52 protein-coding genes and 1 other RNA gene are annotated in these 47,992 nt (G+C 67.3%); 32 read left to right on the top strand and 21 right to left on the bottom strand.

What is annotated here, in order from left to right; translation table 11 throughout:
- The first annotated feature begins 191 nt into the window (after positions 1-191).
- An RNA gene (gene ffs, locus HUK65_RS13220) (signal recognition particle sRNA small type) lies at positions 192-290 on the top strand.
- A gap of 22 nt (positions 291-312) precedes the next feature.
- Here the strand turns inward: ffs and HUK65_RS13225 are convergent.
- Together HUK65_RS13225 and HUK65_RS13230 are read right to left on the bottom strand one after the other, a co-directional pair.
- Positions 313-729 (bottom strand): c-type cytochrome, encoded by a 417-nt coding sequence (locus HUK65_RS13225; protein WP_179906746.1) that lies wholly within the window; start codon positions 727-729, stop codon positions 313-315.
- 90 nt (positions 730-819) lie between these two features.
- Entirely contained in the window at positions 820-1,638 is an 819-nt protein-coding gene (locus HUK65_RS13230; protein ID WP_235442145.1) for an ABC transporter permease, read from the bottom strand.
- A 132-nt stretch (positions 1,639-1,770) separates the two neighbouring features.
- Here HUK65_RS13230 and HUK65_RS13235 point away from each other — a divergent pair, with 132 nt between their 5' ends.
- The gene (locus HUK65_RS13235) at positions 1,771-2,448 is read left to right on the top strand and encodes a GcrA family cell cycle regulator (protein WP_179906747.1); all 678 of its coding nucleotides are present in this window, start codon (positions 1,771-1,773) and stop codon (positions 2,446-2,448) included.
- A gap of 126 nt (positions 2,449-2,574) precedes the next feature.
- Here the strand turns inward: HUK65_RS13235 and HUK65_RS13240 are convergent, their stop codons facing one another.
- Positions 2,575-3,003, bottom strand: coding sequence for a hypothetical protein (locus tag HUK65_RS13240; RefSeq protein ID WP_235442146.1), 429 nt, complete (start codon positions 3,001-3,003; stop codon positions 2,575-2,577).
- Positions 3,004-3,019: 16 nt separating this feature from the next.
- Positions 3,020-4,120, bottom strand: coding sequence for an alkane 1-monooxygenase (locus HUK65_RS13245; RefSeq protein ID WP_179906748.1), 1,101 nt, complete (start codon positions 4,118-4,120; stop codon positions 3,020-3,022).
- 144 nt (positions 4,121-4,264) lie between these two features.
- Here HUK65_RS13245 and HUK65_RS13250 point away from each other — a divergent pair, with 144 nt between their 5' ends.
- On the top strand, positions 4,265-4,831 hold the full coding sequence (locus HUK65_RS13250) for a peroxidase-related enzyme (protein ID WP_179906749.1): 567 nt from the start codon (positions 4,265-4,267) through the stop codon (positions 4,829-4,831).
- Here the strand turns inward: HUK65_RS13250 and HUK65_RS13255 are convergent.
- Together HUK65_RS13255 and HUK65_RS13260 are read right to left on the bottom strand one after the other, a co-directional pair.
- Positions 4,828-5,235 carry a c-type cytochrome gene (locus tag HUK65_RS13255; RefSeq protein ID WP_179906750.1) on the bottom strand — a complete coding sequence of 136 codons (408 nt, stop codon included), beginning with the start codon at positions 5,233-5,235 and terminating at the stop codon, positions 4,828-4,830. The two genes, HUK65_RS13250 and HUK65_RS13255, sit on opposite strands and share 4 nt — an antisense overlap.
- 58 nt (positions 5,236-5,293) lie before the next feature.
- Positions 5,294-6,667, bottom strand: a complete 1,374-nt coding sequence (locus HUK65_RS13260; protein ID WP_179906751.1) for an L-serine ammonia-lyase — start codon at positions 6,665-6,667, stop codon at positions 5,294-5,296.
- 370 nt (positions 6,668-7,037) lie between these two features.
- On the opposite strand from HUK65_RS13260, the gene HUK65_RS13265 reads away from it, so the two are divergent.
- From HUK65_RS13265 to HUK65_RS13295, 7 genes are read left to right on the top strand one after another with little or no spacing between them, the layout of a single operon-like run.
- Positions 7,038-8,009: an SPOR domain-containing protein gene (locus HUK65_RS13265; RefSeq protein WP_179906752.1), complete on the top strand. Its 972-nt coding sequence runs from the start codon at positions 7,038-7,040 to the stop codon at positions 8,007-8,009.
- Positions 8,010-8,052: 43 nt separating this feature from the next.
- Positions 8,053-9,231 carry a D-alanyl-D-alanine carboxypeptidase family protein gene (locus HUK65_RS13270; protein ID WP_179906753.1) on the top strand — a complete coding sequence of 393 codons (1,179 nt, stop codon included), beginning with the start codon at positions 8,053-8,055 and terminating at the stop codon, positions 9,229-9,231.
- Positions 9,228-9,899 (top strand): dTMP kinase, encoded by a 672-nt coding sequence (gene tmk, locus HUK65_RS13275; protein WP_179906754.1) that lies wholly within the window; start codon positions 9,228-9,230, stop codon positions 9,897-9,899. Before HUK65_RS13270 ends, tmk begins: the two co-directional genes overlap by 4 nt.
- Complete coding sequence (locus tag HUK65_RS13280) at positions 9,896-11,002, top strand: DNA polymerase III subunit delta' (RefSeq protein ID WP_179906755.1); 1,107 nt, start codon at positions 9,896-9,898, stop codon at positions 11,000-11,002. Before tmk ends, HUK65_RS13280 begins: the two co-directional genes overlap by 4 nt.
- A 33-nt stretch (positions 11,003-11,035) precedes the next feature.
- Positions 11,036-11,827 (top strand): TatD family hydrolase, encoded by a 792-nt coding sequence (locus tag HUK65_RS13285; protein WP_179906756.1) that lies wholly within the window; start codon positions 11,036-11,038, stop codon positions 11,825-11,827.
- Positions 11,824-12,624 carry an MBL fold metallo-hydrolase gene (locus HUK65_RS13290; protein ID WP_179906757.1) on the top strand — a complete coding sequence of 267 codons (801 nt, stop codon included), beginning with the start codon at positions 11,824-11,826 and terminating at the stop codon, positions 12,622-12,624. The genes HUK65_RS13285 and HUK65_RS13290 overlap by 4 nt, the downstream gene beginning before the upstream one ends.
- Positions 12,625-12,630: 6 nt before the next feature.
- On the top strand, positions 12,631-13,560 hold the full coding sequence (locus HUK65_RS13295) for an AEC family transporter (protein WP_179906758.1): 930 nt from the start codon (positions 12,631-12,633) through the stop codon (positions 13,558-13,560).
- A 79-nt stretch (positions 13,561-13,639) separates the two neighbouring features.
- On the opposite strand, the gene map is transcribed toward HUK65_RS13295, so the two are convergent.
- On the bottom strand, positions 13,640-14,494 hold the full coding sequence (gene map / locus HUK65_RS13300; RefSeq protein ID WP_235442147.1) for a type I methionyl aminopeptidase: 855 nt from the start codon (positions 14,492-14,494) through the stop codon (positions 13,640-13,642).
- Between the two features lie 68 nt (positions 14,495-14,562).
- Complete coding sequence (sfsA, locus tag HUK65_RS13305) at positions 14,563-15,273, bottom strand: DNA/RNA nuclease SfsA (protein WP_179906760.1); 711 nt, start codon at positions 15,271-15,273, stop codon at positions 14,563-14,565.
- A 49-nt stretch (positions 15,274-15,322) separates the two neighbouring features.
- Here sfsA and HUK65_RS13310 point away from each other — a divergent pair, with 49 nt between their 5' ends.
- The 4 genes from HUK65_RS13310 (at position 15,323) to HUK65_RS13325 (ending at position 19,208) form a co-directional block, all read left to right on the top strand.
- Complete coding sequence (locus tag HUK65_RS13310; RefSeq protein WP_179906795.1) at positions 15,323-16,054, top strand: competence/damage-inducible protein A; 732 nt, start codon at positions 15,323-15,325, stop codon at positions 16,052-16,054.
- Positions 16,051-16,788 carry a GNAT family N-acetyltransferase gene (locus HUK65_RS13315; RefSeq protein WP_327787127.1) on the top strand — a complete coding sequence of 246 codons (738 nt, stop codon included), beginning with the start codon at positions 16,051-16,053 and terminating at the stop codon, positions 16,786-16,788. Before HUK65_RS13310 ends, HUK65_RS13315 begins: the two co-directional genes overlap by 4 nt.
- A gap of 215 nt (positions 16,789-17,003) precedes the next feature.
- Positions 17,004-18,425, top strand: coding sequence for an NfeD family protein (locus tag HUK65_RS13320; RefSeq protein ID WP_179906761.1), 1,422 nt, complete (start codon positions 17,004-17,006; stop codon positions 18,423-18,425).
- 3 nt (positions 18,426-18,428) lie between these two features.
- Positions 18,429-19,208 (top strand): slipin family protein, encoded by a 780-nt coding sequence (locus tag HUK65_RS13325; protein ID WP_179906762.1) that lies wholly within the window; start codon positions 18,429-18,431, stop codon positions 19,206-19,208.
- Positions 19,209-19,214: 6 nt separating this feature from the next.
- Here the strand turns inward: HUK65_RS13325 and HUK65_RS13330 are convergent, their stop codons facing one another.
- From HUK65_RS13330 to uvrC, 5 genes are all read right to left on the bottom strand, one after another.
- A complete protein-coding gene (locus HUK65_RS13330) occupies positions 19,215-19,928 on the bottom strand; it encodes an ATP12 family chaperone protein (RefSeq protein WP_179906763.1) in 714 nt (237 codons plus the stop codon).
- Complete coding sequence (locus HUK65_RS13335; RefSeq protein ID WP_179906764.1) at positions 19,928-20,599, bottom strand: HAD-IA family hydrolase; 672 nt, start codon at positions 20,597-20,599, stop codon at positions 19,928-19,930. Before HUK65_RS13335 ends, HUK65_RS13330 begins: the two co-directional genes overlap by 1 nt.
- The gene (locus HUK65_RS13340) at positions 20,596-21,630 is read right to left on the bottom strand and encodes an RluA family pseudouridine synthase (protein ID WP_179906765.1); all 1,035 of its coding nucleotides are present in this window, start codon (positions 21,628-21,630) and stop codon (positions 20,596-20,598) included. The genes HUK65_RS13335 and HUK65_RS13340 overlap by 4 nt, the downstream gene beginning before the upstream one ends.
- A 66-nt stretch (positions 21,631-21,696) precedes the next feature.
- Entirely contained in the window at positions 21,697-22,080 is a 384-nt protein-coding gene (locus HUK65_RS13345) for a thiol-disulfide oxidoreductase DCC family protein (RefSeq protein ID WP_179906766.1), read from the bottom strand.
- A gap of 131 nt (positions 22,081-22,211) precedes the next feature.
- On the bottom strand, positions 22,212-24,086 hold the full coding sequence (uvrC, locus tag HUK65_RS13350) for an excinuclease ABC subunit UvrC (RefSeq protein WP_179906767.1): 1,875 nt from the start codon (positions 24,084-24,086) through the stop codon (positions 22,212-22,214).
- A 373-nt stretch (positions 24,087-24,459) separates the two neighbouring features.
- Here uvrC and HUK65_RS13355 point away from each other — a divergent pair, with 373 nt between their 5' ends.
- The 3 genes from HUK65_RS13355 to HUK65_RS13365 are packed head-to-tail and all read left to right on the top strand — an operon-like array spanning position 24,460 to position 26,249.
- On the top strand, positions 24,460-25,149 hold the full coding sequence (locus tag HUK65_RS13355; protein ID WP_179906768.1) for a COG3904 family protein: 690 nt from the start codon (positions 24,460-24,462) through the stop codon (positions 25,147-25,149).
- A gap of 48 nt (positions 25,150-25,197) precedes the next feature.
- Positions 25,198-25,404, top strand: coding sequence for a hypothetical protein (locus HUK65_RS13360; protein ID WP_179906769.1), 207 nt, complete (start codon positions 25,198-25,200; stop codon positions 25,402-25,404).
- Positions 25,401-26,249: an urea carboxylase-associated family protein gene (locus HUK65_RS13365; protein ID WP_179906770.1), complete on the top strand. Its 849-nt coding sequence runs from the start codon at positions 25,401-25,403 to the stop codon at positions 26,247-26,249. Before HUK65_RS13360 ends, HUK65_RS13365 begins: the two co-directional genes overlap by 4 nt.
- 91 nt (positions 26,250-26,340) lie before the next feature.
- On the opposite strand, the gene HUK65_RS13370 is transcribed toward HUK65_RS13365, so the two are convergent.
- On the bottom strand, positions 26,341-27,558 hold the full coding sequence (locus tag HUK65_RS13370) for a bifunctional alpha/beta hydrolase/OsmC family protein (RefSeq protein ID WP_179906771.1): 1,218 nt from the start codon (positions 27,556-27,558) through the stop codon (positions 26,341-26,343).
- Between the two features lie 143 nt (positions 27,559-27,701).
- Between HUK65_RS13370 and HUK65_RS13375 the strand changes: the two genes are divergently transcribed.
- From HUK65_RS13375 to HUK65_RS13390, 4 genes are all read left to right on the top strand, one after another.
- Positions 27,702-28,565: an MBL fold metallo-hydrolase gene (locus tag HUK65_RS13375; RefSeq protein ID WP_179906772.1), complete on the top strand. Its 864-nt coding sequence runs from the start codon at positions 27,702-27,704 to the stop codon at positions 28,563-28,565.
- A 78-nt stretch (positions 28,566-28,643) separates the two neighbouring features.
- Entirely contained in the window at positions 28,644-29,072 is a 429-nt protein-coding gene (locus tag HUK65_RS13380; RefSeq protein ID WP_179906797.1) for a YeeE/YedE family protein, read from the top strand.
- A complete protein-coding gene (locus tag HUK65_RS13385) occupies positions 29,072-29,506 on the top strand; it encodes a DUF6691 family protein (RefSeq protein ID WP_179906773.1) in 435 nt (144 codons plus the stop codon). Before HUK65_RS13380 ends, HUK65_RS13385 begins: the two co-directional genes overlap by 1 nt.
- Before the next feature lie 25 nt (positions 29,507-29,531).
- Complete coding sequence (locus tag HUK65_RS13390; protein ID WP_179906774.1) at positions 29,532-29,957, top strand: TIGR01244 family sulfur transferase; 426 nt, start codon at positions 29,532-29,534, stop codon at positions 29,955-29,957.
- A gap of 69 nt (positions 29,958-30,026) precedes the next feature.
- Here the strand turns inward: HUK65_RS13390 and HUK65_RS13395 are convergent, their stop codons facing one another.
- Positions 30,027-30,533: a DUF1643 domain-containing protein gene (locus tag HUK65_RS13395; RefSeq protein WP_179906775.1), complete on the bottom strand. Its 507-nt coding sequence runs from the start codon at positions 30,531-30,533 to the stop codon at positions 30,027-30,029.
- Positions 30,534-30,580: 47 nt separating this feature from the next.
- Entirely contained in the window at positions 30,581-31,474 is an 894-nt protein-coding gene (locus tag HUK65_RS13400; RefSeq protein ID WP_179906776.1) for a LysR family transcriptional regulator, read from the bottom strand.
- A 121-nt stretch (positions 31,475-31,595) separates the two neighbouring features.
- Between HUK65_RS13400 and HUK65_RS13405 the strand changes: the two genes are divergently transcribed.
- From HUK65_RS13405 to HUK65_RS13420, 4 genes are read left to right on the top strand one after another with little or no spacing between them, the layout of a single operon-like run.
- The gene (locus HUK65_RS13405; protein WP_179906777.1) at positions 31,596-32,393 is read left to right on the top strand and encodes a S49 family peptidase; all 798 of its coding nucleotides are present in this window, start codon (positions 31,596-31,598) and stop codon (positions 32,391-32,393) included.
- Between the two features lie 5 nt (positions 32,394-32,398).
- Complete coding sequence (locus tag HUK65_RS13410) at positions 32,399-32,581, top strand: hypothetical protein (protein WP_179906778.1); 183 nt, start codon at positions 32,399-32,401, stop codon at positions 32,579-32,581.
- A 28-nt stretch (positions 32,582-32,609) separates the two neighbouring features.
- Positions 32,610-33,572, top strand: a complete 963-nt coding sequence (locus HUK65_RS13415) for a calcium/sodium antiporter (RefSeq protein ID WP_179906779.1) — start codon at positions 32,610-32,612, stop codon at positions 33,570-33,572.
- A gap of 8 nt (positions 33,573-33,580) precedes the next feature.
- On the top strand, positions 33,581-34,363 hold the full coding sequence (locus HUK65_RS13420; protein WP_179906780.1) for an SDR family oxidoreductase: 783 nt from the start codon (positions 33,581-33,583) through the stop codon (positions 34,361-34,363).
- A gap of 114 nt (positions 34,364-34,477) precedes the next feature.
- Here HUK65_RS13420 and HUK65_RS13425 read toward each other — a convergent pair whose 3' ends face one another.
- Entirely contained in the window at positions 34,478-35,443 is a 966-nt protein-coding gene (locus HUK65_RS13425) for a glycosyltransferase family 2 protein (protein ID WP_179906781.1), read from the bottom strand.
- Positions 35,444-35,567: 124 nt separating this feature from the next.
- Here HUK65_RS13425 and HUK65_RS13430 point away from each other — a divergent pair, with 124 nt between their 5' ends.
- The 4 genes from HUK65_RS13430 (at position 35,568) to HUK65_RS13445 (ending at position 40,718) form a co-directional block, all read left to right on the top strand.
- Positions 35,568-36,737, top strand: coding sequence for an acetyl-CoA acetyltransferase (locus HUK65_RS13430; protein ID WP_179906782.1), 1,170 nt, complete (start codon positions 35,568-35,570; stop codon positions 36,735-36,737).
- Positions 36,734-38,305 carry an acyl-CoA synthetase gene (locus HUK65_RS13435; RefSeq protein WP_179906783.1) on the top strand — a complete coding sequence of 524 codons (1,572 nt, stop codon included), beginning with the start codon at positions 36,734-36,736 and terminating at the stop codon, positions 38,303-38,305. Before HUK65_RS13430 ends, HUK65_RS13435 begins: the two co-directional genes overlap by 4 nt.
- Positions 38,290-39,126 carry a DUF296 domain-containing protein gene (locus HUK65_RS13440; protein WP_179906784.1) on the top strand — a complete coding sequence of 279 codons (837 nt, stop codon included), beginning with the start codon at positions 38,290-38,292 and terminating at the stop codon, positions 39,124-39,126. The genes HUK65_RS13435 and HUK65_RS13440 overlap by 16 nt, the downstream gene beginning before the upstream one ends.
- Positions 39,127-39,263: 137 nt before the next feature.
- Positions 39,264-40,718, top strand: coding sequence for a Do family serine endopeptidase (locus HUK65_RS13445; protein WP_407692434.1), 1,455 nt, complete (start codon positions 39,264-39,266; stop codon positions 40,716-40,718).
- A 149-nt stretch (positions 40,719-40,867) separates the two neighbouring features.
- Here HUK65_RS13445 and HUK65_RS13450 read toward each other — a convergent pair whose 3' ends face one another.
- Complete coding sequence (locus tag HUK65_RS13450) at positions 40,868-41,248, bottom strand: peptidoglycan-binding domain-containing protein (RefSeq protein ID WP_179906786.1); 381 nt, start codon at positions 41,246-41,248, stop codon at positions 40,868-40,870.
- A gap of 253 nt (positions 41,249-41,501) precedes the next feature.
- On the opposite strand from HUK65_RS13450, the gene HUK65_RS13455 reads away from it, so the two are divergent.
- The gene (locus HUK65_RS13455; protein ID WP_179906787.1) at positions 41,502-41,825 is read left to right on the top strand and encodes a 2Fe-2S iron-sulfur cluster-binding protein; all 324 of its coding nucleotides are present in this window, start codon (positions 41,502-41,504) and stop codon (positions 41,823-41,825) included.
- A gap of 142 nt (positions 41,826-41,967) precedes the next feature.
- Here the strand turns inward: HUK65_RS13455 and HUK65_RS13460 are convergent, their stop codons facing one another.
- A complete protein-coding gene (locus tag HUK65_RS13460; RefSeq protein ID WP_179906788.1) occupies positions 41,968-42,258 on the bottom strand; it encodes a hypothetical protein in 291 nt (96 codons plus the stop codon).
- Positions 42,259-42,515: 257 nt separating this feature from the next.
- On the opposite strand from HUK65_RS13460, the gene HUK65_RS13465 reads away from it, so the two are divergent.
- Positions 42,516-45,014 carry a GcvT family protein gene (locus HUK65_RS13465; protein WP_179906789.1) on the top strand — a complete coding sequence of 833 codons (2,499 nt, stop codon included), beginning with the start codon at positions 42,516-42,518 and terminating at the stop codon, positions 45,012-45,014.
- 63 nt (positions 45,015-45,077) lie between these two features.
- Here HUK65_RS13465 and HUK65_RS13470 read toward each other — a convergent pair whose 3' ends face one another.
- Positions 45,078-45,851 carry an SDR family NAD(P)-dependent oxidoreductase gene (locus HUK65_RS13470; protein WP_179906790.1) on the bottom strand — a complete coding sequence of 258 codons (774 nt, stop codon included), beginning with the start codon at positions 45,849-45,851 and terminating at the stop codon, positions 45,078-45,080.
- An 80-nt stretch (positions 45,852-45,931) separates the two neighbouring features.
- On the opposite strand from HUK65_RS13470, the gene speB reads away from it, so the two are divergent.
- A complete protein-coding gene (gene speB / locus HUK65_RS13475) occupies positions 45,932-46,903 on the top strand; it encodes an agmatinase (protein ID WP_179906791.1) in 972 nt (323 codons plus the stop codon).
- 63 nt (positions 46,904-46,966) lie between these two features.
- Here speB and HUK65_RS13480 read toward each other — a convergent pair whose 3' ends face one another.
- Complete coding sequence (locus HUK65_RS13480) at positions 46,967-47,446, bottom strand: fasciclin domain-containing protein (RefSeq protein ID WP_179906792.1); 480 nt, start codon at positions 47,444-47,446, stop codon at positions 46,967-46,969.
- Positions 47,447-47,992 lie beyond the last annotated feature (546 nt).

Genomic DNA, 47,992 nt, shown 5'->3' on the forward strand with positions numbered 1-47,992 from the left:
GTTGGGCAGACAGTAAAACACTCGATTCTCGCTGGGAATACCTGCCAACGCGAGTCAATCAGCCGGAAACCGTATGACGCATGGCGCGCGCTGCTCGCCATGGGCTGATCGGTGTTCGAAATCGGACAGGCAGCGGGGGCGTGGTGGCAACGACGCTTGCATCGCCTGACGCCAGCGACTATTGCAGGGCGCGAGGGGCTGGCCCGGGCGGGGGCCTTGCGAACCCGGTCAGGTCCGGAAGGAAGCAGCCGTAGCAATCCGTCTCCGGGTCGGTGTCCAGCCTCTCGCTTCGCCTTGTCTCAGCGCGACGTCTCAGCGCGACAGGCTTTCCAGATAGCGGAACAGCTCGGCCGCGCCATCGGCCAGACTGGCGTTCATGTGGCCGCGGCTGTCGGGGGTGCCGGCAAAACGGCTCAGGAAGCCCTGAGTATCACGCAGATAGGCGACGAAATTATCCTCGGTCCAGGTCAGCCCTTCGCGCCCGGCCTGCAGCATCGGTTCCGAATAGCGGCGGAAATCCGGGTCTGAACCGGCCTGGCGCCCGGCGACCCCGTAAAGATTGGGCGCCGACCGGCCACCGCGTTCGAGCACGGTCCCGTCAGGGGCTGCTACCATATGGCAGACCCGGCATTCGCGCCACAATTCCTGACCCGCTGCGGCTGCAGGGCCGACGCCGAGGCTGCCTGAAACAGCGATCAGTGCAAGGGCAAGGGGCCGCCATGGGCGCATGTCATTCTCCTTCGCTTCATTGCCTCAGCCTATCGCAAGCGCGGGTCCTTTACCATCGGCGTAATTCGGAGCGCCTGTCAGCCGTCATCATCATGGTTTCAGCCGGTACCCCCGCGCCAGCCACAGCCAGCAGAGGGCGGCAAGCGCCGCGGTGCTGGCCAGCACAATGCCCAGCCCCAGCAGCGGCGGCGCATCCGAGGCGCCGATCATGCCGAATCGTGCCCCGTCGATCAGATAGAAGACCGGATTCGCGCGGGTGATCGCTTCCAGCATCGGCGGCAGGGTCTGGATGGAATAGAAGGTCCCCGAAAGGAAGGACAGCGGCACCACGATGAAATTGGTGATGGCGGCGATCTGGTCGAACTTGTTGGCCAGGATCCCCGCCGCGATCCCCAGCGCCGAGAGCATGGCCGCCCCCAGCAGGACGAAGCCCAGCAGCCACAGCGGATGCGCGACCTGAAGCCCCAGCAACAGCACCATCGAAAGCGTGATCACCACGCCAACGCACAGCCCGCGCGCGACCCCGCCCGCCATGTAGCCCGCCACCAGCTCCATCGGCGACAGCGGCGGCATCAGCGTATCGACGATATTTCCCTGCACCTTGGCGATGACGATCGACGACGATGTATTGGCAAAGGCATTCTGGATCACCGTCATCATCAGGATCCCGGGCGCCAGAAAGGCCAGGAAGGACACCCCCATGACCATGCCCCGGGACGGACCGATGGCCAGCGCGAACACCGCCAGAAACAGCCCCGCTGTCACCAGCGGTGCGGCCAGGGTCTGGGTCCAGACCACCAGAAAGCGCCGGGTCTCGCGCTGGGCCAGCGTCATCATGCCCAGCCAGTTGACCCGTCCGAAGCGCCGCACGCCCATGGCGCCGGGCCGTGTGTGATCCTGTGCTGACATGTGACTCCCGGTTTGCAATTTTCCGCCGTGCCTTGTATCCCGGCGCACCCTGCCTAGAATAGGAAGGGAAATGTAATTCTCCAACCCCACCGATCAAGACAGGTGCCGGGGTGGCCAGCCGGAGGCGCGAGCATGTCCTGGACGGACGAGCGTGTGGAAAGACTGAAGCAGATGTGGGGCGAGGGGCTCTCGGCCTCGCAGATCGCCAAGGAACTGGGCGGGGTGACCCGCAATGCGGTGATCGGCAAGGTCCATCGTCTGGGGCTTTCGAACCGGGCAGGGGCCACGGGCGCGGGGGCAACCGTGGCGGCTGCAGCACCGGAGCCCGAGCCCCAGCCCGTGCCCGCCGCCGCCGAGGCGGCACCGGCGCCGCCCGCGCCCGAGCCGGAGCCTGCCCGGACCGAGGCTCAGGCCGCTGCGCCGGAACCCGAAACCGCCAGCGACCCGGCACCCGAGGAAACCCCGAAGCCGGAAGCCGCCGAGGAAACAGCGCCCGCCGACCCACCGTCCGCACCGATCCCGTTTTCGCGCCGCCCGATCGTGCCTGCCGGCCAGCCGCTGCCGCCCCAGCCCTCGGCCAATGAGGTCAGCGCCGAGGCCCTCGCCACCGTGCGCGAGGTGGAGAAGAAGGCCCGGAGGCTGTCGCTGCTGGAACTGACCGAGCGCACCTGCAAATGGCCCGTGGGCGATCCGGCGACCGAGGATTTCTGGTTCTGTGGGCTGCCGACCCAGGCGGGCAAGCCCTATTGCGAAGCGCATGTGGGCGTGGCGTTCCAGCCCATGTCCTCGCGCCGCGACCGGCGGCGCTGAAGGGGCAAGACAATCAGGCATGTTCACGGCGCTGACCGGCGCCGCGGTTTCTGGCCAGGATGTCGCCGCGCGCGCCCCGGGCGTAGGCGGTTGAACGTGCCGGATGGCGCCCGGGTCACGCGCCTGTCAGGCGCCGATCTGCGGGCCGGGGCAGAACATCGGGCGCGCGCTCTGTTCGATTTCATACAGTTCGTCGCCGGGGCCGTCTTCGGCGAAGCGCGCGCGCAGGCCCTCGTCGGTCATCCAGAAATACCAGCAATGGGTGCGCGGCTCATCCTCGTAGACGAAGCAGATCTGTTCGCCCTGCGGATGCCAGACACCTTCGCGGCATTCCTCGCCGATGAAGGCCCAGAGCACGCGCCGCCCTTGCTTGAATTGCTCGACGCCATAGGGCACGCCGCCGGTGCCGAAGGTAAGGGTGCGGCCCGTGACGTAGGCGTCGAACTCCTCGGCAGTCATCGGGGTTTCGGCCTCGGCGGCCCCGGGGGAAAGGGCCAGGAGGATGGTGCCAAAGGCCAGAGCCGGCAGCATGATGGCGAGGGTCAGACGAGGCATGGCGACTCCGCAAGGGTTAAGGCGTTGACCCTGCCACAGACGCAGCGCCGGGGCCAGTGGCGGGCTGGTCACTTCCGGCGGCGCGCGCCTGGGCCAGCACCTGGTCAACGCGCTTGTCCATCAGGCGGAACCACAGTCTTGGCCAGAGCGCGACAACGCCCATGGCGGGCAGGGATCGGGGCAGGACCGGCATCTCCTGCGGCAGGCGCAGCGCAGGATAGGGGCGGCCCGGATTGGCGTGATGGTCCGAATGGCGCGGGGCATTGACCATCATGTGCGACGAAAACCAGTGCGGCGTGTTCCAGGAGTGGTAGATGGTCTGCGGCTCATAGCTGCCATCGGGCAGGCGGCGGCGTTCCAGCCCGTAGTGCTGGAGGTAGTCCACCATGGCCAGTTGTGTCTGCGCATAAAAGGACAGGCCCAGCCAGGCCAGCACCGCCGTCGGGCCAAGAGTGATCCAGGCGAGGGCAAGAAGCCCCAGCGCGCCGCCGACATAGGTGACATAGGGGTTGGTCCAGGCGGGTTTGCCGCGCCGGGCGATGCGGTCGCGTTCCACGCGGAACCCCTGGAGGAAGCTGCCGGTCCAGCCGCGGGCGAAATTGCGGTAGAAGCTTTCGCCCTTGCGCGGGAAATTCGGGTCCAGCGGCGTGCCCACATGGACATGGTGCAAGAGCCGGTGCGCCGTAGTGTGGTGGCCATAGAGCATGGATGTGTAGACCCATTTCCCCAGGGAGAACAGCACTCGGCTACCGCGGTGAATCAATTCATGCGCATTCGAGTTGCTGACCTGCCCGAAGAACAGGCCGAAGCCGAAGAAGGCTGCCGCACGCTCGGCCCCGCTCAGCCCGGTGAGCCCCGCCACCGCCGCCGCGCCCAGGGGCATGAGCGCCAGATGCGCCAGTGCAAGCGTGGCGGACAGCGCGTCGGCGGCGGGGAATTCCACGCCCGGCGCGCCATCGCGGTTGGCGACCTTCAGGATCTGGTCCATGCCCAGGGCGAAGACGGACATGTAGAGGACTGCGGCCCAGATCCAGGCCCCGCCCATGACCCCACCGAGGGCCAGCAGGGCCACCGGGACAAGGGTGGCCAGAGCGAAGGGCTGGATATAGTGGCGCATGGGATGGGTCTGTCATTGCATGTGGTCTGCTCAATCTAGCAGGATTTGCGCCGCCGTCACGCGCCGCGGCGTCGCAGCCGGGCTTGGCGGGGCGGGCGGCGGCGGATAGGCTGCGCCTGGCCGCCCAAAGGAAAGGACGTACCCATGCCCGAGAAGATCACCGCGCTGGACCTGCCCCCGGCCGATCCGATGCCTGAGCGCACCCGGAAATACCTGGACCTCTGCGCCGAAAAGCTGGGCTTCGTGCCAAATGTGCTGCGCGCCTACAGTTTCGATATCGCGAAATTCGATGCCTTTGTGGCCATGTATAACGACCTGATGCTGGCCGACAGCGGGTTGAGCAAGCTGGAGCGCGAGATGATTGCCGTGGTGGTGTCTTCGATCAACCGTTGCTGGTACTGCCAGGTGGCCCATGGCGCGGCGGTGCGCGAATTGTCCGGCGATCCGGCACTGGGCGAGGCGATGGTGATGAATTACCGCGCCGCACCGTTGGACCCGCGCACGCGCGCCATGCTGGATTTTGCTGCGCTGGTGGCCGAATCCAGCGCGAAAGTGGAAGAAGCCGACCGCGAGGCGCTGCGTGGGCACGGGTTTTCCGATCGCGATATCTTCGACATTTCGGCGGTGGTGGGATTCTTTTCCATGTCGAACCGGGTGGCCTCGGCCATCGGGATGGAGCCGAATGCCGAATATCACGGCGCGGCGCGTTAGCGCTGGATGCTTTCCAGATAGGCGGCCAGCGCGACCACGCGTTCCGGCATCATCCGGCTGGCACCGCGGCCCATGTCCACATGCATCAGCCGCCCGGTCATCAGGTAGCTGAGGTCGGGCATGGCGGCCTCATGCAAGGTCAGGCCGCGCCCGTAGCCATCCAGGCGGTTGAGCACCTCGGCGCGTGGGAAACCGCCCGCGCGCGTGGCCAGGCCGGTCAGATCCGGCCCGCCCGGCCCACCGGTCGCGCCCGGGCCGTGGCATCCGGCGCAGCTTTGGTCATAGAGACGCGCCCCTGCAGCAGGACCCGCAAAGGGATTGCAGGCGGCGAGAGACACGAGCGCCAGGGCCGCGATGGCAAGGCGCAGGCTGTGGTGCGGGCGGGGGGCAGGTTCGCAGTGCATGACGGCAGAGTGCCATGGCGGCGCGCGCGCGCCAAGTCTTTCCTGTGCCCGGGGTGTTTCAGCAGTTCGGAACGTTCACGGCCAGCCCGCCAAGCGCGGTTTCCTTGTATTTCTCCGACATGTCGGCGCCGGTCTGGCGCATGGCCTCGATGCAGTTGTCCAGCGGCATGAAATGGCTGCCATCGCCGCGCAGCGCCAGCGAGGCGGCGGAAACGGCCTTGATCGCGCCCAGCCCGTTGCGTTCGATGCAGGGCACCTGCACCAGCCCCTTTACCGGATCGCAGGTCATGCCGAGGTGGTGTTCGAGCGCGATTTCGGCTGCGTTTTCCACCTGTTCGGGGGTGGCGCCGAGCACGGCGGCCAATCCGGCGGCAGCCATGGCCGCGGCTGAGCCGACCTCGGCCTGGCAGCCACATTCGGCGCCGGAAATGCTGGCATTGTGCTTGATCAGCCCGCCGATGGCTGCGGCGGTCAGCAGGAACTCGGCCACGCGGGTCGCGCTGGCGCCGGGGACATGGTCCAGCCAATAGCGGATCACCGCAGGGACCACGCCCGCGGCGCCATTGGTCGGCGCGGTCACCACCTGGCCGCCAGCGGCGTTTTCCTCGTTCACGGCCATGGCATAGACGCTGATCCAGTCATTGATCACATGCGGCGGCGCCAGGTTCAGCCCGTGTTCGGCCCGCAGCGATGTCAGGATGGCACCGGCCCGGCGCCGCACCCGCAAACCGCCGGGCAATTCGCCGCTGCCTTCAAGCCCGCGGTCGATGCAGGCGTTCATGACCGACCAAAGGCGCCTGACCCCCTGGTCCAGTTTCAGAGGGTCATGCCGGGTCAGTTCGTTGGCGCGCTTCATCTCGGCGATGGAGAGGCCGGAGTCGCGGGCCATGGCCAGCATTTCGGCAGCCGAGTGGAATGGATAGGGGCAAGGGGTCTGAGGCGAGGCGTCGGCGCTGCTGTTCAGTTCGGCTGCAGTCACCACGAAGCCGCCGCCGATGGAGAAATAGGTTTCCTGCGCGATCACATCGCCCTGGGCATCGGTGGCGCGCAGGACCATGGCATTGGCATGGCCGGGCAGGGGAGGGCCGAAATCGAAGACAAGATCGGCCTTGGGGTCAAAGCTGACCTGGCCCAGGCCGGGGATGTCGATCCGGCAGGTTTCACGGATCGCCGCCAGGGTGGTTTCGGCGCGGGCGGCGTCATAGCTGTCTGGCAGGAAACCGGCCAGGCCCAGGATGACCGCGCGGTCGGTGGCATGCCCCACGCCGGTGAACGCGAGCGAGCCATGCAGGGTCGCGCGCAGCCCGGCCACGCTAAACGGTTGCGCGCGCAGGTGGTCGAGGAAGCGGGCGGCGGCGACCATCGGCCCCATGGTATGGGACGAGGACGGGCCGATTCCGATCTTGAAGATATCGAACACCGACAGGAACATGGGGCCTCCGGGACAGGGACATTCTGCACAGGCCTACAGGATTTCCGCGCGGGCGCCATGGCCGCAAGCGACCATGGGGCGCAGAAATCGGACATGGGCGCGCCGCGCCCCGTGCGCGCCCCGCGGACGCCGCGCCCCACCCGCCCACCCATGCGCGCCGTCCACAGGGCGCGCACGGGGCGGTTCGGGTGCAGGGGGCATATTCACGGGCTTGTTGCGTGGTTTCGGTGTTCTGCGGCTTTTCTTGATCCGGGGTTGGGGTTAGTATCTGCGCATTCTGGTCGGCCATTCGGGCGGCCAATGTGTTGCACCGGGGCGATAGGCAAGATCCGACGCAGAACGGACGGTCGCACCGCAGGGCGAGGGCAGTATGACATTACGGCGTATTCGAGTGGGGCTGGTCGGCACGGCATTGGCGGTGCTGCTTGCGGGCTGCATGGACGGGCAGGGCAGTCCGGCGGAGAGTGAGCGGCCAACATCGCAGCAAGCCAGCCGGGCGGGTGTGGAGCGCGATGTCGAGGCGCCCGACGTATTCCAGGAATCGGACCGGGGGTTGTGGGATGGACGGCCCTCGCTTGGTGGGGTCTGGGTGGCCCATCCCGATGTGCGCGATCCCGAGCGCGTGATCATTCGCAACCCCGACAACGGGCAGGAAGTGGTCGGTGCGCTGTTCCGGCGTGAGCGTGAGAATCCGGGGCCGGCGTTTCAGGTGTCCTCGGATGCGGCTTCGGCGCTGGGCATGCTGGCGGGTAATCCTGCGGGCCTGCAGGTCACCGCCCTGCGCACCGAGGTCAGCGCCCCGTCTGACGCGCCGCGCGCAGCCGCGGACGCGCCCGAAGAGGCAGCCCCGCAAGAAGAGGCCGCCCCGCAAGTGGCTGAGGCTGCCGAGGCGCCTGCGGATGAAGCCGAGGCGGTGGAGGTTGCCGCCGCGGAGCCTCCGCGCGAGCGGCGCCGGTTCTGGCCCTTTGGCCGCCGCGACCGGGCCGAGGCCGAGACGGATGAGATCGGCATGCGCCCGCTGGAGGATGACGTGGCCCAGACGCCTGCGGCCGAGCCTGAGGCGCCTGTTGCCGCGGCGCAACCTGCCGCGCAGGCGCCGACCTCCGCGCTGGCGCGGGGCTATATCCAGCTGGGTATCTTCAGCGTCGAGGCCAATGCCGACCGGGCGCTGGGCATGGCAAGGGGCGCCGGCATGTCGGGGCGGGTTGTTGAAGGCGAAAGCAGCGGCAACCGGTTCTGGCGGGTGATCGTCGGCCCGTCCTCCACCACGGCCGAGCGTGACCGGATCTTGTCCCGGGTGCGCGATCTGGGCTTTACTGATGCCTATGCGGTTGCACGATAGGGGCGCGGTGTTGATGCGCGGCATTGCTGGGGGAACGAACATGATGCACCGATTGCTTACGGCGGTTGTTGCGGTGGTGGCGCTGATGGCCGGTCCCTTGGCGGTGCCTTCGGCTGCGCAGACCGGCTTCGAAACGCGGGCCTCGGCGGCCTATGTGATCGATGTCACATCCGGCACCGTGTTGCTGGATGTGAGTTCGGACATTCCGCTGCCACCGGCTTCGATGTCCAAGCTGATGACCCTGACCATGTTGTTCGAGGCGATCGAGGACGGGCGGCTGTCGCTGGACACCACCTTTACCGTGTCCGAGCGTGCCCATGCGATGGGCGGCTCGCGCATGTTTCTGGAAACGCGCCATCGACCCACCGCCGAGGATCTGATCCGCGGGATCGCGGTGCTATCGGGCAATGACGCCACGGTGGTGGTGGCCGAGGGGTTGGCCGGGACCGAGGAAGCCTTTGCCACCATGGCCACACGCCGCGCCCGCGATCTGGGGATGGAGAACACGACCATCGCCAATGCCTCGGGGTGGCCGCACCCGGAACACCGCATGTCCATGCGCGACCTGGCCATCCTGGCCGAGCACATGATTACCGAGTTTCCGCAATTCTACCCTTATCTGGCCGAGCCTGAGTTCACCTGGAACAACATCACCCAGTCGAACCGCGTGCCGCTGCTGGGGGCAGGCGTGGGGCTGGACGGGTTGAAGACCGGCTTTACCTCGGAGGCCGGATACAGCCTGACCGGGTCGGCGCTGCAGGGGGACCGGCGGATCATCTTTGCGTTCTCGGGGCTGGGCAGCGAACGGGAGCGTCTGGAAGAGGCTGAGCGGATCATCAACTGGGCGTTTCGGCAGTTTGCCTCGGTGACGGTGGCGCGGGCAGGCACGGTTCTGGCCGAGGCCGATGTCTGGATGGGCGAGGCGCCCCGCGTGCCCCTGACCCTGGCCGAGGATCTGCGCATCCTGATCCCGTCGATCGCGCAGCGCAACATCGAGGCCCGCGCGGTGTTCGACGCGCCCTTGCCCGCACCGGTCCAGGCCGGGCAGCGCGTGGGGGATCTGGTGATCTCGGTCCCGGACATGGAGGACCGGCGCGTGCCGCTGATTGCGGCGGCCGCGGTGCCCGAGGGCGGGTTCATGGTCCGCATGCAGGCGGCGGCGCAGGTGCTGTTGCGAGAGATTCAGGGCGCGCGGGACGGCGACGCCACGGCCCTGCAGTGAGCGAATGGGGGCATGGGCACCCCAGCGGGGCCGGGCGCGGGCTGTTCCTGAGCTTAGAGGGGATCGACGGGTCCGGCAAGACCACCCAGGCGCGGATGCTGGCCGAATCCCTGCGCGGGCGCGGCCATGAGGTGGTGCTGACGCGCGAACCCGGCGGCGCCCCCGGGGCCGAGGAAATCCGCCGCCTGCTGGTCGAAGGCGATGGCGCGCGCTGGTCGCCGGAAACCGAAATCCTGCTGTTCAACGCCGCGCGGCGCGACCATCTGGAACGCACCATCTGGCCGGCGCTGGCCGCAGGCAAGGTGGTGATCTGTGACCGGTTTGCGGATTCCACACGGGTCTATCAGGGGGCCGTGCGCGCCCAGTTGCGCGCCGTTGTGGACAGTCTGCACAGGCTGATGATCGGCACCGAGCCGCAGCTGACCCTGATCATCGACACCGACCCCGAGGCCGCGCTTCTCCGCGGTCTGGCCCGCCCCGGCGCCGAGGATCGGTTCGAGCGCTTCGGCGCTGCGTTTCAGGCGGCCCTGCGCGGCGGCTTTCTGGCGCTTGCGCGGGAATATCCCCGGCGCTGTCGGCTGATCGATGGCAACCGCCCGCCCGAGGTCGTCGGCGCCGAGGTGCTGGCCGTGGTCGAACGCGCATTGTCAGGTGTGGCGCGGCCATGAGCGACCCCGAGGACCTTCCCGAGCCGGACCGGATTGACGGCGTTCCCCACCCGCGCGAGGCGCGCGCGCTCTTCGGCCACGACGATGCTGAAGCAGCCTTCCTCGAGGCTTTCAACGCCGGGCGGTTGCAGCATGGCTGGATGATCACCGGCCCGCGCGGGGTGGGCAAGGCGACCCTGGCCTGGCGCATCGCGCGGTTCCTGCTGGCGCAGACCGGGCCTTCGGGCAGCCCTGCCACATCGCTGGATGTGCCCCCGGAACATCCGGCGGCAACCCAACTGGCGGCGGGGGCGCATCCGGGGCTTCTGGTGCTGCGGCGCGGCTATGACACCAAGGCCAAGCGGCTGCGCGCCGTGATCACTGTCGATGAAATGCGCCGCTTGCACGGGTTCTTTGGTATGCGCGCCACCGATGGCGGCTGGCGGGTGGTGATTGTCGATGCCGCCGATGAAATGAACCCCAATGCCGCCAATGCGCTGCTGAAATCGCTGGAGGAGCCGCCCGCGCGGGCGATCCTGTTGCTGGTGGCGCATTGCCCCTCGGCGCTGTTGCCGACGATCCGGTCGCGCTGCCGGATGTTGCCGCTGGCGCCGCTGGACGGGGCAGACATGGCCGCGGCGCTGACCCAGGCCGGGTTCGACCCGGGCGCGCAGGCCGCGGCGCTGGCGGCGCTGTCGGGCGGGTCGGTGGGCACGGCGGTGCGGCTGCTGGCGGCGGACGGGTTGGCGCTCTATGGCGAGCTGACGCAGGTGCTGGGGGCGGCGCCCCGGATCGACCGCGCGCGGCTTCTGGCCCTGGCCAACAGCGCCGCGGGCCGCGGCGCCGAGGAACGCTTTGACCTGCTGCTGTCGCTGACCGAACTCTGGCTGGCCCGGCTGGCCCGCGCCGGGGTCACCGGCCCGCCGCAGCCCGAAGCCGCCCCGGGCGAGGCCGAGGTTCTGGCCCGGCTGGCGCCCGGGGTGGGGGCGGCGCAGCTTTGGGCGGGGGCGGCCTCGGGGCTGGTGGCGCGGGCGCGACAGGGGCGGGCGGTGAACCTTGACCCTGTCGGGCTGGTGCTTGATATGGGGTTGCGGGTCGAAGCGATTGCCCGCCAGATAGCGTGACCCTTCAGGCGACAAAGCGCAGCGAAAGCCCTCATGACCCTTCCTCCGCCCATCGTTGACAGCCATTGCCATCTGGACTTCCCGGAACTGGCCGATGAACTGGATCAGGTGATCGCCCGCGCCCGCGCTGCCGGTGTGACCCGGATGCTGACCATCTGTACGAAGCTGCGCAACGAACCGCAGGTTCGCGCCATCGCCGAAGGTCATGACGGCGTGTTCTATGCCGCCGGAACCCATCCGATGAGCGTGGCGGACGAACCCATGGCCAGCGTCGATGACCTGCTGGCTGTTGCCGCGCATCCCAAATGCATCGGCATCGGCGAATCCGGGCTGGATTATCATTACACCGCCGCCAGTGCCGCGCTGCAGCAGGACAGCCTGCGCATCCACATAGAGGCCGCCCGCCGCAGCGGCCTGCCGCTGATCATCCATGCCCGGGCCGCCGATGAGGACATGGCCGCCATCCTGTCGCAGGAGCACGCCCGCGGCGGCTTTGGCTGCGTGATGCATTGCTACAGTTCCGGTGCCGAACTGGCGCGGGTGGCGGTAGGTCTGGGTTTCTATCTGTCCATGTCCGGCATCGCCGCCTTCCCCAAAAGCGCCGAGCTGCGCGCGATCTTTGCCAGCGCGCCGCTGGAGCGTATCCTGGTGGAAACCGATGCCCCCTATCTGGCGCCGCCCCCCTATCGCGGCAGGCGCAATGAGCCGGCCTATACGGTGCACACCGCGCAGGTGGGGGCGGAACTGTTCGGTCTGGACTATGCCGAATTCGCCGCCGCCACTTCGGGCAATTTCGACCGGCTGTTCACCAAGGCGGTGGCATGACGGCGGTGTTGCGCTTTACCATCCTGGGCTGCGGGTCCTCAGGCGGGGTGCCGCGGCTGGGCGGGCTGTGGGGCGATTGCGACCCGTCCGAGCCGCGCAACATCCGCACCCGCTGTTCGCTTCTGATCGAACGCCAGACCGATTTTGGCACCACGCGGGTGCTGATCGATACCTCGCCCGACATGCGCGCGCAGTTGCTGGCCGCCGGGGTGGGACGGCTGGATGCGGTGGTCTATACCCATGCCCATGCCGATCATGTCCATGGCATCGATGATCTGCGCATGATCGTCTTCAACACGGGCAGCCGCCTGCCGGTCTGGGCCGATGGGCCCACCCAGGAAGCGCTGTTTTCCCGCTTCGGCTACGCCTTTGTCCAGCCAAAGGGCTCCCCTTATCCGCCGATCCTGGAGATGAATACCATCGCCGGTGATGTGACTGTCCCGGGCAAGGGGGGCGAGATACGGCTGCAGCCCCTGCCCGTAAACCACGGCACCATCGATGCGCTGGGCTTTCGCATCGGGCGGCTGGCCTATGTCCCCGATGCGGTGGTGATCCCTGACACCACCTGGGCGCAGCTTGAAGGGCTGGACTGCTGGATCGTCGATGCCCTGCGCCGCCGCCCGCATCCCACCCATGCGCATCTGGAGATGACGCTGGAGTGGATCGCCCGCGCCCGGCCGGCCCGCGCCGTGCTGACCAACATGCATGTGGATCTGGATTACGTCACCGTTGCCACCGAAACCCCGGACCATGTCGTGCCCGCCCATGACGGCATGGTCCTGGACTTCCCGGACTGAGCGGCCATGCAGGCGCTGGTCTCGGTCATCCTGCCGGTGTTCCTGCTGATCGGCTTCGGCTATGCCATGCGCTGGCGCGAACTGATCACGGATGCGCATATCGATGGCGTGATGGTCTTTGCCCAGAATTTCGCCATTCCCTGCCTGCTGTTCGTGGCCATCGCCCGGCTGGATCTGGGGCAGGATTTCGACCTGCGCCTGCTGGGCAGCTTCTATCTGGGGGCGCTGGCGGGATTCGTGGCCGGGATTGCCGGGGCGCGGCTGTTTTTCAAGCGCGACTGGGAAGACAGCATTGCCATCGGCTTTGTCTGCCTGTTCTCCAACTCGCTGCTTCTGGGCCTGCCGATCACCGAGCGCGCCTATGGAGCGGACGCGCTGGCGCCGAATTATGCCATCATCGCCGTGCATTCGCCCATCTGCTATGCGGTGGGGATCACCGCCATGGAATTTGTGCGCAATCGCGGGTCAGGGATGGCAGCCACGGGGCGGCGGGTCTTCGTGGCCATGTTCCGAAACGCGCTGGTGATCGGCATCGGGCTGGGTTTCGTGGTCAATCTGGGGGGCATTGCCCTGCCGCAGGTGGTGGATGAGGCGCTGGACCTGATGGTGCGCGCGGCGATTCCGACGGCGCTCTTCGGGCTGGGCGGGGTGCTGTACCGCTACCGCCCGGACGGCGATCTGCGTACCATCGGCTATGTCGTGGCGGTGTCATTGATCCTGCATCCGGCCATCGTCTGGGCCATGGGGCGGGGGCTGGCGCTGGATCAGGGGCAGTTCCGGTCTGCGGTGCTGACCGCGGCTGTGGCGCCGGGGGTCAATGCCTATGTCTTTGCCAACATGTATGGCCGCGCGCGGCGGGTGGCGGCCTCCAGCGTGTTGCTGGGCACGGTGCTTTGCGCGCTGACCGGATGGGTCTGGTTGCACCTTCTGGAGTGATGCACCCGCCCGCGCCTTTGCGCGGGCAGCGCCCCCTAAGGCGCGCAGCGCGGCTCGGGGGCGCTTTCCGGCCCCGGGGTCAGCCCCAGGTCGGGTGGAATTTGCCCGCGGGCGACAGGGTGAAGATCTCCACCCCCGTGGCCGTCACGCCGACCGAATGTTCAAACTGCGCCGACAGCGCCTTGTCGCGGGTGATCGCGGTCCAGTCATCGGACAGCACCTTGGTTTCGGGGCGGCCCAGATTGATCATCGGCTCGATGGTGAAGAACATACCTTCCTCCAGCATCGGGCCGGTGCCTGCGCGGCCGTAATGCAGCACATTGGGCGGCGAATGGAACACGCGGCCCAGCCCGTGGCCGCAGAAATCACGCACCACCGACATGCGGCGGGCCTCGGCGAAGCTCTGGATGGCATGGCCGATATCGCCGAAGGTATTGCCGGGGCGTACGGCCTCGATCCCGATCATCAGCGCGTCATGGGTGACCTGGATCAGTTTTTCGGCATAGGGTTTGGGCGTTCCGGCCACGAACATGCGGCTGGTGTCGCCATACCAGCCATCGACCACCACGGTGACATCGATATTGAGGATATCGCCATCCACCAGCAGGTCATTGCCGCGGGGGCGGGCTTCATGCTTGCTGGCGGGAATGGGGCTGCCGGGGATGCCGTGGCAGACGACGTGATTGACCGAGATGCAGCTGGCATGCTGATAGCCGCGATACCCGATGGTGGCCGAGGTCGCCCCCGCCTCATCCACCATGGCGTTGATCAGACGGTCCAGTTCCCCCGTCGTCTGGCCCGGCACCACATGCGGGGCGATCCGGTCCAGTATGCTGGCCGCCAGTTGCCCGGCCTTGTGCATCCCGGCAAAGTCTTCGGGCGCGTGCAGGTGGATGCCGTCTTTGGTGATCCGAACGGGTTGGCCGCTGTCCAAGGGATGCTCCGGTGTTGCAGGGTTTCGCGTGTTAGATAACGGCAGATGCGCCGGTTTTCCACCCGTTCTCATGCCTGCGGGCCCGGATCAACCGGGATCGCCGCGCCGATATGCACGCCCTGGGGGGAAACCCGGCTTCCGATGGCCAGAACCTCAACCCCGCCTGCGCGCGCTGCGTCAAAGGCGCGGGCGTAGCTGGGGTCGATATCGGCAGCGATGCGCAGGCGCGCCCCGTCGCTGCGGCTGATCAGATACAGCATGATCGCGCGTGCGCCGGTTGCGGCGGCGATGGTCAGTTCCTGCAGGTGTTTCGTGCCCCGGGCGGTGACGCTGTCGGGAAACTCCGCCCAGCCGTCCCGCAGCAGGGTGACGCTTTTCACCTCGATCAGCACGCGCTGCCCGTCGGCGCCGGTGGCGGCGAAATCAACGCGAGTGCCGGGGGCCAGCGTGAATTCGGGGCGGATGTCTGTCAGGCCCTCCAGCCCGGCAATGGCGCCGCTGGCCAGGGCCTCGGCCACCACGCGGTTGGGCAGGGTGGTATCCACGCAGGCCCGGTGCCCGTCCGGCAGTTCCACCAGCCGCCATCCATAGGGCAGCTTGCGCCCCGGCGCTGCAGATTCCAGCCAGCAGCGCGCGCCGGGGGCGGCCAGCCCGGTCATGGCGCCGGGATTGGGGCAATGGGCGGTGACCTCGCGCCCGTCCTCCAGCACCATATCGGCCAGAAAGCGCTTGTATCGGCGCAGCAGGCGGGCGGGCAAAAGCGGGGTTTGAAACTGCATGAGCAGGGGCCTATACCAGTGCCACCCCACCCGCAAGGAGACGCTGCACATGCCCAATCCCACCGCCGCCATGCTGGTGATCGGCGATGAAATCCTCTCGGGGCGGACCCGGGATGCGAATATGCACCATCTGGCCGGAGAGCTGGCCAATTCCGGGATCGACCTGTGCGAGGTGCGCTTTGTCTCGGACGTGCATCAGCGGATCGTCGATGCGGTGAATGCGCTCCGGGCGTCGTATGATCATGTGTTCACCTCGGGCGGGATCGGTCCCACCCATGATGACATCACCGCCGATGCCATCGCCGCGGCTTTTGGCGTGGGGTTGGCGGTCCGTGACGATGCCCGCGCGATCCTGACCGCCCATTACCAGCGCACGGGGCTGGAACTGAACGCCGCGCGGTTGCGCATGGCCCGCGTGCCGGACGGGGCGGTGCTGATCGAAAACCCGGTTTCAGCCGCGCCGGGGTTCAGCATCGGCAATGTGCATGTCATGGCCGGGGTCCCTTCGATCTTCGAGGCGATGGTGGCGGGGCTGTTGCCGACGCTGAGCGCCGGTAAGCCGCTGATGAGCCAGACCCTGCGCATCGCCCGCGGCGAGGGTGAGATCGCCGGACCGCTGGGCACGTTGGCCGCGGAATATCCGCAGTTGTCCTTCGGCTCCTATCCCTATGTGCAGGATGGTGCCTTTGGGGCGAATGTGGTGATCCGGGGCAGCGACGGGGTGGCGATCGATGCGGCCATGGTGCGCCTGTGCGCGCTCTTCCCCGAGGCCACCGCGTGAGCGCACCCGCCCCCGCGCCGCTGATGGCGGCGCTGGAGGCCACATGGCCCCCCGCCGCCCGGATGCCGGTGGGTGCCTTCATGCTGCGCGACGGGGCGGGCGGCGGCAAGCGCGTGTCCGCCGCCGTGGCTATGGCCGAGGCCACAGAGGCCGACATCGCCGCCGCCGAAGCTGCCATGCGCGCCCGGGGGGAGCAGCCGCTGTTCATGATCCGCGCGGGCGATGGCGCGCTCGATGATGCGCTGGCGGCACGGGGTTATGCGCAAATTGACACAACCCTGTTCTATGCCGCACCGGTTGGCATTCTGGCCCGCAAGCCTGCGCCGATCACCCTGTTTCCGATCTGGCCACCGCTGCAGATCATCCGCGATATCTGGACCGAGCGGGGCATCGGCGCGGCGCGGCAGGCGGTGATGGCGCGTGCCGCTGCACCGAAGGCGGCCCTGATTGCCCGGGTGGCGGACCGGGCGGCGGGGGCGGCTTTTGTTGCCTGTCACGGGGATATCGCCATGCTGCATGCGGTCGAGGTCCTGCCGAACCTGCGCCGGCAGGGGGGCGCGCGCAATCTGGTCACCGGTGCGGCCTGGTGGGCGCAGGAGCAGGGTATGCGCTGGTTGGCCCTGGCCGTCACGCGCGACAATGCGGCTGCCCGCGCGGTTTATGACGGGCTGGGCATGATGGTCTGTGGCGGGTATCATTACCGGATGCTGGCAGCGCCCGGCGCGGCGGGCTGAGGCGATTCGCCCAGGGGCAAGCCGGTGCGCAGGATGGCAGACGTGGGAAGCGCCCCCGAGCCGCGCCCACCCACCCACCCTGCGCGCCTCGGGGGCGCTCTGACCGTCGCAGGGCGCCGGTCAGTCGGGGTATGGACGTCTCGTGATTTGATCGGGGCTGCGGGCGCTCTACGCCTTGTCACAAGCGCCCCCTGATCCCGGGGCAGGAGTGAGCGATGACCGTGACCTTACGCAGTCTCAGGGTTCTTGCCTTTGCCGTGCTGGCCTTTATGGGGCTGGCCGGGCTGATTCTGGCCCAGGCCGAGGAGGAGCCGGGCGGGCTGGCCATCGTGCTGGATCTGCGCGATGCCGTCAGCCCCGCCAGTGCCGACTATCTGATCCGCGGCCTGCGCAGCGCGGCCGAGCGGGAAGCCGGGTTGGTCATCCTGCGCATGGACACGCCCGGGGGGCTTGTGACCTCAACCCGCGAGATCAACAGCGCCATTCTGGCCTCGGAGGTGCCGGTGGCGACTTTCGTGGCGCCTTCGGGGGCGCGGGCGGCCAGTGCGGGGACGTTCATCATGTATGCCAGTCATCTGGCGGTGATGGCGCCGGGCACATCTGTTGGCGCGGCAACGCCGGTCAGTATGGGCGGCGGCAGCATGCCCTTCGGCGGCCCGGACCCGACCGAAGAGGATGAAAACGGCGCGGATGACGCGCCGCGCCCCGCGGGCGATGCCGCCATGGCCAAGGCGCTGAACGATGCGGTTTCGCAGATACGCAGTCTGGCCGAGGTTCATGGGCGCAACGCCGATTGGGCGGAAGCGGCGGTGCGCGATGCCGCCACCCTGACCGCCCGCGCCGCGGTGGAGGAGAATGTGGCCGATTTCATCGCCCGCGACCTGACCGAGCTTCTGGACCTGGCCGATGGGCGCAGCGTGCAGATGGATGGTGAGGAGATGGTGCTGCAGACCCGTGACCTGAGCATTGTCATGCTGGAGCCGGACTGGCGCACGCAGATCCTGTCGATCATCGCCAATCCGAATCTGGCGTTGCTGTTCATGATCGTGGGGTTTTACGGGATCGTGTTCGAACTGTTCAACCCCGGTGCGCTGATCCCGGGCACCATCGGCGGGATCAGCCTGATCCTGGGGCTGTTTGCGCTGTCGATCCTGCCCTTCAACTTTGCCGGGTTGGCGCTGATCGGGCTGGGGCTGGCCTTGTTGCTGGCCGAGGTCTTCAGCCCCTCCTTTGGTGTCCTGGGGATCGGCGGGGCGATTGCACTGGCGGCGGGGGGCGTTTTCCTGTTCGATTCGGAGGTGCCGGGGCTGGAAACCTCGATTCCGATGCTGGCCGCAGTTGTGGTGGCAGCGCTCGCCTTCACGATGTTGATCGCGCGGATGGCGGTGACCTCGCACAAGCGCGGGGTGACCACCGGGTCGCATGATCTGCTGCGCGCGAAGGCGCAGGTGCAGGATTGGACGGGCGACAGGGGCCATGTCCTGGTCCATGGCGAACGCTGGAATGCCCGGCATGACGGCCCGCCGCTGACACCGGGCGCGGCGGTGCGGATCATCGAGATCGACGGGCTGACCCTGCATGTCACCCCGGACACAGACAACAGACGTGCCGTGCGCACGCCTCCGACACAGGAGTAAACCATGGATATCTTTGCGATCTTCGGAGATCTGGCCTTTGTGGCCGTTCTTCTGGTGCTGGTGCTGGCCTTTCTGGGCTCGGCCATCAAGGTGCTGCGCGAATATGAGCGCGCGGTGGTCTTTACGCTGGGGCGGTTCACCGGGGTCAAGGGGCCCGGGCTGATCCTGGTGATCCCGGTCATCCAGCAGGTGGTGCGCGTGGATCTGCGGGTGCGGGTGCTGGATGTGCCCAGCCAGGATGTGATCAGCCAGGACAACGTGTCTGTGCGGGTGAATGCGGTGATTTATTTCCGCGTGGTGGACCCGGAAAAGGCCACGATCCAGGTGGAGAACTTCATGCAGGCCACGTCCGAACTGGCGCAGACCACGCTGCGGTCGGTGCTGGGCAAGCATGAGCTGGATGAAATGCTGTCCGAGCGCGACAAGCTGAACAACGACATTCAGGAGATCATCGACAGCCAGACCGACACCTGGGGGATCAAGGTGGCGAATGTGGAAATCAAGCATGTCGATATCAACGAATCGATGATCCGCGCCATCGCCCGCCAGGCCGAGGCCGAGCGGGAGCGCCGCGCCAAGGTCATCAATGCCGAGGGCGAGGAACAGGCGGCGCAGAAGTTGCTGGAGGCGGCGCAGATCCTCAGCGCGGACCCGGGCGCCATGCAATTGCGCTATCTGTCCACCCTGACCACCATCGGGGCCGAGAAGAACTCGACCATCGTCTTCCCCTTCCCAACCGAGCTGGCCGGGATGATCCAGCAGATGGCGCCGAAGAAGAGTTGAGGGGCCTCAGTCCTGCTGCAGGCAGGCGATGAAGCGGGCGGCGTCCAGAAACGCCGCCCGGCGCCCGGCGGTCAGGGCGGCGGCCTCGTCATCCGCGCCCCATTGTTCGATCTGCCATGTCTCATCGACCTGCGCGGCCTGCCACAGGGTTTCGGGCGGGGCGAAGCCTTCGCGCACCGCAAGGCCGATGACCAGCGACCCCGAAAGCGCGACCAGATCATGGAAGGCCGCCAGTTCAAACGCCGACATGGCCGCGACCGGAGGCTCCAGCGCGGCCAGTGCCGCGGGCGGTTGCGGGTGGTGGATGACGCCATGGCAGAGCGTCAGCCGCGCGCCATAGTGCCGCGCGGCCCAGTCCACCAGCGGGTCCCAGGCCTCGGCCTCGCGCGCGATCAGCTCCTGCGGGGCTTCGGCGCGATAGCAGATCAGATCGCTGTCGCCATAGGCCGTGATCAGGGCCGAGACCTCGGCCTGCTGGCCGCGCACCTTGTCGATGGCGGAATTGGCGGTGCGGGTGGCGGGCATGGCGCCGGGGTCGATCACCTCGGGTTGGGCGCGCCATTCCCGGGCGATGGCTTCGGCCAGCGCGCGGGTTGGCACGGCCAGCGGGGCGCGGGCCGGGGTGCGCAGGGGGCGGCCATCCAGCGTGACCACATGGCCGTCCTCGGTGGTTTGGGTGTCCACCGTTGTCCAGAAGCGTTTGCGCGCCCAGCCTGCCATCATGCCGCCCTGTGCCAATGCGCGCCCAGCGCCGGGGCCAGCGCGTCGAACGCGTCGATCACCTGCGCGGCGCCGGCGGCGTGAAGCTGCGCCACGGGGTGATAGCCCCAGCTGACGCCGATCCCGGTAACGCCGGCGGCGCGGGCCATCTCCATGTCATAGCTGGTATCGCCCAGCATGACGGCGCTCGTGGCCTCGACCCCGGTTTCGGCCAGCGCGGCCAGCAGCATCGCCGGGTGGGGTTTTGACGGGTGGTCATCGGCCACCTGCAGGGTGGTGAAGCGGTCGGCCAGCCCATGCGCGGCCAGCAGCGCCGACAGGCCGCGCCGGGATTTGCCGGTGGCCACGCCCAGCAGCAGGCTGTCATCCTGCGCCAGCAGGTCCAGCGCCGCGCGGGCGCCGGGATAGAGCGGGGCCACCTGATCCAGCCGCATCTGGCCAAAGGCCGCGCGATAGGCATCGACCAGCCGCGCGTGGTCATCCGCGCCCAGATCGGGGGCCAGCCGCGCCATGGCCACGGGCAGCGACAGGCCCACGATGCCCAGCACCTGCGCGCGGGGCGGGCAGGGATGCGCGATTGCGTCGAATGCCGCCGCCATGGCGCCCAGGATCAGCGCCTGGCTGTCGACCAGCGTGCCATCCACATCAAAGACCAGAAGGCGCAGGGTCATGGGGTGTCCTCGAACGGATCCTCGGGGACTTCGTCTTCGGTCCAGCCAAGGGTTTTCCAGCTGCGGGCCATATGCTCGGGCAGCGGGGCGGTGAGGGTGACGGGCCGCCCGGTGACCGGGTGCTGGAAGCGGATCATGCGGGCGTGCAGGTGCAGCTTGCGGCTGATCTCGCCGCCCAATTGGGCGCCCCAGCCATCGCCCAGGTTTTCCTGCCCCGAGCCGCCGTATTTCCCGTCGCCCACGATGGGGTGGCCCAGTTCGGCCATATGCGCGCGCAGCTGATGGGTGCGCCCGGTGACCGGGACCAGCGCCATCCAGGCGGCGCGCCGACCCAGGGCCGAGAGCACCGCGTAATCGGTGGTGGCGCGTTTTGCGCCGGGGGTGGCGGGGACCTCATCGGGGTGCAGGCAGCGCATCTTTTCTGCATTGGGGCCGCCGGCCTTGACCAGCCCGTAGCGGATGGTGCCCATGCGCGGGGTGGGCACGCCCGCCACCAGCGCCCAGTAAAGCTTGCGGGTTTCACGGTGGCGGAAGGCCTCGGTCAGGCGGCGGGCCACGCGGTGGGTGCGCGCCAGCAGCAGGATCCCCGAGGTGTCCTTGTCCAGCCGGTGCACCAGCACGGGGCGTTCCTTGTAGCCGAACATCAGCGCCTCGGACAGGCCATCCACATGGCGGTGGCCCTGCCCGCTGCCGCCCTGGCTGGGCAGGCCCGGCGGCTTGTTGAGCGCGATGATATGCTGGTCCTTCCACAGGACCGCGGCTTCGATCATCTGCGCATCGGAGTGCGAGACGCCCGCGCGTGCGGGTGGCGGTGCCGGGGGCGCGCTGGGTAGAGGGGGGAGGCGGACGCTCTGGCCGGGTTCCACGCGGGTGTTGGCCTTGACGCGGCCGCCATCAAGCCGGATTTCGCCCTTGCGGCAGGCCTTTTCCACGAACCCCTGGGTGATCTGCGGGAAACGCCGCTTCAGCCAGCGGTCCAGCCGCTGGTCGCCTTCATCGGCGCCGATGGTCAGGGTCTGAACGCCGCTCATGGCGCCGTTCCGAATGGGGGTGCGATCCGGGTCATGGCGGTTCTTTTTCGCGGCCGGGGCGCGGAGTCAACCGCCTTCTTCGCAGCGCAGGGCGGCGGCGCGGCGCTGGTTGCGGGCATAGAGCCAGGGCGCCAGCAGACGGTCATAGACCAGTCCGGTGATCTGGCGCAGCCCCGGAAGTCCCACGATCGCCGCCAGCCAGCGCCAGCCGGGCAGGGCACGCCAGAGCGCGAGGAAGGCATCGACGCCATCGAGCATCCGTTCGCCCTGCAGCGCGTGCAGGCGGCGCATGGCGCGGTCCCGGTCCAGCCCCCAATCGGCCAGCGGCGCGCGGTGCAGATCATCGAAGCGCACGGGCGCGTCATGGCGTTCGGCCAGGCGGCGGTAATGCGCGATCTCGGCCCGGCAGATGGGGCAGCGGTCGTTGTAAAGGATGGTGAGCGTCTGCATGGGGGAGATGTGGGGCGCCGGGGCGCGCTGTCCAGAGGCAAGGAGCGCCCACGCGGCGGCCCGGGGCGCGGCTGCTTCGGGCGGCGGGGCATGGGCGCCAGCACCCCGGCGGAGGGGGCGTGCCGGGGTGATCAGTCGCGGGTGTGGAAGTGGTCATGGATGGATTGGGCCAGCGCCTCGGAGATGCCGGGGACGGCCTTGAGGTCCGCGAGCCCCGCGCGCGTCACCGCCTTGGCCGAGCCGAAATGCGCCAGCAGCGCGCGTTTGCGCGCCGCCCCCACGCCCGGGACATCATCGAGCGGGGTGGCGCCGACGCCCTCGGCGCGTTTCTGGCGGTGGGCGCCGATGGCGAAGCGGTGTGCCTCGTCGCGCAGGCGCTGGATGAAATAGAGCACCGGGTCATTGCGGCGCAGGGCGAAGGGGCGGGCGCCGGGGCGGTGGAATTCCTCCTTGCCCTGGTCACGGTCCACGCCCTTGGCGACGCCGATGAGGGGGATGTCCTCGACCCCCAGTTCGGCCAGGGCCTGGGCCACGGCGCCCACCTGGCCCGCGCCCCCATCGATGAGCAGCAGGTCCGGCCAGGTGTCGCCCTGACGGTCGGGGTCTTCGCGTTGCAGGCGTTCGAAGCGGCGTTTGAGCATGGCCATCATCATGCCCAGGTCATCCCCGGCGGTGACCTCGCCTTCCTTGAAATTGTATTTGCGATACTGGCTTTTGATGAAGCCTTCGGGGCCGGCGACGATCATGGCGCCCACGGCATTGGCCCCCTGGATATGGGAGTTGTCATAGACCTCGACCCGTTGCGGGGGGGCGTCCAGATCGAAGGCCTCGGCCAGGCCGGCCAGCAGTTTGGACTGGGCGGCCCCCTCGGCCATGCGCCGGCCAAGGCTTTCGCGCGCGTTGCGGCTGGCATTGACCACCAGATCCAGCTTCTCGCCCCGCTGGGGCACGGCCAGCGCGACCTTGCGCCCGGCGCGTTCGCTGAGCGCATCGGCGACCAGTTCGGTATCTTCGGGCGGGTGTGACAGCAGGATCAGCCGGGGCGGCAGCTTGTCATCGTAGAACTGCGTCAGGAAGGCTTGCAGGATTTCGGGCGCTTCGGCCCCCGCGCCGGTGCGGGGGTAGAAATCGCGGTTGCCCCAGCTCTGGTTCGCGCGGATAAAGAAGACCTGCACGCAGGCCTGCCCGCCTTCCATATGGAGCGCGATGACATCGGCCTCGGCCACGCCCTGGGGGTTGATGCCCTGGCTTTGCTGCACATTGGTCAGCGCGCGGATGCGGTCGCGCAGGGCGGCGGCGCGCTCGAACTCCATCGCCTCGGCGGCGGCCTGCATGTCCTGCGCAAGCTGGGCCTGGATCTTGGTGCTCTTGCCCGACAGGAAGCGTTCGGCATCGGCCACCAGCGCGGCATAGTCCGCTTCGGAGATATGGCCCACGCAGGGCGCGCTGCAGCGTTTGATCTGATAGAGCAGGCAGGGCCGCGTGCGGCTGTTGAACACCGAATCGGTGCAGTTGCGCAGCAGGAACACCCGCTGCAACTGCGTCAGCGTGCGATTGACGGCGCCGGCGCTGGCGAAGGGGCCGAAATAGCTGCCCTTGACGGTCTTGCGCCCGCGATGCTTGCGCAGTTGCGGAAAGGGGTGATCCTTTGGCAGCAGGATGTTGGGGAAGCTCTTGTCATCGCGCAGCAGCACATTGTAGCGCGGCTTCAACTGCTTGATGAGGTTCTGCTCCAGCAGCAGCGCCTCGGTTTCGGTGCGTGTGGTCAGGAACATCATGGAGGCGGTTTCGGCGATCATCCGCGCGATCCGCCCCGAATGCCCCGAAGGGCGCGCGTAATTCGCCACCCGCACCTTCAGCTGCCGCGCCTTGCCGACGTAGAGCACCTCGGACTGGGCGTTGAGCATCCGGTAGACGCCGGGGGAATTGTCCAGCGTGCGCAGATAGGACTGGATGCAGGCATGTCCGGTCGGGGCTTCGGGGGGATCGGGCGGGGTCTGTGACATCAGGTTCCAAGGGTTGGTGATTCTGGTTCTCGCTGCAATGTCCGGCTGCAGGTTTCAAGTGTTAAGGTATCCACCAATTCTGTGGATAACCCTGTGGGAAGATTGCCGGGCAGGGAGATTATCCCTTGAATCCCGGCGCCCTCCAAGGGTTGCACAAAAAATAGGCAAAGTTTTAAGGTGTTGAAATAAATCAACTAAATTATCTCCCAGCCCCAACCGCCTGAATCACTTATCATTTTTGTGACCAACGAAAACCGGCCTTGCCTGCGGTGCACAACTTGAACGGTTCCGACTGCAAGATGGGTCTGAGAGGCAGGAATTCGAGCGGTAGCAGCGTCACCCTGCGCCATTGTGGCCCTCGGATCACCGTCATGTGAGTGGCGATCTGCTGGCGCCGGACCCCGGTTCGCTGCACTCTTTTGCCATGGGACTGCCTTGTGTTACAGGACTTCGGATTGATGAGCTGGTGTTGCGCGTCCTGTTGGGGGGGGCGCTGTCTGGGCTGATGCTGGTGGGCGTCTTGCTGGCGCGGACCGAACCTGCGGCCCCGCCGCCGCCCCTGCAGATACCGCCGCCCGATTTCTCTCTGTCCCTTTCCGCGGACGGGCGCACACTGGCCTTTTCCGGCACTGTGGATTTCGGGCTGACCGAGGCCCTGCGCCTTCGGCTCGCTGCCTCCCCGGATGTGCGGCGACTGACGCTGGACAGCAATGGCGGCAACATCTACGAGGCCCGCGGCGCGGTCAGCGTGATCCGCGCCCATGGACTGGCAACCCATGTCGCGGGGCATTGTGCATCGGCCTGTGCGTTGATTTTTGCGGGCGGTCAGGGGCGCAGCATGGCGCCGCAGGCACGGCTTGGATTTCACGGCTATTTCATCCCCGCCCACCGCGCCTATGGCATGATCGACCCGGTGCGCGAGATGCAGCGCGACATGGCGATCTTTCGCGCCCAGGCGGTATCCGAGGCCTTCATCGCGCGGCTGTCCAGCTTGCCGCGCGCGCCGATGTGGTATCCGGATCATGCGGAACTGCGGGCGGCGGGGGTGCTGACCGTTCCCTGAACGCGCCTCACCCTTGCCCCCGGCGCGGATTTGGGCGAAGCCATGGGCATGTATATCATCCTTGCCCTGCTGATCGCCGTGGCGGTGATCCTGATCCTGCAACCGTGGAAGCGCCGCGCCTGCCGCTGGCGCGAGGATCGCCGCGCCCTGGCCGATGGCCGGGTTCTGCATCGCTGCGCCGCCTGCGGGGCCGAGATCGCCCTGCCAAAGGGGCGCAAACCCGCGGCCTGCCTTGCCGATCGGAGCCAGCAATGACCCTGCCACTGCCCCCCGATGCCGACACCCGCCGTGCCGTCGCCCCGGTGATCTGCTACCCGGTGGACAGCCTGCCCCGGCCGGACCTGGCGCTCTATGCCGCCGCGCGGGCGCAGGCCACCCGCACCGCCGCCACACGCGTCCCCGCACGTGAGGCGCGCGCCTTTCGTGTCGCTGCGGGCCAGTTCTTTCGTATCACCTGCGCCGAGGGGCCGCAGGTCGGGGATCTGAACCTGTTCCATGCCACGGACCTGTCCGAGCGGTTCTTCTCGGGCAAGACCCGCGCGCTGCATGGCACCCATGTCAGCACCGGCGACCGGCTGTGGTCCGGGTTTCCGCATCTGCGCCCCATGGCCACCATCACCACCGACACGCTAGCCTGGTACGGGCGTGATGGTTTCGGCTGTGCGGTGCATGACGTGATCGGCACCCGCTGTGACCCCTACACCCACCATCTGCTGAGCGGGCAGGATTACCACCATTGCTGCCATTCCAACCTGACCCGCGCATTGGCGGCGGAAACCGGAATGGCGCCGGCGCAGGCCGAACCGCTGGTGCATGACGTTCTGAATGTCTTCATGTGCACCGGGTTTACCGCCGATACCGGGCAATACTTCATGAAGGCCACCCCGGCGCGGGCGGGGGATCACATCGAATTCTTCGCCGAGATCGACCTGCTGGGTGTGCTCTCGGCCTGTCCGGGCGGGGATTGCGGGGCGGAGCATTCCTCGGACCGGGCCATTTGCCACCCGCTGCAGGTCGAGGTCTTTGCCCCCGCGCCGGGCGCTTTGGCGGGCTGGCATCCGCCATCGCCCAATGGCTATGACCGGACCCACGGGCTGTAACCTGCCCCTGTGATAGACAGGGGCGGCGCCCGCAGCGCGCGCGTGGGTGTGGGGGCGCCTGTGCCGGGGCTGCCGGTCGGTGCGGCGCGGGCTACGCCGCCAGATGGGTCCGCACCACCGCCTGCGCTTCCAGGGTCCGGTGGACCGGGCATTTGTCGGCGATCTCCAGCAATCGCTGGCGTGTGTTGTCATCCAGATCCCCGCGAAGGCGGATCTCGCGGGTGAAGACATCGATCCGGCCCTTGCCTTCGCCCCCCTCGCAATCGGTGCTGTGGCAGCGGGTGTGGGTGACATCGCAGCTGACGTGCTCCAGCGGCAGGTCCTTGCGGGTGGCATACATGCGCAGGGTCATGGTGGTGCAGGCCCCCAGCCCGGCGGCCAGCAGCTGATAGGGCGACGGCCCCAGCCCGTCACCCCCCACCGAGGCCGGTTCATCGGCCACAAGCTGGTGGCGCCCGTCAATGACAATATCCTGGCGGAAGCGCCCGCCCTCGGCCTCGGCCACGCGGGTCACGCCTTCGGGGGCGTCGGGTGGTGCCTCGGCCGATGCCAGGTCCATATAGCGCGCGGACCAGGCGGCGATCACATCGGCGGCATATTCGGCATCCGCCGGGTCCGAGATCAGATGATCCGCGTCATCGAGCGTCACGAAACTTTTCGGATGCCTGGCCGCCACGAAGATCTGTTGCGCGTTTTCGATTCCCACCACCATGTCGCGCGGGGCGTGCAGCACCAGCAGCGCGGCGCGCAGCGATTTCAGCGCCGGTTCCAGCGCCGCCTGCGCCACATCCTCGACAAAGCCGCGCCGGATGGTGAAATCGCGCCCCTCCAGCGTTACGGTCGCTTCGCCCTCGGCCCGGATCGTCTCCAGCGCGGTGCCGAAATTGCCCAGCACATGGCCGGGATCGGCCGGGGCGCCGATGGTGACCAGGGCGCGCAGGCTGTCGATCCGGGGGCTTGCGGCAATCGCTGCCGCCCCGCCCAGCGAATGGCCGATCAGCAGTTGCGGTGCCATGTCTTGCCCCGCCATCCAGTCCGCCGCCGCCGCCAGATCATCCACATTCGAGGAAAAATCCGTGTTGGCAAATTCGCCCTGCGAATGCCCTAGCCCGGTGAAATCGAACCGCAGCACGGCAATACCCCGCGCCGCCAGCCGCCCCGCGATCCGCCGCGCGGCCTGGATGTCCTTGGAGCAGGTGAAGCAATGCGCAAACAGCGCCGCGGCCCGCACCGTGCCTTCGGGGCGGTCGAGCCGGGCCGCCAGCTGGTGGCCATCATGGCCGGTGAATGTGATCCGTTCGCTGCGCATTCTGTCCCCTCCGATTTCCGTGCTGCCCATCAGCTAGGTATGATCCGGCGCCATTGCTACTCTGCGCGCAAATAACATTCACTTCTTGCAATATGTTTTCCTGTGGCTATATTGCGCCCAGGACATCAACCAGGGGTAAGACGATGCAACCGGAAGTGACCTCGTTCTTCGATCATGACACCAACACCATAACCTATGTGGTGCGCGACCCGGGCGGCAGCGCCTGCGCCATCATCGATTCGGTGCTGGATTTCGACTATGCCTCGGGGCGGACCAGCACCAAATCCGCCGATGCCGTGATCGCCTTTGTGCGCGAAAAGGGCTATCGGGTGGAGTGGCTGCTGGAGACCCATGTCCATGCCGACCATCTGTCCGCAGCTCCGTACCTGCAGCAGGAACTGGGCGGCAAGATCGGCATCGGGCACAAGATCACCGTGGTGCAGGACACATTCGGCAAGGTCTTCAACGCCGGGACCGAGTTCGAGCGCGACGGAAGCCAGTTCGACCAGCTGTTCAACGAGGGCGATTCGATCCATATCGGCCAGTTGCGCGTCGATGTGCTGCACACGCCGGGCCACACGCCGGCCTGCCTGACCTATGTGATCGGTGACGCGGCTTTCGTGGGCGATACGCTGTTCATGCCCGATTTCGGCACCGCGCGCTGCGATTTCCCCGGCGGCTCGGCCGATACCATGTGGGATTCGGTGCAGAAGATACTGGCCCTTCCTGATGAGACGCGCATCTTCGTGGGCCATGACTACAAGGCCGAAGGGCGCGAGGACTACGCCTGGGAAACCACCGTGGGCGAGCAGAAAGCCCGCAATGTCCATGTGGGCGCAGGCAAATCGCGCGAGGATTTCGTGCAGATGCGCACCGAACGCGATGCGAGCCTGGCCATGCCACGGCTGATCGTGCCCTCGCTGCAGGTGAACATGCGCGCAGGCCAGATGCCGCCCGCCGAGGACAATGGCACCGTCTACCTGAAGGTGCCGGTCAACAAGCTGTAAGCCAGTGCCGGGCGCTGCCCCGGCCCTCTCGCGCCCCTTGGGCGCGCCAACCAAACGGAACCTGATATCATGAGCTTCATTCAACCGGACTGGATCTGGGGCCTTGTCGGCGGCCTGATGATCGGCAGCGCCGCGGCGCTGTTTCTTCTGTTCAACGGGCGCATCATGGGCGCCAGCGGGATCATTGGCGGGCTTGTGGACCGCTCGGGCCTGCATGACTGGGCCGAACGCGGGGCCTTTCTGGCCGGGCTGGTGGTGGTGCCTGCGCTGATGCTGCCGCTCTACAGTGTCGAGGTCAGCACCAACATAACCTCGAACCTGGCGGTGGTCATCGCCGGGGGCCTGCTGGTGGGGATCGGCACGCGGCTGGCCAACGGCTGCACCTCGGGGCACGGGGTGTGCGGGATTTCGCGCTTCTCGCTGCGCGGGATCGTGGCAACGGTGTTCTATCTGCTGGCGGGGGGCCTGAGCGTGGTCCTGTTCCGGCATCTTCTGGGGGTGATCTGATGCAACGTGTACTCCTTTCTGCCGCTTCGGGCGGGTTGTTCGGGGCGGGTCTGCTGGTTTCGGGCATGACCGACACCACCAAGGTTCAGGGATGGCTGGATGTGTTCGGCGCCTGGGACCCCACGCTGGCCTTTGTGCTGGGGGGCGCGATCCTGCCGATGCTGGTGGCTTGGCAGATTGCCAACCGGCGTGCGGCCCCGGCGCTGGGCGGGACATTTCCGTCCCGGCCGGACCCGCGGCTGGGCCATAATCTGGTGCTGGGCTCGGTCCTGTTCGGGGCGGGCTGGGGGCTGGTGGGGTTGTGCCCCGGCCCGGCGATTGCCTCGATCAGCTGGGGCGGCACTGGCGGCATCGTGTTTCTGATTGCGATGGTGGCGGGTATGGTGGCCGCACCACCGATTCGCGCCCGTGTGGACCGGCTGGCCGCCGCCTGAGCCACAAGCAGCAAAGGACAGATCCATGGATATCCGCCCCATCGCCGACGGTTATGCCGTTTCCCCGCAGATCACCCCCGAAGACGTGGCCGCTATCCGCGAGGCCGGTTTCACCACGGTGATCTGCAACCGCCCCGACGGCGAGATCCCGCCCGAGGTGCAGGCCGAGGCCATCCGCGCCGCGGTCGAAGGCGCGGGCATGCGCTTTGTCCTGAACCCGGTTGTCGGCGGTGCCATCACCATGGAGAATGTCGAAGCCCAGGGCGCGGCGCTGGATGGGGCCGGGGGGCCGGTGCTGGCCTATTGCGCCTCGGGTAACCGCTCGTCCATCGTCTGGGCGCTGTCGCAGGCGGGCAAGCGCCCCACGGATGAACTGGTCGCTGCCGGAGCAAAATATGGCTACGCCACCGAACAGTTCCGCCCCACGATCGAGCAACTGGCCCGCGGCTGAGCGCGCAACCGCGATCCCGGATACCCTGTGCGGGGGCCGCGGCCACTGGCCCGGCCCCCGCGCTGCGTTTCAGGCCCAGTGCCGGGGCTGCTGGGCATAGCCGATGTAAAGCGGGTGCTTCGGGTGACCGTGTTTGCTGAGGCCAAGGTGGAACAGCGGCTGCGCCGTGGCGCGCAACAGCCGTTCCACCGCCGCCCCGCGCTGCAGAAACGCTCCATGAGTGCCCCAGGCACAGATGATCCGGTCCGCCCAGGCCGCCCCTTCGGCAATTGCCGCGTCGTTATCGGGGCCGATGGGGTCGGGGGCTGTGCGCATGACCTTTGGATCGGTGGCGCGGAAGGCAAAGATGTTGCACACCCGGAACGCGCCGAACCCAAGTGTCCGCGCGCGGCGTTCGCAGCGCTCGACGGTGGGATCGTTCTGCACCTCGGTCGCGGTGGACGGGTTCAGCATCACGAACAACACCTTGTCACCCGCACTGTCCCAGATGCGGGTCAGCGCGTAACGATACTGCTCGCACGGTGAATATATCGCGCTCGAGGGGGCATCGCCCTTGGTATGGCTGCGGGTGATCATGGCGCGGTGATAGCGGCGCTGGGCAGGGCGGGCAAGCGGATGGAGCGTCAGGCGCCCTCGACCTCGGATATGCGGCGGGCCTCGGCCAGCAGGGCGGCCAGAACCGGGGTGTGCGGCTCTCGCCATGGCGCGATCAGCCCGACCTGCAGCCCCGGCCGCCCGCCGGTCAGCGGGATCGACCGCAGCCGGGTATCCCCCGACAGGAGCGCGGTGGTATGTTCGTTGACGATGCTGACCCAGGGCCCGGCAGTGACATGGGCAATCAGCGCCAGGATCGAGTTCGATTCCACCATCGGCGCAGCCTCGACCCCGGCATCGGCCATAAGCCGCCCCACGATCCGCCGGTTCTGCATGTCCGGCGTCAACAGGCACAGCGGCAGGCCGGCCAGTTCCGACCAGGCCATCGCGTCGCGCGCGGCCAGAGGGCCATCGGCGCGCATCAGCAACCGGTAGCGTTCGGAATACAGCGGCACCCTGGACACCCGCCCCAGCGGTTCGTTGTCCAGATAGGTGATCCCGGCATCAAGGCCCAGATTCTCGACCTCCTGCAGGATTTCAACCGAGTTACGCGACAGGATGCGGATGCGCACATTGGGGTGGCGCTTCAGAAAGGGGTCGGTCAGCCGCACCACCATCGGCAGCGCGGTGGGGATGACGCCCAGCCGCAGATTGCCCGAAAGCCCCTGACGGGCGGCGCGCATTTCCTCGCGCAGGGTGCGGGCGTCGGCAACGATCCGGCGCGCCCAGTCCAGCACCCGCGCGCCTTCGGGGGTCAGCCCCTGATAGCGCGACCCGCGCCAGACCAGTTGCACCCCCAGTTCCGCTTCCAGTTGCCGGATCGCCCCCGAAAGCGATGGCTGGCTGATACCGCAACGTTCAGCGGCGCGGCCGAAATGCTCTTCTGTTGCCAGGGCGATGAACATTTCCAGCTTGTCAAGCATCTGCAATGGCCTCCGTTGCGCTTTGCCCATCCTGCGCCGGGGCGGGGGTGGGCGCAACAGCGCGCAGATAAAGCGCCGCAGGATCTTGTTGGCCGGGGGGCATCGGCTTACATGCGACGGCATGGCAAGGTTTTTCTCCCTCTCGCGCTGGCGCGGGCCCGTGGTCTCGGTTGTTCGGCTCGATGGCATGATCGCCTCCGGGTCCGGGCGGCTGAATGACCAGACTCTCGCCCCGGTGATCGAAGCCGCGTTTCGCCGCGGCAAGCCCCGTGCGGTGGCGCTGGCGATCAACTCGCCCGGCGGCTCGCCCGCGCAAAGCTCGCTCATCGCCGCGCGCATCCGCCGCCTGGCCACTGAGCACAAGGTGCCGGTCCATGCCTTTGTCGAGGATCTGGCCGCCTCGGGCGGCTATTGGCTGGCAACGGCGGCAGATGACATCTGGGTGGATGCCAACTCGATCGTCGGCTCCATCGGGGTGATCTATGCGGGTTTCGGCTTCGACGGGCTGATAGAACGCTACGGGGTGCAGCGCCGCGTGCACACCGCCGGTGAACGCAAGTCCATGCTGGACCCGTTCCGCCCCGAAAACCCCGAAGAGGTCGCCCGCCTGCGCGACTGGCAGGCCCAGATCCATGAAACCTTCATCAATCAGGTCAAGTCCCGGCGCGGCCCCCGCCTGCACGCCGACGAGGACCTGTTCGACGGCTCCATCCGCATCGGCGCCAGGGCGGTCAGCGCCGGGCTGGCCGACGGGATCGACCATCTGGTGCCGAAGATGAAGGCGCTCTATGGCGAGAAACTGCGCTTCATCCCCTATGGCCCCCGTCGCCCGCTGCTGCGCCGCTTCGGCCTGAGCCTGATGCAGGATGCCCTGGCCACCGCTGAAGAACGCGCCCTGCGCGCACGCTACGGGGCCTGAGGCGCATGCTGGTCAAGATCGTTACCCTGTTTCTGGTGTTCATGGTGGTTATGGGGGCTGTCCAGCGCTGGATCAATCCCAAGCGCAAGATCGGCAAGCGCGACCAGACCCGCCTGGGACGCCCGCGCAAATGCCCCGAATGCGGGCGTTTCCTGATCGGAACCGGGACGTGCACCTGCAAGAACTGACCGCGCCGCTGCGCCGGGGGGCCATGTGATGCTGATCGATCTTGCACAGGTTGCGGCCGGGTTGGTCATTTTGCTGGTGGCAGGCGATCTGCTGGTCCGCGGGGCGGTCAATCTGGCGCTGCGGCTGGGCATCCCGGCGCTGATGGTCGGCATGACGGTGGTCGCCTTCGGCACCTCGGCGCCGGAACTGGTGGTTTCGGTCCAGGCGGTCTGGATCGGCGCGGGCGGTCTGGCGCTCGGCAATGTGGTGGGATCGAACATTGCCAATATCCTCATGGTGCTGGGCCTGCCTGCGCTGATCGCGCCGCTGGCCGTGGACCCGGCGCTGCGCCGGGATTTCGCCATCATGATTGCCGCCACGGTGCTGTTCCTTGCGCTGGCCATGGGCGGCGTGTTCCACCATTGGCAGGCGCTGGCACTGCTGCTGGGGCTGGGGCTGATGCTGGGCGACAATCTGCGCCGCGCCCGGGCGATCCGGGCTGCGGCCCCCGCCGAGGCCGATGATCCCGGCGATCTCGAAGGCGCCGACCCCGCGCTGCCAGGCTGGAAGCTGACCCTGTTCCTGGTGCTGGGGATCCTCGGCCTGCCGCTTGGGGCGCAACTGCTGGTGGCGGGGGCGGTGGACATCGCCTCGGCGCTGGGCGTCTCGGATGCGGTGATCGGGCTGACGCTGGTGGCGGTGGGAACATCGCTGCCGGAACTGGCGACCACGCTGCTCGCCGCCTGGCGGCGCGAGGCGGGGGTCGCCATGGGCAATATCATCGGTTCCAACATCTTCAACCTGCTCTGCATCATCGGTGTGGCCGGCATGGTCGGCCCCATCGCCGTGCCCGAATCCATGCTGCGCCTTGACCTGTGGGTCATGGCCGGCAGTTCGCTGCTGCTGCTGCCCTTCATCCTGCGCGGCGCGCCGATCACGCGGCCGGTGGGGCTGGCCTTGTCTCTGGCCTATGCGGGCTACATCACTTTCCTGGTGATACGCGGCGGCTAGGGGCAGACATGACAGGCAAGGCACTTGTGACGGGTGCGGGGCGGCGGTTGGGGCGCGCGATGGCTCTGTGGCTGGGCGCGCGCGGCTGGGACGTGGCGGTGCACTACGGCAGCTCTGCCGGACAGGCCAAGACCGTGGCCGATGAAATCGCCGCACAGGGCCAGCGCAGCGCCGCGCTGCAGGCCGATCTGCTGGATGACGCCCAGATCGCGCCCCTGATCGACCGCGCCGTGCAGGTGCTCGGCGGCCCATTGACGCTGCTGATCAACAACGCCTCGATCTTCGAGCAGGACAGCATCGCCACCGCCACCCGCGAAAGCTGGGACAGGCACTTCATGTCCAACCTGCGCGCGCCCTTCGTTCTGACCCAGCGCTTTGCCGCCCAGGCGCCCCCGGCCGCGCGTGATCCCATGAACGAACCCCGCGCCCAGGCGCAGGTCATCAATATCATCGACCAGAAGGTCTGGCGCCTGAACCCCGATTTCATGACCTACACCTTGGCAAAATCCGCGCTCTGGACCCTCACGCGCACGGCTGCCCAGGGCCTCGCGCCCGATGTGCGCGTCAACGCCATCGGCCCCGGACCCACCTTGCGGTCAATCCACCAGACCCCCGAGGACTTCGCCAGCGAACGCGCCGGAACCTTGCTCCATCGCGGCGCCTCCGAAGCCGATATTACCGCAGCGCTTGGTTACCTGCTCGAGGCGCCATCGGTCACCGGCCAGATGATTGCCGTTGACGGCGGGCAACACCTTGCCTGGCACAGCTCCGACCCCCTCGGCAGCCCCTGACTCTCGGTTCCCTTGCGCCCCCGATCCCCTTCATCCTTGTCGAAATATCCCGGGGGGTCCGGGGGGCTGGCCCCCCGGCACCGGCCAGATGCGCATGGATGAAAGTCCGGCGCCTCACCGGTATTCGATCAACCCGGGCTCCCGCCCGCGCCAGCGCCGTATCGCCCAGGTGAGCATCCCCTGCAGGTTGGCAAATTTTGACAGCGTCAGCAACGCGGCCCCGGCGGCCGCGTGGCGGCGGCTGAAACCTTCGGCGCGCAGGCGCCGGGCATTGCGCAGGTTCGAGGCCAGGTAAAGCGCGCCCAGGCCCGCCAGCGCCAGCCCCCCGATCCAGGGCAGAAGCAGCACCGCCGCCAGCGGCAGCACGACCGCCCAGACCCAGGCGCGGAGCCGTTCGGCGCGATAGGCGCCAGGCGTCACGGTTGCCACCTGCGCAAAGGAATGCCCTGCCCGCACCGCGCGGCGCCAGAACGGGCCCAGCCGGTGCATGGCCAGATCATGGGTTGCCATCTCCTGCCCAACCGGCGCGACCTGCCAACCCGCCGCCCGCAAGCGGTCGCAGAACTCGCCCTCTTCGCCCGCGATCAGGTCCTCGCGGAACCCGCCCGTTTCCAGAAGCGGCGCAAACCGGCCCAGGAACACGCCGGTAAAGCTGGCGCCGCCCCGCACCACCATGTCCCATTCGTGGTCCTGCATCCGGTTATAGACCGACGTCCCCGGCGCCTCTTCGCGTACCCGGCCAAAGACCGCGGCCAGGTCAGGCCGGGCGTTCAGCGCCTCCAGCCCCGCAGCAATCCAGCCCGCAACCACCACGCAATCGCCATCGACCAGCTGTATGAACTCGGGCGGATCATCCGACAGTGCGCGCAGCCCCGCATTGCGCGCCCGCGCCGCGCTCAGCGGCGGGGCCAGTTCCACCACGGCATCCGCCCCTGCCGCCCGCGCCACCGCCACGCTGTCATCCGAGGACGCGCTGTCCACATAGACCACGCGGCGCACATCCGCGCGCAGGGCGGCAATGGCCGCGCCCAGCCGCGCCCCCTCATTCCGGCCGATCACCACCGCGTCGATTACCGCCATCTTTCCCTCATCGCTGCAGACCTTCTGCCCATAGCACAGATGCAGCCCAATCGCGGCACCCACTGGGCAAGGGCGCGGATTTGTGGTGGATTGCGCCGAAACAGAGATCAGGGAGGAGGCCGCAATGACCCGCGCGCAGATCATCGGTTGGGCGCATACCCGCTTTGGCAAGTCCGAAGCCCCGGACACCGAATCGCTCATGGCCGAGGCGCTTCCGCAGGCGCTGGCCCACGCCGGGATCGGCGCCGAGGATGTGGACGGCCTCTTTGTCGGCGTCTTCAACAACGGCTTTTCGCAACAGGATTTTCAGGCCGCACTGGTGGCCATGGGGGATGAGCGTTTGCGCCACACTCCGGCGGTGCGGTTTGAAAACGCCTGCGCCACGGGTTCGGCGGCGCTGCACGGGGCGCTGGATTTCCTGGATGCCGGGCGTGGTCAGATCGCCGTGGTCATCGGCGCGGAGAAGATGACCGCCACCCCCACCGCCGCCGTGGGCGACATCCTGCTGGGGGCAAGCTACGTGGCCGAGGAAGCGGTGGTCGAGGGCGGCTTCGCAGGGCTCTTCGGCCAGATTGCCCAAAGCTATTTCCAGCGCCATGGTGACCAGTCCGAGGCGCTCGCCATGATCGCCGCCAAGAACCACCGCAACGGCATGGCCAACCCCTTTGCCCATATGCGCAAGGATTTCGGCGTCGATTTCTGCAATACCCCGTCCGAGAAGAACCCCCGCGTGGCCGGGCCGCTGCGGCGCACCGATTGTTCGCTGATCTCGGACGGGGCGGCGGTGCTGGTGCTGGCGGCGCCGGTGGCGGCGGCGGACGCCCCGCGTGCGATCCGTTTCCGCGCCCGGGTGCAGGCCAATGACATTCTGGCCATGTCACGCCGCGATGTGCTGGCGTTTGAGGGCGCGCGCCGGGCCTGGGCGGGCGCGCTGGCGAAGGCGGGGATGACGCTGGATGATCTGGCGCTGGTGGAAACCCATGATTGCTTCACCATCGCCGAACTGTTGGAATACGAGGCCATGGGCCTGACCGCCCCCGGGCAGGGCGCGCGCGCGATCCGTGACGGCACAGTGGCGCGCGACGGGCGGCTGCCGGTGAACCCCTCGGGCGGGTTGAAGTCCAAGGGCCACCCCATCGGCGCCACCGGGGTCTCCATGCATGTCATGGCCGCGATGCAGGTGGCGGATGAAGCCGGCGCGATGCAGATCCCCGGCGCCACAACCGCGGGCGTCTTCAACATGGGGGGCGTCGCCGTGGCCAATTACTGTTCCATCCTGGAGCGTGTGGCATGAGCGCGGCGCCGGTCAGCACCCGGGTGATGAACCTGGCCTCGATGCTCAGCCAGACCGCGCGGCGGCTGGGGCCGGATCTGGCGCTGGTCTGGGGCGATCTGCGCCTCAGCTGGGCCGAGCTGGAGACCCGCGCCTGCGCCTGCGCTGCCGCGCTGCAGGGGCTGGGCGTGGCCAAGGGCGACCGCGTGCTGGTCCATTCGTCGAACAACATCCAGATGATCGAGGCCATGTTCGCCTGTTGGCGGCTGGGCGCGGTCTGGGTGCCCGCCAATTTCCGGCTGGCACCTGCGGAACTGGCCGGGCTGGCCGAAACCGCCGCGCCGAAGCTGCTGATCGGCCATGCAGCTTTCCCGGAACACGCCCGCGCCTGCGCCGGGCTGGTGGAGGCCACCGTGACCATCGGCGGGGGCGAGGCTGACTATGACGCGCTGGTCGCCGCGCATATGGGGCAGGCGCCTGATGCCGTGGCCGTGGACCGTGATGACCCGGCGTGGTTCTTCTTCACCTCGGGCACCACGGGGCGGCCAAAGGCGGCGGTGCTGACCCATGGGCAGATGGCCTTTGTCATCACCAATTTCATGTGCGACCTGATGCCGGACAGCGGGCCGGGGGATGCCTCCCTGGTCGTTGCGCCCTTGTCGCATGGTGCGGGGGTGCATCTGCTGGGGCAGGTGGCCAAGGGGGTCAAGACGGTGCTGCCGCCCGGCACCGGATTTGACCCGGGCGTGATCTGGCAACTGGTGCAGGACTGGCGCATCACCAATGCCTTTACCGTGCCCACCATCCTCAAGCGGCTGGTGGAACACCCGGCGGTGGACACGGCGGACCATTCCGCGCTGCGCCATGTCATCTATGCGGGCGCGCCCATGTATCGCGCCGATCAGATCCGCGCGCTGGAGAAACTCGGCGCCGTGCTGGTGCAGTATTTCGGGCTGGGCGAGGTGACGGGCAGCATCACCGTGCTGCCCCCCGTGCACCATACCACCGACGATTCGCAGATGCGGCTGGGCACCTGCGGCTTTGCCCGCACCGGCATGGAGGTGCAGGTGCAGGATGACGACGGCCGCGCCCTGGGCCCGAATGAAACCGGCGAGATCTGCGTCATCGGCCCCGCCGTCTTTGCCGGCTACCACAACAACCCCGAGGCCAACGCCAAATCCTTTCGCAACGGCTGGTTCCGCACCGGCGATCTGGGCCATATGGATGCCGAAGGGTTTGTCTATCTGACCGGGCGGGCCTCGGACATGTATATCTCGGGCGGGTCCAACATCTACCCGCGCGAGATCGAGGAGGTGATCCTGCGCATCCCCGGCGTGTCGGAATGTGCCGTCCTGGGCGTCCCGGACCCGGAGTGGGGGGAGGTTGGCCTGGCTGTGGTGGTCCCCGAACCCGGTGCCGCGCTGGACCCGCAGGCGGTGCAGGCGGGCATCGCCCCGCACCTGGCGCGCTACAAGCTGCCGAAATCGGTGGTCCTGTGGGAGGAACTGCCCAAATCCGGCTATGGCAAGGTCACCAGAAAGCTGATCCGTGCCGAACTGGAACGCCGGGGCCAGTGGCCGGCGCCGTGATCGAACGGCTGACCCACCCCGGACCGGTGGCGGCAAAACGCTTCTGCGCGCTGCCCGTGCGGGCCGAGCCGCTGACCCTCATTCTGCCGGCGGGTGTTCCCCTGCTGGAGGCGCTGGCAGACACCGGCCTGCGCGCCGCATGGCTGGAACTTGCCGATGTCCCCATGGCACGGCTGGACTATTTGCGCCCCGGCCCGGATCCGACAGGCGAACACGCCGCCTGGTATGACGGGCCGCACCGGGCCGATGGCGCGGTAATGACACGGTTGAGCCTGCATCTGGGGCGCCGTGGTGGGGAGCCCTGGCTGCATGGTCATGGCGGGTGGCAGGGCGCGCGCGGCGCCGGTGGCGGGCATGTGCTGCCCAGCGCCACGGTGCTGGCCGAACCCGCCCGGGCACGGGGTTGGGCGCTGGAGGGGGCCATGCTGGAGGTGACACCGGACCCGGAGACCCGGTTCGACCTGTTTCAGCCGGTGCCGGATGCCACGGTCAAAGACCCCGATGCCGTGCTGCTGACCCTGCGGCCCAACCAGGATATCACCTTGGCCGTGGAAGCGGCCGCTGCGGCCCATGGCATCCGGAATGGTACGGTGCACGGGCTGGGCAGCCTGGTGGCGCCGCGCCTGACCATGGGGGCCGAGGCTAGCATCGCCACGGAAATCCTGATCACGGATGGGCAGATCGTCAACGGTCATGCGGCCCTGTCGGCATTGGTGGTGGGGTTTGGCGGGCGGATCACGCTGGCCGGGCTGGAACGCGGGCATTGCGGGGTCTGTGTGACCTGCGAAATCCTGATCCGGCGGGCTGATCCCTGCTGCTGACAGGGTTTCACGTGTGGTTGAGCGGCGCGCGCGGGCTTTGCGTTTTCCGCGCTGACCCCTATGTTGCACCTGAGTCCAGGCCGCGCCCCCGCGGCCCGAAAGCCATATCTGGAGTGACCATGACGAAAAGCCGTGCCATGACCCTTTCGTGCGATACACGCCGGTATCTCTGGCCGGGGCTTGCGGTCCTGATGCTGGCCGTGCTGCTTCTGGCGATGCAAACGGTGCAGGCCGCCGCCCAGGATCGCCCTGCCAGTTTTGCCGATCTGGCCGAAAGTGTCAGCCCGTCCGTGGTGAACATCACCACCTCGACCACGGTGGCATCCCGGAACGATCCGATGCCCACCCCGCCCCAGGGTTCGCCCTTCGAGGATTTCTTTCGTGACTTCTTCGACCGTGAAGATCGCCCACGGCAAAGCCAGGCGCTTGGATCAGGCTTCGTGATCTCCGAGGACGGTTTCATTGTCACCAACAACCATGTGATCGAAGGCGCGGATGAGATTCTGGTGGAATTCTTCGCCGGGCTGGAACTGCCCGCAACACTGATCGGCACCGACCCAGCCACCGATCTGGCCTTGCTGAAGGTCGAACATGAAAGCCCGCTGCCCTATGTGCCCTGGGGCGATTCCGAAGCCTCGCGCGTGGGGGACTGGGTGATTGCGGTGGGCAACCCGCTGGGGCAGGGGTTTTCGGTCAGTGCGGGCATCATCTCGGCCCGTGGGCGTGCGCTGCAGGGCAATTACGATGACTACATCCAGACCGACGCCGCCATCAACCGTGGCAACTCGGGCGGGCCGCTGTTCAACATGGAGGGCGAGGTCATCGGCGTGAACACCGCGATCCTGTCGCCCACCGGCGGCTCCATCGGGATCGGTTTTGCCATGTCCTCGAATGTGGCCGTGGGGGTGATCGAACAACTGCGCGAATTCGGCACCACCCGGCGCGGCTGGCTGGGCGTGCGTATCCAGGATCTGACCGATGACATGGCCGAGGCGTTGGGCCTGGACCGGGCGGAAGGTGCCATGGTCACCGATGTGATGGAAGGCCCCTCGCGCGAGGCCGGGATGCAGACCGGCGACGTGATTCTGCGCTTCGATGGCGGCATCGTGCGCGACACGCGCCAGCTGGTGCGCCGCGTGGGCGATGCGGGCGTTGGCCGCGATGTCGAGGTGGTGGTGTTCCGTGACAATGAGGAACTGACCCTGACCGTGACACTGGGTCAGCGCGAACTGGTGGAAAACGGCATGACCCCGCCGGACGAGGCCGCCCCCGAACCCGAGGAAGAAACCGCGGGCAGCTACATGGGAATGCGTCTTGAGCCGCTGACCGATGCCCTGCGCGAGGAAATGGGCATCGCATCGGGCATGAGCGGCTTGCTGGTCCGGGATGTCGACCCCGAAAGCGATGCCGCCCAGAAGGATGTGCGCCCCGGCGATGTCATCACCGAGGCTGGCCAGACCCCGGTCAACACCGTTGCCGAGTTGCGCGAGCGGGCCGAAGAGGCGCGCGAGGCCGGGCGCCGCTCTTTGCTGGTGCTTCTGCGCCGCGGTGGTGATCCGCGCTTCGTGGCGCTGAGTGTCGAGGAAGACTGAGCCCCGGATTTGCGCAGGCCATCAGCACTGCCACGCGCGGCGCGGACCTTCGGGTTCGCGCCGCGCTGTCATTTGCGGGAGGGCGAAGGAACATGCGCGGCGGCGCAGCGGATGTCTGCCATGGCAGTCACCACGCGCGCCTCCAGCTGTCAGAACTCCGACGCATCATAGGGGACGAGGCCCAGCTCTCGCGCGGTTTGCAGGGACAGGATCGGACTGTTGAAACCGCGTGCGGCCTGATAGGCCTGCACAGCGGCGCGGGTGCGATCATCGGCATCACCGGTGATTTCGGGCGCCATGTAGCCGCGCACCGACAAGGCCCGCTGAAGCGATTCGATAAAGGCGGGGGTCACATCCTCGGGGCAGGGGGTCTGCACCAGCGACTGACCCGGAACATCGGTGTGCCCCCAGCATCCATGGGCCTGGCGGTCCGAAATCTGCGTGACCTCCGCAGTGCCCAGGCCGCGCGTGACCTCCATTGGCATGTCTGCGGTCTGACAGGCGCCCAGCACGGCTGCACAGGCGATCATGGCGCCTGCGACCGTCTTTCGCGATATCCGTTTTCTGCTGCGCATGGTGACAGTCTGATGTTTCCAGGCCGATTCTTGAAGCAGGAAACAATCTGTTGCCGAAATCAGGCGCTTTTGGGGCAGGGCTGGGGAAAAAATTGCAGCACCGCGCTGCGTGAGGCTGGTGCCCGGATGACTGGTCAAACCCGATCTGCTGCCTTATGTCGAACGCGGGGCGCCCGATGGCGCAGTTTGGTTCGGCAAGAGGCAAGGCATGGCACGTATCACCTATGTGGAATTCAACGGCACCGAGCATGTGGTCGATGTGGCCAACGGCATGACCGTGATGGAAGGCGCGCGCGACAACGGCATTCCGGGGATCGAGGCCGATTGCGGTGGCGCCTGCGCCTGTTCCACATGCCATGTCTATGTGGACAGCGCCTGGGTTGAAAAACTGCCTGCACGGGATGCGATGGAAGAGGATATGCTGGACTTTGCCTATGAGCCTGACGCCGAGCGCTCGCGTCTGACCTGCCAGATCAAGGTTTCTGACGATCTGGACGGGTTGAAGGTCTTCATGCCCGAAAAGCAGATCTGACAGGCGGCGCCGGGCGTTTCGGCCGCGGCAGCGCGCCTTGGCGTTCTGCAGGATATATCCCCGCGTCATCGGGCGGCCGAAAACGGCCGGGGCTGCGCATGGCGTGATGCGACCGCCCAGCTCTGCGCCTTCAGGTTGCCGCTCAGCGGTTGCTGTCGATCCAGCGCGACATCAGGCCCCGGTCACGAAAGCATTCCTCGGGCACCTGGCGCCGCTTGATCCGGGCCAGCTTTTCGGCAAAGGCGACTTGCTTGTTGCTGGGGGTGTTGGGCCGTTCGGCAGGGCGCAGGGCGGCCTGGATGCCGATCCAGCGGCTCAGGCTCAGGCGATTTTGCTGCGCCTCCCATGGCACGATCACCTGATTGCGCAGGGCCAGCTTGCGGGCATAGGCCAGTTGCTTTTCAGTCGGCGGAAGCTGGGACTGCTCGGTCATGGTCACGCTCCTTTCAACCCTCAATATAGAACAAAGCATGGACAAAATCAAGCATGTTGCGTTTGAACGTATGTCGGCGTCTATATGTTGATTTGCAGCTTTGTCCGAAACAGGATGCTGCGTGCCCCCACGCCGATCACCCGTCGCAAAACCCCGGCGGGCTTGTCGCTTTCGTGCGTTCAGGCGTCGTGGGGGCTTGTTCCGGCCCGGGGGAATTGCGGCAATGAAGGCCCAGAATTCCGTGCTGGAGAAGCGCCATGAAAACGCATGTCAAAGCCCTTGTTGTCGGTGGTGGGGCGGTGGGGGCCTCGATTGCCTATCATCTGGCCAGGGCGGGCTGGGACACCCTGTTGCTGGAACGCGATGAGCTGACCTCGGGGTCCACATGGCATGCGGCGGGGCTGCTGCCGCTGTTCAACATGGGCTATGCCACCAGCCACATCCATGACTACAGCGTGAAATTCTACAAGCGGCTGGAGGCTGAGACAGGCCTGAACGCCGGGTTCTATGTGGTGGGCAACCTGCGCATGGCCCAGACCCAGGCGCGCATGGATGAATACATGCTCTATGCCGCCACCGCCGAGACGGTGGGCATTCCCTATGAGTGGATGACGCCCGCGCAGATCAAGGAGCGGTGGCCGCTGGTCCGGACCGAGGATCTGCAGGGCGCGATCTTCCACCCCAGCGATGGCTACATCAACCCGGCCGATGTGACCCAGGCCATGGCCAAGGGCGCCCGCCAGCACGGGGCCGAGATCATGCGCCGCGTGCAGGTGGATGGCTACCGCTGGACCGGCTCCGAATGGATCGTGTCCTGCACGAAGATGGTGGAGAAGGGCGGGAACCTTGTCCCCTCGAACGAGCGTTTCGAGATCACCGCCGAGCATGTGGTCACCGCCACCGGCAACCACGCCCAGCGCACCGCGCGTCTGCTGGGCATCAAGATCCCGGCGATCCCGGTCGAACACCAATATATCGTCACCGAACCCGACCCCGCGCTGCGCGACTACCGTGCGGCGGGCAACCCCGAACACCCCGTCCTGCGCGATGCAGATGCCAAATGGTATGTGCGCGAGGAACGCGGCGGCTGGATTCTTGGCCCTTACGAGCGCAATGCCCCCGCACGCTTCCTCTATGATGTGCCCGAAAGCTTCCGTGCCGATCTGTTCCCGCTGGATCTGGAGCGGATCGAGGAAGAATACATGTCCATGATCCACCGGATTCCGTCCTCGGAAACCGTGGGGCTGAAGGACGACTACAACGGGCCGATCTGCTACACCCCCGATGGCAACCCGCTGGTGGGCCCCGCACCCGGCCTGCGCAACATGTGGCTGGCCGAGGGTTTCAGCTTCGGCATCACCGCCGCGGGCGGCACCGGGTACTACCTGGCGCAGATGATGGTGGAGGGCGAGGCCGAGATCGACATGGCATCGCTGGACCCCAAGCGCTACGGCGACTGGATGACCACCGAATACGGCGCGCGCAAGAACGAGGAAGCCTACGAACACGTCTACATCCTGCACCACCCGGATGAAGAGCGCCCGGCCTGCCGCCCCCTGCGCACCGCGCCCTGCTATGACCGGGTAAAGGCGCTTGGCGCGCAGTTCGGCTGTGTCAACGGGTTCGAGCGGCCGAATTACTTTGGCCCGGTGGACGCGCCCGAAGGGTTCGACCATGACGCGCGCAGCTTCCGCCGGGGCGGCTGGTGGCAATATGCGGTCGATGAGGCCCGCGCCATCCGCGAGGGCGTCGGCATGATCGACGCCACCGCCTTTACCAAACATCTGGTCCGCGGCCCCGGCGCCACGGCGTTTCTGGATTGGTTCACCTGCAACCGACTGCCGAAGGTGGGGCGTATCAACCTGACCTATGCCCTGACCGAGGCCGGCACCACGCGTACCGAATACACCATCGTCCGGCTGGCCGAGAACGAATATTACCTGATCTCCTCGGGCGCGCTGACCACCTATGACGGGGACTTCCTGCGCAAGGCCGCCGAGGACAGGATGGCCGATTTCGGCTGGATCGACATCCATGACGTAACCACGCAATGGGGTGTCTTTGCCGTGGCCGGGCCGCGCGCGCGCGACCTGCTGAACCCGCTGGTCAGGGATGCCGACCCCGCAACCGTGCTGTCCAACAAGCGCTTCCCCTGGCTTTCGGTGCGCAACATCGAACTGGGCATGTGCCCGGTCCGGGCCGTCCGCGTGGCCTATACGGGCGAACTGGGCTGGGAATTGCACCACCCCATCGAGATGCAGAATTACCTGTTCGACCAGATCATGGCGGCGGGTGAGGGTGTGGGCCTGAAGCTGGTGGGCGCGCGGGCGCAGAACTGGCTGCGGCAGGAGAAGTCATACCGCGCCTTTGGCAACGAACTGGGCCGCGATGCGACCCCGCTGGAGGCCGATCTGCCGCGCTTCGTGGACATGACCAAGGATTTCCACGGCAAGGACGCCATGGCCGCCACCGGAATCCGCTCCAAATGCTGCACGCTGTTGATTGATGGCCCGGCCGATGCCGATCCCTGGGGGCGCGAGGCGCTGTATCTGGGTGAGGAAAAGGTCGGGCGCCTGACCTCGGGCGGGTATTCGGTGGCCTTTGGCAAATCCATCGGCATGGGCTACGTGCGCCCTGATCTGGCGGTCGAAGGCCAGACGCTGAAGGTTCGGATGTTCGACCGGCTGTGGGAGGCGACTGTCACCTGTGACAGCCCCTATGACCCGAAGAACGAGACCATCCGCAAGGACGGCTGAGCCATCACGACATCGGGGCGCCTTTGGGCGCCCCTTCTTTTCGGCGTGGCTGTCCCCGGGCGGTTACCCGGTGGGAATGGTGTCATCTGTGCGCAGGGCGGGCAGGCCGACACCCGTGCTTTCGAACCCGCCATCCACGGCGATCACCTGCCCGCTGACATAGCTGGCGCGCCCGGAACACAGAAAGACGATCACTTCGGCAATCTCGGTTTCGGACCCGTAGCGGTTCAGGGGAATCGCGTCATGATAGGCGTCGATGATCTCCTGGCTGTGGACGGCCATCGCCAGCTTGGTGCGCACCGGGCCGGGGCAGACGCAGTTTGCGCGCACACCGAACTCGCCCAGCTCGGCGGCCTGCTGTTTGGTCAGCTGGATCACCGCGGCCTTGGATGTGCCATAGGCCACCCGCAGCGTGGAGGCGCGCAGCCCCGAGATGGAGGCGATGTTGACGATCGCGCCGCGCCGGGCGCAAAGCGGCCCCAGCGCGGCCTGGGACATCAGGAATACGCCATCCAGATTGGTCTCCATCACCCGGCGCCAGCGGGCGAAATCGGTTTCGGCGATGGGGCCGAAATCGGCGATGCCGGCATTGTTGACCAGCGCATCCACCCCGCCGAAGGCATCGATGATGCGGGGCAGGGTGGCGTCAACCTGATCGGGCTGCGAGACATCGCACAGAAAGGGCAGCGCCCCGTCCAGACCGCTGGCGGCGTCTTCCAGCGCCGGGGCGTCGCGGTCGATCATGGCGACCTGCCAGCCCTCGTTCAGGAACAGCCGTGTTGTTGCCAGACCGATTCCGCGCGCAGCACCGGTGACGATTGCCGTTTTCTTTTGCATGGGATTGCCTCGATTGATCCACCAGGGTGACAGGCCTGCCGCCACCTGTATACATGGGGGCAGAAATGACAGAGGCGCTCATGACCAACAAGTCCTTCTTTCAGCCCGTTTCGGGCTTTGTGCTGCCCCGCTTTGCCGGGGTGGCGTCCTTCATGCGGCTGCCGGTGGTGCCGCCGGATCATCCCCGCATCGACGATGTGCAGGTGGGCCTGGTTGGCGCGCCCTGGGACGGGGGCACAACCAACCGGCCCGGCCCCCGCCACGCGCCGCGCGCGCTGCGCGATGCATCGACCATGATCCGCGCGCAGAATGGCGTCACCGGCGTGCGCCCGTTCGAGGCCCTGAACTGCGCCGATCTGGGGGATGTTACCCCCAACCCTGCCGATCTGGCCGACAGCCTGCGCCGGATGGAGGACTTCTATACCGATATCCGCGCCCGCGGGATCATCCCGCTGACCGGCGGCGGCGACCATCTGTGCACCCTGCCGATCCTGCGCGCCCTGGCAAAGGACCGCCCCCTGGGCATGGTCCATTTCGACAGCCACACCGATCTGTTCCACAGCTATTTCGACGGCCAGATGTATACCCACGGCACCCCCTTCCGCCGCGCCGTCGAAGAAGGGCTGCTGGACCCCAAGCGGGTCTGCATAATCGGGATCCGCGGTACCGCCTATGACAGCGAGGACCGCGATTTTGCCCGCGCCGAGGGGATCCGCGTCATCCCGATCGAGGAATTCCACACCCGCACCCCCGTCGATATCATGGAGGAAGCGCGCGGCATCGTCGGCAGCGGGCCGACCTATGTCAGCTATGACATCGATTTCGTGGATCCCGCCTTTGCCCCCGGCACCGGGACGCCCGAAGTTGGCGGGCCGAATTCCTGGCAGGCGCTGGAGGTCGCGCGGCTGCTGGCAGGTGTCGATATCGTGGGTGCGGATCTGGTCGAGGTCTCACCCCCCTTCGACCAGACCGGCGGCACCGCCTATCTGGGGGCGTCGATCATGTTCGAACTGCTCTGCGCCATGGTCAGCGCGCCGGGTCTGAAACCCTGAATCAAAAGCGCCCCGCCATACGGGCGGGGCGCAATCCTCAATGCAGTCCTCGATACTGTCCGATCACTCGGGCAGAATCACGGCATCGATGACGTGGATCACGCCGTTCGAGGCTTCGATATCCGCCAGAACCACATTGGCCCCATCGACGGTCACGCCGTCTTCGGTGCCGATGGTCACCGACTTGCCATTCACGGTCTCGGCCATCATGCCATCGGACAGATCACCGGACATGACCGCGCCGGGAACCACATGGTAGGTCAGAATCGCGGTCAGGGTCGGAATGTCCTCCAGCAGGGCCTCAACCGTCCCCTCGGGCAGCGCGGCGAAGGCCTCATCGGTGGGGGCAAACACGGTGAAAGGGCCTTCTCCCTTCAGCGTATCAACCAGCCCGGCAGCTTCGACTGCGGCAACAAGCGTGGTGAAGTTGCCATCGGCCACGGCGATATCGACGATATCCGACTCATGACCGCTGGCGAAGCTGGCCGCGGGCAGGGCAATGGCAGCGGCAGCGGTGATCGAAAGTGCAGTCTTGCGAAGCATCGTGAACTCCTTTGTCGTTTGCGCAGGACAGTCCTGCAGTTGGTCAACGGCAGGGTTACGCGGCCTTCGAGGGTCCGGATGACGCACAAAATCAGGTGAGTCCGACTGGACAGCTGCAACACGGCGCCTAAGCCGCGGCGTTTATCCGATTTCAAATCAATAACTTGTCAGAATATCGGCTGATCTGACCCTCATAGCTGCCAGTTCATGCAGGATGCCAGGCGCGCGGACGCTGATGGTCGCACCGCAAGCCGGGATGACTGTTTGCCCATCCGATTCAGGCCGAGCGACGGGAATCGCGCGCCGAATCCGCCGGGTCGCACGGGCGAGACGGCCAGGCCGCGCGCAGGGGGCCTGCCCGCGCTGCGACAGGTTCCGAAAGCTCAAGGCCGGCTTGCAGAGCAAACCTTGCGCAAGGCCATGATCTTGCGCAATCTTTCAGCGAGGGTCGTTTTTTTCGTGCCTCATGGTCTTTTTTCACTTGCGGAGTTTTGTTTGTGGACCTAGATAGCGCTCACCGGCGGCGGGGAGCTGCTGGGGATCGCG

The sequence above is a fragment of the Rhabdonatronobacter sediminivivens genome, from assembly GCF_013415485.1.
GTDB classification, from domain to species: domain Bacteria; phylum Pseudomonadota; class Alphaproteobacteria; order Rhodobacterales; family Rhodobacteraceae; genus Rhabdonatronobacter; species Rhabdonatronobacter sediminivivens.

Coding starts and splice junctions, on each gene's coding strand:
- HUK65_RS13225 (WP_179906746.1), bottom strand. CDS start 729: ATGCGCCCATGGCGGCCCCTTGCCCTTGCACTGATCGCTGTTTCAGGC.
- HUK65_RS13230 (WP_235442145.1), bottom strand. CDS start 1,638: ATGTCAGCACAGGATCACACACGGCCCGGCGCCATGGGCGTGCGGCGC.
- HUK65_RS13235 (WP_179906747.1), top strand. CDS start 1,771: ATGTCCTGGACGGACGAGCGTGTGGAAAGACTGAAGCAGATGTGGGGC.
- HUK65_RS13240 (WP_235442146.1), bottom strand. CDS start 3,003: ATGCCTCGTCTGACCCTCGCCATCATGCTGCCGGCTCTGGCCTTTGGC.
- HUK65_RS13245 (WP_179906748.1), bottom strand. CDS start 4,120: ATGCGCCACTATATCCAGCCCTTCGCTCTGGCCACCCTTGTCCCGGTG.
- HUK65_RS13250 (WP_179906749.1), top strand. CDS start 4,265: ATGCCCGAGAAGATCACCGCGCTGGACCTGCCCCCGGCCGATCCGATG.
- HUK65_RS13255 (WP_179906750.1), bottom strand. CDS start 5,235: ATGCACTGCGAACCTGCCCCCCGCCCGCACCACAGCCTGCGCCTTGCC.
- HUK65_RS13260 (WP_179906751.1), bottom strand. CDS start 6,667: ATGTTCCTGTCGGTGTTCGATATCTTCAAGATCGGAATCGGCCCGTCC.
- HUK65_RS13265 (WP_179906752.1), top strand. CDS start 7,038: ATGACATTACGGCGTATTCGAGTGGGGCTGGTCGGCACGGCATTGGCG.
- HUK65_RS13270 (WP_179906753.1), top strand. CDS start 8,053: ATGCACCGATTGCTTACGGCGGTTGTTGCGGTGGTGGCGCTGATGGCC.
- HUK65_RS13280 (WP_179906755.1), top strand. CDS start 9,896: ATGAGCGACCCCGAGGACCTTCCCGAGCCGGACCGGATTGACGGCGTT.
- HUK65_RS13285 (WP_179906756.1), top strand. CDS start 11,036: ATGACCCTTCCTCCGCCCATCGTTGACAGCCATTGCCATCTGGACTTC.
- HUK65_RS13290 (WP_179906757.1), top strand. CDS start 11,824: ATGACGGCGGTGTTGCGCTTTACCATCCTGGGCTGCGGGTCCTCAGGC.
- HUK65_RS13295 (WP_179906758.1), top strand. CDS start 12,631: ATGCAGGCGCTGGTCTCGGTCATCCTGCCGGTGTTCCTGCTGATCGGC.
- sfsA (WP_179906760.1), bottom strand. CDS start 15,273: ATGCAGTTTCAAACCCCGCTTTTGCCCGCCCGCCTGCTGCGCCGATAC.
- HUK65_RS13310 (WP_179906795.1), top strand. CDS start 15,323: ATGCCCAATCCCACCGCCGCCATGCTGGTGATCGGCGATGAAATCCTC.
- HUK65_RS13320 (WP_179906761.1), top strand. CDS start 17,004: ATGACCGTGACCTTACGCAGTCTCAGGGTTCTTGCCTTTGCCGTGCTG.
- HUK65_RS13325 (WP_179906762.1), top strand. CDS start 18,429: ATGGATATCTTTGCGATCTTCGGAGATCTGGCCTTTGTGGCCGTTCTT.
- HUK65_RS13330 (WP_179906763.1), bottom strand. CDS start 19,928: ATGGCAGGCTGGGCGCGCAAACGCTTCTGGACAACGGTGGACACCCAA.
- HUK65_RS13335 (WP_179906764.1), bottom strand. CDS start 20,599: ATGACCCTGCGCCTTCTGGTCTTTGATGTGGATGGCACGCTGGTCGAC.
- HUK65_RS13340 (WP_179906765.1), bottom strand. CDS start 21,630: ATGAGCGGCGTTCAGACCCTGACCATCGGCGCCGATGAAGGCGACCAG.
- HUK65_RS13345 (WP_179906766.1), bottom strand. CDS start 22,080: ATGCAGACGCTCACCATCCTTTACAACGACCGCTGCCCCATCTGCCGG.
- uvrC (WP_179906767.1), bottom strand. CDS start 24,086: ATGTCACAGACCCCGCCCGATCCCCCCGAAGCCCCGACCGGACATGCC.
- HUK65_RS13360 (WP_179906769.1), top strand. CDS start 25,198: ATGTATATCATCCTTGCCCTGCTGATCGCCGTGGCGGTGATCCTGATC.
- HUK65_RS13365 (WP_179906770.1), top strand. CDS start 25,401: ATGACCCTGCCACTGCCCCCCGATGCCGACACCCGCCGTGCCGTCGCC.
- HUK65_RS13370 (WP_179906771.1), bottom strand. CDS start 27,558: ATGCGCAGCGAACGGATCACATTCACCGGCCATGATGGCCACCAGCTG.
- HUK65_RS13375 (WP_179906772.1), top strand. CDS start 27,702: ATGCAACCGGAAGTGACCTCGTTCTTCGATCATGACACCAACACCATA.
- HUK65_RS13385 (WP_179906773.1), top strand. CDS start 29,072: ATGCAACGTGTACTCCTTTCTGCCGCTTCGGGCGGGTTGTTCGGGGCG.
- HUK65_RS13390 (WP_179906774.1), top strand. CDS start 29,532: ATGGATATCCGCCCCATCGCCGACGGTTATGCCGTTTCCCCGCAGATC.
- HUK65_RS13395 (WP_179906775.1), bottom strand. CDS start 30,533: ATGATCACCCGCAGCCATACCAAGGGCGATGCCCCCTCGAGCGCGATA.
- HUK65_RS13400 (WP_179906776.1), bottom strand. CDS start 31,474: ATGCTTGACAAGCTGGAAATGTTCATCGCCCTGGCAACAGAAGAGCAT.
- HUK65_RS13405 (WP_179906777.1), top strand. CDS start 31,596: ATGGCAAGGTTTTTCTCCCTCTCGCGCTGGCGCGGGCCCGTGGTCTCG.
- HUK65_RS13410 (WP_179906778.1), top strand. CDS start 32,399: ATGCTGGTCAAGATCGTTACCCTGTTTCTGGTGTTCATGGTGGTTATG.
- HUK65_RS13415 (WP_179906779.1), top strand. CDS start 32,610: ATGCTGATCGATCTTGCACAGGTTGCGGCCGGGTTGGTCATTTTGCTG.
- HUK65_RS13420 (WP_179906780.1), top strand. CDS start 33,581: ATGACAGGCAAGGCACTTGTGACGGGTGCGGGGCGGCGGTTGGGGCGC.
- HUK65_RS13425 (WP_179906781.1), bottom strand. CDS start 35,443: ATGGCGGTAATCGACGCGGTGGTGATCGGCCGGAATGAGGGGGCGCGG.
- HUK65_RS13430 (WP_179906782.1), top strand. CDS start 35,568: ATGACCCGCGCGCAGATCATCGGTTGGGCGCATACCCGCTTTGGCAAG.
- HUK65_RS13435 (WP_179906783.1), top strand. CDS start 36,734: ATGAGCGCGGCGCCGGTCAGCACCCGGGTGATGAACCTGGCCTCGATG.
- HUK65_RS13445 (WP_407692434.1), top strand. CDS start 39,264: ATGACCCTTTCGTGCGATACACGCCGGTATCTCTGGCCGGGGCTTGCG.
- HUK65_RS13450 (WP_179906786.1), bottom strand. CDS start 41,248: ATGATCGCCTGTGCAGCCGTGCTGGGCGCCTGTCAGACCGCAGACATG.
- HUK65_RS13455 (WP_179906787.1), top strand. CDS start 41,502: ATGGCACGTATCACCTATGTGGAATTCAACGGCACCGAGCATGTGGTC.
- HUK65_RS13460 (WP_179906788.1), bottom strand. CDS start 42,258: ATGACCGAGCAGTCCCAGCTTCCGCCGACTGAAAAGCAACTGGCCTAT.
- HUK65_RS13465 (WP_179906789.1), top strand. CDS start 42,516: ATGAAAACGCATGTCAAAGCCCTTGTTGTCGGTGGTGGGGCGGTGGGG.
- HUK65_RS13470 (WP_179906790.1), bottom strand. CDS start 45,851: ATGCAAAAGAAAACGGCAATCGTCACCGGTGCTGCGCGCGGAATCGGT.
- speB (WP_179906791.1), top strand. CDS start 45,932: ATGACCAACAAGTCCTTCTTTCAGCCCGTTTCGGGCTTTGTGCTGCCC.
- HUK65_RS13480 (WP_179906792.1), bottom strand. CDS start 47,446: ATGCTTCGCAAGACTGCACTTTCGATCACCGCTGCCGCTGCCATTGCC.